This is a genomic window from uncultured Actinomyces sp., from assembly GCA_900541895.1.
Classification (GTDB): domain Bacteria; phylum Actinomycetota; class Actinomycetes; order Actinomycetales; family Actinomycetaceae; genus Pauljensenia.
In genome coordinates this window covers 1-41898 of the sequence record UWSI01000014.1, presented here as the reverse complement: position 1 = coordinate 41898, position 41898 = coordinate 1, and the positions used below count along the sequence as shown (strand labels likewise).

28 protein-coding genes, 2 tRNA genes and 1 riboswitch are annotated in these 41898 nt (G+C 55.3%); of the genes, 10 read left to right on the top strand and 20 right to left on the bottom strand.

Annotated elements, in window-relative coordinates; translation table 11 throughout:
- The first annotated feature begins 202 nt into the window (after nt 1-202).
- Nucleotides 203-1609: a sodium:alanine symporter family protein gene (locus QZR18_RS05075; RefSeq protein WP_178703909.1), complete on the top strand. Its 1407-nt coding sequence runs from the start codon at nt 203-205 to the stop codon at nt 1607-1609.
- Nucleotides 1610-1773: 164 nt separating this feature from the next.
- On the opposite strand, the gene QZR18_RS05070 is transcribed toward QZR18_RS05075, so the two are convergent.
- The 5 genes from QZR18_RS05070 to QZR18_RS05050 all read right to left on the bottom strand — a co-directional run bounded on the left by QZR18_RS05070 (nt 1774) and on the right by QZR18_RS05050 (nt 6004).
- A tRNA-Ala gene (locus QZR18_RS05070) sits at nt 1774-1846 on the bottom strand.
- Nucleotides 1847-1918: 72 nt separating this feature from the next.
- Nucleotides 1919-2962, bottom strand: a complete 1044-nt coding sequence (locus QZR18_RS05065; RefSeq protein ID WP_295910531.1) for a hypothetical protein — start codon at nt 2960-2962, stop codon at nt 1919-1921.
- Nucleotides 2963-3105: 143 nt separating this feature from the next.
- Nucleotides 3106-3798, bottom strand: a complete 693-nt coding sequence (locus tag QZR18_RS05060; protein WP_178703911.1) for a GNAT family N-acetyltransferase — start codon at nt 3796-3798, stop codon at nt 3106-3108.
- 17 nt (nt 3799-3815) lie between these two features.
- Entirely contained in the window at nt 3816-5045 is a 1230-nt protein-coding gene (gene glp, locus QZR18_RS05055; protein ID WP_156334469.1) for a gephyrin-like molybdotransferase Glp, read from the bottom strand.
- Nucleotides 5045-6004: a UTP--glucose-1-phosphate uridylyltransferase gene (locus QZR18_RS05050; RefSeq protein ID WP_178703914.1), complete on the bottom strand. Its 960-nt coding sequence runs from the start codon at nt 6002-6004 to the stop codon at nt 5045-5047. Before QZR18_RS05050 ends, glp begins: the two co-directional genes overlap by 1 nt.
- Nucleotides 6005-6042: 38 nt before the next feature.
- Between QZR18_RS05050 and QZR18_RS05045 the strand changes: the two genes are divergently transcribed.
- Complete coding sequence (locus QZR18_RS05045) at nt 6043-6660, top strand: 5-formyltetrahydrofolate cyclo-ligase (RefSeq protein WP_178703917.1); 618 nt, start codon at nt 6043-6045, stop codon at nt 6658-6660.
- 184 nt (nt 6661-6844) lie between these two features.
- Nucleotides 6845-7237, top strand: a complete 393-nt coding sequence (gene mscL / locus QZR18_RS05040) for a large conductance mechanosensitive channel protein MscL (RefSeq protein ID WP_178703920.1) — start codon at nt 6845-6847, stop codon at nt 7235-7237.
- Between the two features lie 76 nt (nt 7238-7313).
- On the opposite strand, the gene QZR18_RS05035 is transcribed toward mscL, so the two are convergent.
- On the bottom strand, nt 7314-7616 hold the full coding sequence (locus tag QZR18_RS05035) for a hypothetical protein (RefSeq protein WP_178703923.1): 303 nt from the start codon (nt 7614-7616) through the stop codon (nt 7314-7316).
- Nucleotides 7613-11689, bottom strand: a complete 4077-nt coding sequence (locus QZR18_RS05030; RefSeq protein ID WP_178703926.1) for a prevent-host-death family protein — start codon at nt 11687-11689, stop codon at nt 7613-7615. Before QZR18_RS05030 ends, QZR18_RS05035 begins: the two co-directional genes overlap by 4 nt.
- 115 nt (nt 11690-11804) lie before the next feature.
- On the opposite strand from QZR18_RS05030, the gene QZR18_RS05025 reads away from it, so the two are divergent.
- Nucleotides 11805-13493 (top strand): formate--tetrahydrofolate ligase, encoded by a 1689-nt coding sequence (locus QZR18_RS05025; RefSeq protein WP_178703929.1) that lies wholly within the window; start codon nt 11805-11807, stop codon nt 13491-13493.
- 91 nt (nt 13494-13584) lie between these two features.
- Here QZR18_RS05025 and QZR18_RS05020 read toward each other — a convergent pair whose 3' ends face one another.
- From QZR18_RS05020 to QZR18_RS05010, 3 genes are read right to left on the bottom strand one after another with little or no spacing between them, the layout of a single operon-like run.
- Nucleotides 13585-13836: a hypothetical protein gene (locus tag QZR18_RS05020; RefSeq protein ID WP_178703932.1), complete on the bottom strand. Its 252-nt coding sequence runs from the start codon at nt 13834-13836 to the stop codon at nt 13585-13587.
- Nucleotides 13836-15866 carry a ferrous iron transporter B gene (locus QZR18_RS05015; protein ID WP_178703934.1) on the bottom strand — a complete coding sequence of 677 codons (2031 nt, stop codon included), beginning with the start codon at nt 15864-15866 and terminating at the stop codon, nt 13836-13838. The genes QZR18_RS05020 and QZR18_RS05015 overlap by 1 nt, the downstream gene beginning before the upstream one ends.
- Nucleotides 15863-16087 carry a FeoA family protein gene (locus QZR18_RS05010; RefSeq protein WP_081581514.1) on the bottom strand — a complete coding sequence of 75 codons (225 nt, stop codon included), beginning with the start codon at nt 16085-16087 and terminating at the stop codon, nt 15863-15865. Before QZR18_RS05010 ends, QZR18_RS05015 begins: the two co-directional genes overlap by 4 nt.
- Nucleotides 16088-16284: 197 nt before the next feature.
- Between QZR18_RS05010 and QZR18_RS05005 the strand changes: the two genes are divergently transcribed.
- From QZR18_RS05005 to QZR18_RS04980, 6 genes are all read left to right on the top strand, one after another.
- Nucleotides 16285-19314, top strand: a complete 3030-nt coding sequence (locus tag QZR18_RS05005) for a hypothetical protein (protein ID WP_178703936.1) — start codon at nt 16285-16287, stop codon at nt 19312-19314.
- A gap of 131 nt (nt 19315-19445) precedes the next feature.
- The gene (locus QZR18_RS05000; protein ID WP_178703937.1) at nt 19446-20414 is read left to right on the top strand and encodes a DMT family transporter; all 969 of its coding nucleotides are present in this window, start codon (nt 19446-19448) and stop codon (nt 20412-20414) included.
- Nucleotides 20415-22208: an HSP90 family protein gene (locus QZR18_RS04995; protein ID WP_178703939.1), complete on the top strand. Its 1794-nt coding sequence runs from the start codon at nt 20415-20417 to the stop codon at nt 22206-22208.
- A 26-nt stretch (nt 22209-22234) separates the two neighbouring features.
- Nucleotides 22235-25270 carry a hypothetical protein gene (locus QZR18_RS04990; RefSeq protein WP_178703941.1) on the top strand — a complete coding sequence of 1012 codons (3036 nt, stop codon included), beginning with the start codon at nt 22235-22237 and terminating at the stop codon, nt 25268-25270.
- 179 nt (nt 25271-25449) lie between these two features.
- Nucleotides 25450-27192, top strand: a complete 1743-nt coding sequence (locus QZR18_RS04985; RefSeq protein ID WP_178703942.1) for a pyruvate dehydrogenase — start codon at nt 25450-25452, stop codon at nt 27190-27192.
- A gap of 348 nt (nt 27193-27540) precedes the next feature.
- Entirely contained in the window at nt 27541-29109 is a 1569-nt protein-coding gene (locus tag QZR18_RS04980) for a molybdopterin-dependent oxidoreductase (protein WP_178703946.1), read from the top strand.
- 538 nt (nt 29110-29647) lie between these two features.
- Here the strand turns inward: QZR18_RS04980 and QZR18_RS04975 are convergent.
- The 10 genes from QZR18_RS04975 to QZR18_RS04930 form a co-directional block, all read right to left on the bottom strand.
- Nucleotides 29648-30946, bottom strand: a complete 1299-nt coding sequence (locus QZR18_RS04975; RefSeq protein WP_295910524.1) for an Ig-like domain-containing protein — start codon at nt 30944-30946, stop codon at nt 29648-29650.
- A 413-nt stretch (nt 30947-31359) separates the two neighbouring features.
- Nucleotides 31360-32667 (bottom strand): Ig-like domain-containing protein, encoded by a 1308-nt coding sequence (locus QZR18_RS04970; RefSeq protein WP_295910522.1) that lies wholly within the window; start codon nt 32665-32667, stop codon nt 31360-31362.
- A 279-nt stretch (nt 32668-32946) separates the two neighbouring features.
- Nucleotides 32947-34410 (bottom strand): Ig-like domain-containing protein, encoded by a 1464-nt coding sequence (locus QZR18_RS04965; protein WP_295910521.1) that lies wholly within the window; start codon nt 34408-34410, stop codon nt 32947-32949.
- Nucleotides 34411-34676: 266 nt separating this feature from the next.
- The gene (locus QZR18_RS04960) at nt 34677-36002 is read right to left on the bottom strand and encodes an Ig-like domain-containing protein (RefSeq protein WP_178706406.1); all 1326 of its coding nucleotides are present in this window, start codon (nt 36000-36002) and stop codon (nt 34677-34679) included.
- Between the two features lie 193 nt (nt 36003-36195).
- Nucleotides 36196-37467 carry an MFS transporter gene (locus tag QZR18_RS04955; protein ID WP_295910532.1) on the bottom strand — a complete coding sequence of 424 codons (1272 nt, stop codon included), beginning with the start codon at nt 37465-37467 and terminating at the stop codon, nt 36196-36198.
- 125 nt (nt 37468-37592) lie between these two features.
- Nucleotides 37593-37665: transfer RNA gene (locus tag QZR18_RS04950), tRNA-Arg, on the bottom strand.
- 106 nt (nt 37666-37771) lie between these two features.
- The gene (locus tag QZR18_RS04945; protein ID WP_178706412.1) at nt 37772-38701 is read right to left on the bottom strand and encodes a universal stress protein; all 930 of its coding nucleotides are present in this window, start codon (nt 38699-38701) and stop codon (nt 37772-37774) included.
- Between the two features lie 158 nt (nt 38702-38859).
- Nucleotides 38860-39573, bottom strand: a complete 714-nt coding sequence (locus tag QZR18_RS04940) for a C40 family peptidase (RefSeq protein WP_295910518.1) — start codon at nt 39571-39573, stop codon at nt 38860-38862.
- Between the two features lie 3 nt (nt 39574-39576).
- A riboswitch (cyclic di-AMP (ydaO/yuaA leader) is annotated at nt 39577-39709 on the bottom strand.
- A gap of 169 nt (nt 39710-39878) precedes the next feature.
- Nucleotides 39879-40568: a metal-dependent transcriptional regulator gene (locus QZR18_RS04935; RefSeq protein WP_178706415.1), complete on the bottom strand. Its 690-nt coding sequence runs from the start codon at nt 40566-40568 to the stop codon at nt 39879-39881.
- Nucleotides 40569-40699: 131 nt separating this feature from the next.
- On the bottom strand, nt 40700-41898 hold a 1199-nt coding region (locus tag QZR18_RS04930), incomplete at its 5' end, for an MFS transporter (RefSeq protein WP_178706418.1).

Genomic DNA, 41898 nt, shown 5'->3' with positions numbered 1-41898 from the left:
ATCTACACACCCAACCCCCACCACGTCAAACCAAAACCACGTGAACCAGCACACATTACCGTTTCGGGCCCTAGATTTTTATCATTATTGCCAATTCTTTACTATTGCTATACGCTTATCTCAACGTTTTCGCAGCGGCTATTGGGGACTCCCAATCGGCGAGATTCTGCGGTTTTCCGACCAATTCGACTGAGGAGCTCTCATGGCAAGCATCTTGGATGCAATCTCTACGGCCTTGTACAGCTACATCCTGATCATTCTTCTGATCGGTACCGGCTTGTACTTCTTTATCCGAACGAAGGCACTTCCACTTCGCATGTTCTGGGAGTCAATTCGTGTCGTTATGGAAAAACCTGAGAAAGATAGCGACTTCTCCTCGTTCCGCGCACTGATGGTTTCCACAGCCTCGCGCGTGGGCGTAGGTAACATCGCCGGTGTCGCAACGGCTATCGCACTGGGCGGTGCTGGAGCGGTCTTTTGGATGTGGGTTATCGCGACCGTCGGCGCGGCATCCGCTTTCATCGAATCAACCCTGGCTCAGATTTATAAGCGTCGCTCCGCTCACGGCCATTCCTTCGGCGGCCCCGCCTACTACATTAAGGACGGCTTGGGCAAGGGATGGTTGGCAGTCGTCTTCGCAATTGCCTTGATCGTCACCTACATGGGCGGCTTTAATCTGCTTGCCTCCTTCAACGTCAACCAGGCATTCAGCGCATACAGCTGGTACCACGCCAGCTACACGCCGTACATCATCGGCGGCCTGCTTGCTGTTGCAATGGCAGGTTCAATCTTCGGCGGAACCCGTCGTCTCTCGGACATCACTTCTTTCCTCGTCCCGGTCATGGCAATCATTTACTTGGGCGTCGGAATCGTCGTTGTGCTGATCAATTGGCGCAACATCCCCTCGATGCTCGAATCGATCTTTACAGGCGCTTTCGACTTCAAGGCAATCTTCTCCAGCTTCGCAGGTTCGGCAGTTATGTACGGTATTAAGCGCGGACTGTACTCGAACGAAGCCGGTGTCGGTTCCGCTCCCAACGCCGCAGCTTCTGCCTCGGTATCCCACCCCGTCAAGCAGGGTCTGGTTCAGATGCTCTCGGTCTTCATCGACACAATGATCATCTGCACAATCACTGCCTTCGTCATTCTCTCCTCCAACGTTGAACTTAACGGAGACGTGACCGGTGCTCCCCTGGTTCAGAACGCGATGGCCTTGACGGTCGGTTCTTTCGCAGGCCCCTTCACCACCTTTGCCCTACTGCTCTTCGGTTTCACTACCCTGGTTGGCAACTTCTACTACGCCGAGGTAAACCTGCGATTCCTCTTCGGCGATAAGCCCACTCCGCACTGGGTACTCACAATCTTCCGCGCCGTCGCTTCGCTGCTGGTCTTCGCAGGCGCACTGCTGGAGTTCTCGGTCGCATGGAACATTGGCGACATCCTGATGGGCCTCATGGCCTTGATCAACCTGCCCGTGATCATCATCTTGGGCAACAAAGCCATCCGATGCGCCCTCGATTACCAGAAGCAGCGCAAGGCAGGACTTAACCCGACCTTCAAGGCTTCTTCGATTGGCATGACCCAAAAGCTGGATTACTGGCAGGACTAGCTAGGGACAAGGCCCAGGGCCCCTAGCACCGCCCCAGGCCCATCCCCTCGGCAAAGCTCTCGAAAAAAGGAATCCCGGCCACCTCACTGAGGTGACCGGGAATTTCTCTACCCAAAAGAGTTGGAGATACACAAAGGGCCGGGCAATCAGCCCGACCCCGGTTGTGGAGCTAGGGGGATTCGAACCCCCGACCTTCTCATTGCGAACGAGACGCGCTACCAACTGCGCCATAGCCCCAAGGACCTCACCATCATAGCGGCAGAAGTCCGTTTGGCCAAACGGAGCCCCAGCAAGGCTTCGCACGCCAAACTACTGAGCGATACGCGAGTCCAGTGCGGCCTCGACATCCAAGACAACTGCTTCGTAGGCGACGACTTCCTCGGTCGAACGCGCATCCTTTGGCAGTGGTCCAGCGGCGATCGGACGAGCAGGAATACGCGCATCCACCCTTGGGATTCCGCGAATATCGGTATCGGGGTGCACGATGCGTCCGCTCAGTCGTGCGCGCATTGCGTAGGTCGGCGCCGGGATGGCAGCAGGAGTCCAAGTACGACGTTCCACTGGCGCGGGGATCTCTTCCTCGATAGCCGAGGCCACAGTCTGCTCCACAGCTGCCTGCGCTTCATTGTGAAGATCTTCAGCGAGTTCCTCGGACTCGTCCCTAGCCTGGTCCGCGTGCTGACTTTCGTCTTCCACGCCCTCTTCCGAGGCATCGGAAAGAGAGGGCTGGATAGTGTCAGCTTCAACCGTGGTTACTTCAGCCGATGCCTTCGCGGACGCTGATGAGCGGGAGAGCTGGTCGCGAAGCCTGTGGAGCTGTGCAACTTCCTCTTCCCCGATGCGCTGGGAACGAATCGCACACGCACGCGAGAAGACAAGGGTTGCCACGCCCACAGCAAAGGGAAGAAGCGGCCACATCCATGACAGCGAAGTTGCTGCGGCACTACCAGCAAGGATCAAGGTTGCAAGGGCGGCTAGCGCCACGAGCAACACACGTCGGCGGGCAGCAGCGGCCTCGGCACTCAAACGGGCAGCGCGACGGGCGCGCAGTGCAGAAATCTCACGCACTCCGCGACTGCGAGCGCGGGCGGCCTCTGCGGTCAGGACCGGAGCATTGTGTGCCACTGGAGAGCTCCTTCGTTGCACGGGACGGGTGCCGTTGAGTAGCGCGGGCGAGTCGTCAGCGCATTCGTCGACGGGTACGACGCTAGCCGATTCGACGAGACGCAAGCTGGGAGAAAAGCGATCGTTCTCTCGAGATTGCATCATCGCGCTTCGACGAGCAATAAGGTACGGGAGGGTGGCAAGGGTGACGATGACCGCCAGTGCGACTAAAACTCCTCCGTATACCACCCTCTAACGCTAAAACCTCAGCACCATGACAGAGTTCTATAGCGGGCGCGTGTCTGTGATCGTTGGAGGAAAAATACCCCAGCACATTCACATCAATCACAGTTGTCACATGCGCACCATTGACAACATGAATAGGAGTCAAACTAGCGCAAGCTTTGACCGTACAAGGAGGCGACCATGCCACCTTGAGGAAGAGACTCTGCATCCATTGCAAAACTCACGTGGTCGGCCCACTGTCCAGCGATATTCATATAGCGCTCACGATAGCCTTCCTCGCGAAGACCAAGCTTGCGACAAAGACCCAAAGAGCGCTCGTTTTCTGGCCGAACATTAACTTCAATTCGATGCAGGCCGAGTTCACCAATGACCAGATCCATCATGTAGGCGACAACCAAAGAAGCCACGCCCATATGAGCAGCCTCTTGTGCGACCCAATAGCCAAGGATTCCTTGACTCATTGCACCCCATTGCACCTGTGAAAGGGTGAACTGCCCAACCGGATTCCCATCAAATTCGGGCATCAATATTAAAGAGCGACCCTCACGCTGATCGCGGTCTGCACGCCGCATGTAATTCCACAGGGTGGGAAGTTCTTCCACTGCTCCCGTGGGCAAAGTTGCATCCCACGGATTCAGCCAAGCGGAGTTCGCACGTCGCAGCGAATCAATACGCAGATGGTCGCGCCCCAGAAGGGGACGAATTGTCATGATCTCAGGAGGCACAGAGGACGATGCACGAATGAAACCTTCTGAAACTGGATCCTCAATACGCACGCTGAAGAAGGACGGATCACGCCCCCACACCGCAGCGGGTGTAAAAAGCTCGCGCAGTCCCATTCCGAATAGGTACCCAATCAGTCCAAAACCATGCAGCGCAAAGTATCGCCGACGCGCACATTCGTCACATCTTCGGGGACCACCGCAAGCGCATTCGATTCAGCCAGAGCCGAAAGAAGCAACGAGGCAGGAGCTCCCATCACCTTCGCTTGATATCCCGTGCGAGGTTCGCCCACTAGACGCACACGCACGAACTCGCGACGGCCTCGCGGCGAATACCATGAACGATCTACGCGCGCTTCAACACTAGGACGATTAAGCACAGTCCAGCCCTGCATGTGACGCAGTGCGGGACGCACATAGACCTCGAAGCAGACTTGCGCGGAAACCGGGTCCCCGGGAAGGCAGAAAATAGGCGTACCTGCACGCCCCTGGTCGTCACCGCCGACAGTTCCCACGCCAAGGATATGACCGGGCCATGCAGCAACCGAATCGAAGCGAACCGTGCCAAGTGCCGACAAGACCTCTCGGACTGTATCGCCACTTCCGTAAGAGATACCGCCCGTCGTCAAGATCAAATCGGCACGAACCAACTGATCTTCAATAGTTTCACGAAGAACAGAACGCTCATCAGGAACAGCAGACACGCGGAAGGTCTGCGCACCCGCATCAGTGATAGCCGTCGAAAGTGCGTGGCCGTTGGCATCGAAGACCGTCCCCGGGCGTGCTTCACGGCCAGGCTCAACGATCTCATCACCAATGGACAAAATCACCACGCGGGGACGCGGGTGAACCAGAACACGGGAACGACCAACGCCGGCGAGCAAAGCAACCTGACGGGCACCCACACGGGTCCCCGCTCGAAGGACAACGGTTCCTTCTTCCACGTCCTCGGCCTTACGGCGGATGTTCTCCCCCACCGCAGGCTGAGTCTTCGCGGAAACTTTAGAAATGCCATGGTCGCTGAATTCCAGAGCAAGAACTGCATCCGCACCCTGAGGCATAGGAGCACCAGACGCGATACGGATCGCGCGGCCTCGGATCAGGGCAGCCGGGTGAATATCCCCAGCGCGGATCTCTTCCGTAACGGGCAGGACAACAGGGGCATCCGGGCGAGCACCTTCAAGGTCAGCTGCAGCAACCGCGTAGCCATCGCACGCAGCCAGATCAGCAACCGGCAGGTTGAAGGGAGCCTCAACGTCCTCTGCCAAAACGCAGCCCACGGCGTCTGGAAGCTGAACATCCAGAGGGGGCTGCTGCCCAACGGCAGAAATACAGTCTTGATAGAAATCAGCGACCGAGCGCATTACAGACCGAGAACTTTCGCCAAACGGTCTTTCAGCTGGGTACCGGCCTCGTTCACCAAGAACTCCGCCAACTTCGGACCGAGCTTCGGGTCTTCCAAAGCCAGGGCAATATTGGCCTCGAGGTAGCCGAGCTTGTCACCGGTGTCGAAACGACGGTCATTGACAACGACACCGTACAGGCCGCCGCCGTCCTCGGGATCACGATCGATCAGGCGAGCGAAACCATCAGTGAGCTGGTATTCGCCACCACGGCCGGGTTCAATCTTTGTCAGTTCATCGAAGATCGCGGGGTCGAAGACGTAGCGTCCAACAACCGCATACTCACTCATGACCTCTTCAAGCGGCGGCTTCTCAACAACGCGATCAATACGCATAAGATCGCCATCCTTGAGGGAAACACCTTCGGGGATCTCCAGAGGAGTAACCGAAGTCGACGCGTAGGCAGTTGCCTGTTCAGGAGTCACACGCAGAAGCGCAACAACCGAACCACCAAGAGCATGGCGCACATCAATCATGTGTTTGAGCAGCGTGGAATTCGGGTGCATGAGGTCATCCGGAAGCATCACAGCAAAGGGAGCATTTCCAACATGCTGACGGGCCTGCAAAACAGCATGTCCCAGACCCAGCGGGTGCCCCTGGCGCACCGAGTGCATGCGCGCAAGCTTGAGGTATTCACGGGAGAGGGCAAGAAACTCGTCCTTGCCTGCCTTCTCGAGCTCATATTCAAGACCGGGATCGGCATCGAAGTAGGCTTCGATGGATTCCTTACCGGTTCGAGTCACGAAGAGCATATCGTCGATACCGGCATCCGTTGCCTCTCGAGCGATATATTCGATTGAAGGACGGTCAACAACAGGCAGCATTTCCTTGGGCACAGACTTTGTGATTGGCAGGAAACGCGTGCCGCGCCCGGCGGCCGGAACAACCGCGTGACGCACAGGTACATTTCGATCTGTCATAGTCACTAGAGTAGTCGAGGAAGGGGCGTGAGAGCGAAATGACCATGCACAAAAACTTACTTCGTGCTGAAATTCGTGCGCGTAGGAACCAGTATTGGGATTCCCAAGGCCACGGCAAGGTACAGGGTGAGCGTGACGCTTTGACCGCAAATTTCCGTCAAGCGCTCGATGCTTTTGGAATCACTCCCAGCCGCGAGCATCCACTTGCGGCTTTTTATCCAATGGAAAAGGAACCGGATATTTCGGGAATCCTGGCCAGTTTTGACCCCGTTTTACTTCCTGTTCTTGCACGCGAGAACGGCACACTGTTGCGCGAACCCCGCTGGGCTCTTCATTCCCGAGGCGACGAGCTCGCTCGCCCCAACCCGCGCTTCCCAGCCCAAAGCCGCGCACCTATCCGCGAAGCCCAGGCTCTTGAAGCGGCCTCGGTTGTCCTCATCGCCGGTCTTTCAGTCGACGAGGCCGGCACTCGCCTTGGCCAGGGCGGCGGCTGGTACGACCGTGCACTGCTATATAAGAACGCATCAGCCCCTGTCATTGCTTGTATTTTTGATTGGGAGTATCGAGGAAAAGAATGGCTCCCCCATGAGGATCACGATATTCCGGTAGATGGAGTCATTACTCCATTGCGCTTTATTAAACTGGGAGTCAAGTGAATAGCTCCTGCATAGGATAAGCGCAATATGTGAGGAAAACTGCGTATTTTGAGCTTCCCAAGGCACCGATGTAGCCGATAGGCTTTCTCCTTGGTTGACGCATGAGCGTCACGCAACACGTGCGAGTTCGGTGATTTCTAACTGGACTCAGAGCTGACTATCCACAACTCAAGGAGTTTTCCCCATGCTCAAGGGCTTCAAAGAATTCATTTCCCGCGGAAACGCTGTTGATCTTGCCGTCGGTATGGTGATCGGCGCTGCCTTCACCGCAATCGTCACCGCTCTGGTCGAGAAGTTCCTCAACCCCCTCATCGGTGGCCTGGTCGGCAAGCCGAACTTCGACAGCTTCCTGGAGTTCACCGTTGGCTCGGCAACTGTTCAGCCCGGCGCCATCATCACTGCACTGGTCAACTTCCTGATCGTTGCCTTTGCACTGTACCTCTTCGTGGTCATGCCGATGAACGCTCTGAACGCTCGCCGCAAGAAGGAAGAGGTCGAAGAGGCTCCCGCAGTTTCCGAGGACGTCCAGCTACTCTCTGAGATCCGCGACCTGCTCAAGGCTCAGAGCAACAACTGATTGTTCGCCTGAAAACATCACGGTGGTGGCAACCATTTGGTTGCCACCACCGTTTTTCTATGTCATCCTGCACCAACTAAATCCGTGCTTGGGAGTGCGGAGGGACGTTAGCGGCGAGGCGGGCAGTATTCGACTGATCCGCCTCGCCAACTATATGCGCCTTATCAAGCGCATCCTGGCGTTCTTGGTCGGAAACTCGATCCTCCAGCGAGGTAGGGATCCCTTTCGAAATTAGCTTTTCATCGACCTCGTTGACGAAAAGCACACGCCTGCGCTTCCGTGTGCGCATCGCATGTTTTTCGGCTCCTGCGGGCCTATCTCCACTGACTAAATCCGACGCATGAAGGTGCGGGTGCGTCACCTCAGAGGCGTCACTCACTTACTATTCCTACGAATCACATGACGCAAGACCGCATCGGTCTGGGCGCCGCGACGAGTCAATCCAAGTGCGCGCCAGAGCTCGTCGACGGCCTCTTCTTCGCTGCGCTCAACACCATCGGATGCCACCCACAGTGCGACCTCATCCAATTGATCATCGCTATAGGCCGCCAGAGGCAAACCGCGCGCAATCGCGGGGCGATCTCCACGCGCGCTATCAGCATCGTTTTCAGCCTCAGCCTCGGCCTCGTTCTCACGAGCATCCTCAACCAACTCATCACGGCGCTGACGAGCCTGCGAGGCCTCGTCATCATCCTGATCCCCATGCGACTCCTCGGCGGAAACAGAAGCGAAAGCATCTTCTTCTTCAGCTACGCCAAACTCAGCGTCCGGATCTTCGGGAAGCTCAAGTACTGGTGCTGCGGGACCGTTGATCTCATCAACTGCATCCAGCACCAGCTGGACAATACGGTCGGTTTCCTTTGCGGGGTCAATGAAAACGGCCATCGATAATGCGATATGTACCTTCCATCCCTGCTCCTCAAGCATCGAAGGCCACAGGCGATCGCGCACACGCAATGAAGGCTGAGCAACATACTCATCGTCATCAGTAAGAACCGCGAGGAGCAGACGTCCCGGAACCTCGGGGTGTCCGATGGCAAGGGGAATCCGCAAACCACCGGGAATACCGATATTTGCAACAACCTCAAGTCCCAAGCCGTACAGACGATCTGCTAGGTCGATGAGCAAACGATCCGGCTCAATCTCTAGGGTCGGCCAGGCATCAATACCCGCGCCCGACTGTCCTTGAGCAATCTCTAGCAGGTCGACCAGCATCAGTGCACCACGCTGAGACAAACGCGAAGTATCAATCTCTTCGGGTCGAATCGAAGACACAACGGTCAGATCTCCGCGCACCGAGCGCAAGACATCAGCCATTACTCCCGCACCCGCAGGCGAAGAGAAAACACCAAAGTGGTGAATAACGCGACCGTGAGGTGTCTTCGCGAAACCAACCGAAATGATGACGTGGTCGCGGCCTAGTCCTCGTGCACCATCGGGGTCAACAACCACGAAAGGTTCCACACGCGCGGGATCAAAGAACGAGGCCAAGCCCGGCTCGGCACCGATCGTGCGCGTCAGTTGGGCGCGGATTCGCTCGGCGTGCTGTGAATTCAATGCGATGACAGCAAGGGAACGATCAGGGGTTGTCGTCGCGTGCTCAAGGACAGCCTCGACAACAGCATCAACTTCCACGGAAGTCGACTCAACGGCTTCACTTCCCGGAGTTGGCATTCCCGTGCCCTCTGTCCACACCGCGGTCACCGGAGCACTGGCAGAAGTCCACGGAACTGGAACACCCGTATGGTCAACGCGGTATCGGGCAAGAAGCAATGCCATCTGATCGTTCAAGCGCGTGGGGCGAACGTCCATACGCACCTGCGGAAGAACCTCGGCTAGGGCTTCGACGGCATCCTCACTGTGTTCCTGTGCAAGATCAGCAAAAACCACTACCTGCGATGCTCGCGAAATAATCGGGACCAATTCTGCAATGGGGAGTTCATCGATGCCGTCCAAAATAACGACATCAACCTGTTGCTGTTCAGGCAGAATTTGGGGAACCAGCGTAGGAACCGTCAAAACCGCGGGAACAAGCTTCCACGACAAGGGGAATTGCGCGTACAAAGACGTCAGCGGATGCTGGTCTTGGACGGCCAATTCAAGAGCACGCAATGCTTGCGGATCATCGGCCAAAGCCTGCGTACGCACCCGATGCAGACGCGAAATGACCTGCGGGACCAAAGATGCGACCTGGCGGCGATCCAAATCTCGGCCTTCGATCAGGGTTTGCTCCAAAACTGCAGGATCAAACCCGCCCAAGCGCGAATCGGTTGCCAGCATCAAGCCCAAGATCGATGCCCACCACGCTAGGTCGAGTTCGGCATCCAGTTGGTCGTCAGCGACATGACGCTGACGAAGATCTCGGGTCAGCGGTTCAAGACCAAGCTCGGACAGAGCCTTCAATACCGCAACGCGACGAGGAAGCTCGTAACCACCTTCGGGATCGCCGCTGAGCCTCTCGCACAGTTTCGCCAAGTCGGCAATTGGCATCGCCTCAAGATCACCGTAAGCCGTCACAAACATGGGCGTCAGATGCTCAAGATCTTCAGCAACATCCTGGGTCAGTTCTACAGCCTGCGTCAGGTTCGAGGGCAGTGTCGGCCAGCCATCGGAATCGCAATGCTGACGCCACACATCACGTCGTTCCTGGACGGTCAGCAGCGCACGGTGAAGATCATTGACATGGGTCCCCGGGCGGAGCATGTCCTGCGCTTGTTTGACCAAACGGACTCGCTGAGAACGCGACATCGAAATACCGTGTTCTTGCCGCCATTTCTTCGAAGCAGTCGCAATCACCATATCGGCTGCAGAGCGTTCAAAGACGCGGGGCTGGAAGATATCCAGAACCTCACGAACACCCTCGAACATCGACAGCTGCGCGTACCACTGACGCATATCGACAGCGGAAGTGATCCCACTTTCTCCCGCAACCGAGGCCATGATGACTCGCAATTGCGGAAGTGTTTCCTTTGCCAGACGATCAACTCGCTCAAGAACATCAGGAACCTGCTCTTGGGAACCAATGACGATCCCCTTCCAGGGACCAACCTGTGCTTGGCGCGAGAAAACTCCTAGGGCCGAGGCCTCGTGAAGAAGTTCGCGGGCACGCACTCCCTGGTCGGAGGCGATCTCAAGAAGGACATCCTCGCCAAGGCGCACACGAGTTCGGGGAGCGGGCTTTGTTGCCGTCAGATCAGTGAGAACCTGAAGCGCATTGAAAGCACTGACACCGAAATTCTTAAAGGGACGGTGCAGATAGGTGGTGTAAGAAGACAAGGTTTGACGGATGGTACGCAAACGCGCACGCATCTGCGCAACTTCGGCCGTATCTTCAACCGAGTTCGTGTCATCAGCCGCGTGAAGAAGCTTCTCCCCCAGTAGCGCATCGGTCGCATTCGAGCCATCAATACGTACCGCGGCCTCATCGATACCGAGCTCACGAAGACACCCGTGAACCGCAAGGGCACGCGAGGGCGAACCTGCAATATGAACCAGTGTGCGTCCATTCGCGGCACTATCGGCAATAATCGCAGAAATGAGGGAAGCATCATCTGCACCCGAAGGCGTATCAACGATGAAGGAATGACCATCCGCAACGGCCTCGACAACATCTTGTTGCTTCGGTGTCAGGTCACCCGCACCGCGTTCCTCATCGGGGTCGCGATCACTGGGGTTCGATTGGGGAAGAGGACCAGAAATTGCGCTTCTGGCCGCCGCGTCCCCAGCAAGGGCACGAATGACGCGGTTCTTCATCAGAACGGCAGGATGGTCAAGCTCGCGGAGTAGAAGTGCCGCTGGGTGTTCAAAAATCCCAATTGTCAATTCTTCACGAACGTCGAAGTTCTCAAGAACCGAGGCCGCCCGCCGGGCATGGTCCAAAACCACGGATGCAGAAAAACCGTGCGTCTGAGTCGACAGATGTGCAACTTCATCCATATCGATGCGCACGCCCTTGTCCGCGAGCGCATCTTCGAAAGAGGCAGAGAGCTCCATTCCATGACGCAAGGTGATAACGACATCATCACCTTCAATGGCAAGACGCAGCGGGCGAAGAAAAACGGGGGCACTTTGCCTGGCGTCGCCGCTGCCCCACTGCGCGTGACCGATGGCAATGTGAACAGGGGCAACACCGTGACGCATTGCCATTTCATGGGCGAAAGAAACCAGGGAACGTGCGCGCTCAAGAGCACGCTTATGGGCCGCACTTTCGCGGATCAGGCTGGACAATTTCGTGGGTCGTCCGGCATAAAGCTGCGCCAATCCTCCCGGATGCGCCTCAGAAACAGTCAGGCTTGGGAACGAGTTCCCACCTTCCTGCGAAGTCAATAGGCGCAGTTGCGCACGCCATTCTTGGACAACATGGTCGCTGGGTGCGCTCGGCGTTTCGGGAACGGTATCTACCGGTTCCCGTGAGGAATCTTGCGTCGATCGAGAAAAGAAATTAACGGCCACAAAACCACCGTAATGGAAATGACTCCTTCGCCACGAGAGGGAACGCCGTAAGGCAACATTTTCCCAGCACTCGGGCTACCGAGTCCGTCTGCCCGCAGTGACTTAAGCTATCTCCATGAGCACTGTTGCAACTGATTTTGCGTCCAAGCTGGGACCGCTGGTCAATTTGGCCGAACGCGCGGGTATTTCCAGTGAGCACCTTCTCCCCTACGGATTTGATCTGGCAAAGATTGATCTGGCCGCTGTCGACACTTCCGCTCCCCAACGAGCCCGCTACGTCGTTGTGACAGCAACTTCCCCCACACCTTTCGGCGAGGGAAAAACGACGACTGCTATTGGCCTCGTTCAGGGGTTGGCACTTGAAGGCGCTAGCGCCACTTTGACAATCCGCCAGCCATCAATGGGCCCGACTTTCGGTGTCAAAGGCGGTGCGGCCGGCAATGGCAAGAGCCAGGTCCTGCCATTCGAGAAGATGAATCTGCACCTGACCGGCGATTTCCACGCGATCACAGCTGCTCACAACCTGCTGTCCGCAATGATCGATAACCACCTGCATCAGGGAAATGAGCTTCACATCAAGGAACGCTCCATCACATGGCCTCGCGTTCTGGACGTTAATGACCGCTCTTTGCGCCACGTCGTCACGGGCTTGGGGGGCGCAATTGATGGCGTAACTCGGCAGTCGTCCTTTGATATCACCGCTGCCAGCGAGGTCATGGTCATCATGTCCCTAGCCACCTCTTACTCGGACCTCCGCGAGCGCTTGGGACGCATTGTGATCGGTCAAAATGAGGCCGGCGAATATGTCACCGCCGAGGACCTGAAGGCTGCGGGAGCAATGGCTGCGCTCCTTCGCGATGCACTCTGTCCGAACCTTTTGCGCACGACTGAGGGTAGCCCGGTCCTGGTTCACACCGGCCCCTTCGGCAATATTGCAACGGGATGCTCCTCGGTGATCGCGGACCGCCTTGCTGGACAACACAGTGATTACGTGGTGACCGAGGCCGGTTTCGGCGCGGATATGGGCGCTGAGCGTTTCTTCGATATCAAGTGCCCCGTGGGCGGTTTGCGTCCCGATTGCGCGGTAATCGTCACGACGGTTCGCGCACTCAAGTCCCACTCCGGTAAGTACCGCCTCGCTCCGGGCAAACCCCTGCCCGATGCTATGACCGAGGAAAACGTCGAAGAGATTCGCACGGGTAGCGCAAACCTTCTCAAGCACATCGAGATTGTCCGCGGTTTTGGCTTGAACCCCGTCGTTGCGATCAATGTCTTCCCCACCGACCACGAGGCCGAGCTCGCTGAGATCGAGAAAATTTGTGCCGAGGCCGGGGTGCGTGTGGCGCGCTCCCTCGGTGTCGTTGAGGGCGGCGAAGGCGCGCGTGAGCTTGCACGTGAAGTAGCTGCAGCGTGTGAAGAATCCGCCGATGCGCAGATTCGTCCTCTCTACGAAGATACTGATTCCCTCGAGGACAAGATTGCGAAGGTTGCCGCAATGTACGGGGCATCGGGTGTGGATTACACTCCTGCTGCCGCAAAGCGCCTCAAGGAATACCAGGCAGCTGGCTTTGGTTCACTCAAGGTTGTGGTTGCCAAAACTCCGATGTCCCTCAGCGCCGATCCACAAGCGAAGGGCGCGCCTACGGGTTGGACTCTTCCTATTCGCGAAGTCCGTCTTGCGGCTGGGGCAGGCTACGTCTACGCAATTTCGGGAATGCTCTCGACGATGCCCGGTTTGTCGGCTCACCCTGCGGCAGAACGAATTGAACTGACCACTGACGGTGAAATCACCGGGGTGAAGTAAACCTCAAGCAGTTGCGCAGAAGGCTCCCTGTCGATCGTTGCTTCATGCAGGTCAACAGGGAGCCTTCTTGTTGATTAAGCTCAGGCGGGTGCTAGATAACCAGAGGGCATCCCGAACAGTGAAGCATCACCTCGGGTGCCTTATTCCCGTGACACGCACCCAAGCCCGAAGCACACAGCGACTGCGCGCTGGTTGCGTGGCCTCGGCGCTGCATGTCCTCAATGACGACAGCGGCGAATGCCTTCGACACCTGCGCCTGCGCTGCTGCGGCTTCCAGGGTGCACCCCCGCGCCAGCGCCTCTCTAAGACGCTGGACGGGAGAGACAAACTGCGTAGAAGCCATCAGAAAAGTAGCCGTCCGATCTGGAAGACGCCCACAGCCAACAGCCAAGCAGTGCAGAGCTGGACTGCAACAGCGGCAGCCGTGAGCTTTCCGCCAATCTGACGGACTTGTTCAGCTACTGTCGCCATACACGGCGTGTAGGTCAGCACAAAGACCAAGAATGCAAAGGCACCGATTGGCGCTGCATCTCCTGCAGACTTTTGGAAGGACTCGGTGACCAGCTGGGGCAGCGAACCAAGATCATCGCCACCGTCCTCAGCATCTCCACCTTCTGTTTCGGGATCCATGTTGTAGGAGGTGACGATCGACGAGATCACCGTTTCCTTCGCAACGAAGCCGGTCATCAGAGCTCCGGTCATGTGCCACTCACCAAAACCAGCGGGCTTGAAGACAGGCTCAAGCACCTGAGCAGTACGCCCGTAAAGGGAGTCCTCCATAGGGAGTTCAGAGTCTGCGAAAGAGTAGTTTCCTGCCATGGGGATGGCACCCATCAGCCACACGACGAAGGTCATGGCCAAGATGATCTTGCCGGCACCCGTCACGAAGGCCCAGGCACGTAGCCACGTGGTCCGCACGATCACGAAAACACGTGGAACCTGGTACGCGGGAAGTACTAGGAACAGCGGAGAATCCGTGGTCTTCTTCGTGAAGAACGGCTTTAAGATCAACGCTCCGAGAACCACCATGATGAGCGAGAGTACGTAGAGCGAGAAGATTACTGTTCCAGCACTATCGGGGAAGAAAATCCGGGCGATCATCAAGTAGATAGTCAGTCGAGCTGCGCACGAGGTGTAGGGCGTGATGATGGTCGTGACAATTCGCTGGGCAGTGTTGGGAAGCGTTCGCGTTGCTGCCAGCGACGGCAGATTGCAGCCAAATCCCATGATGAGCGGCAAGATCACGCGACCATCCAAGCCGATCGCACGCATGACGCGGTCACCAAGGAAGGCGGCGCGGGCCATGTAGCCAGAGTCTTCCAGGATGGAAATCATCAAGAAGATGATGAACATCAGGGGAATGAAGGAAGAGACCACACCCAAACCGGTGCACAGGCCGCCAATGAGGAAGCTGTGAAGCCAGCTGTCCTGGAGTCCCCCGAGCGTGAGGAGATAGGTGATGCCGTTTGCCAGAGAAAGGAAACCTTCATCCGTTGAAGAGAAGATGTGTTCGAAGAAGTCCTGGACCGGGCTGACCCATTCACCTGCGACTTTAAAAAGGACCCACATGAGAATAAAGAAGATCGGGATTCCCAACCAGGGGTTGAGCAGTACTCGGTCAATCTTGTCAGAGGCCGAGAGGATGGGGTCGCCTTCAGCTTTTCCGACTACTGCGGTTTCGATGCGGTCAACCCAGGCAAAGAGTTCATCTGCTTGGGTTAGCCCACCGCATCCGCAGGTACAGCTTCCATCAGCCGCGTTGACGGGAAGCCCCTTCGGACGCGTGTGCTCTTCGAGCGCGTGACGGACAATTCCCTCTAATAGATCGGGATTGTCGTAGTGGCGCGGGTCTACCGCAAGAACGGGAATTCCCAACTCATCGGCAAGTTTATCGACCGGGTATTTCTGGCCGTCCTTCTCAGAAACGTCAACCATGGTAGCGACGGCAACAACGGGGTGGCCAGCTTGCGCAACCTGTCCCAAGAGGTATAGCGAACGCGTCATTGCGCTAGCGTCCAAAAGGACAATAGCCAGATCAACTTTTCGTCCGGTTCTGGGATCGGTGAATGAACCCTCTGCACCAGAAAGAGTGTCACTCACGACTTGCTCGTCGGGAGAAGATGCGATCAGGGAATAAGTTCCGGGAAGATCAACAAGATTTGCGCCCAGTGCACGCCACGTACCGCGCTTCATTTCAACCGTGGTACCCGGAGCATTAACGACGTGCTGACGGGCACCAGTAATCGCGTTGAACAGTGTTGATTTCCCAACGTTCGGGTTACCAACTAAGACAATCGTTCTTTCTCCACCGCTTGAGGTCGGTGTGTCCAACACAGCGACATCTGATTTGGGAGAGCAGTGCGGGCAGCTCATGCGATTTCCTCCACTTCGATTGCCCGAGCACTGCGACGATCAACAGCGACGCGCGCACCGGCGATATTAACGACGAGGCCTCCGAAAGCGGCCTTGTTCACAATGAAGAATTCGCTTCCTGGGCGAACTCCAAGTTCATACAGACGGAGTCGGTGTTCTGGGGAAACCTCCATGTTTCCGAGGCGAGCCCGAGTCCGTAGTGGAAATTGTGATAGTTGCATATCGCCAAGGTTAGGCAAGCATTATCCACGCAAGTGACACCTTTGTCCCTCACGCAGAAATTGCGCGCCTATTGCGTACTTAAACTCTGCGGAAACACTTCATAACTACTTCCTGAACTGCGCTTTTATCTTCGCCATCACAGTGGATTTATGATCATCACATCTAATTTCCTGCTTGCTTTCAGAAGGGATCAACGATGAGCACCGTCCAGGAAGTGAAGGACATTATCGAACGCGCGGCGAATATGCCATGGGGGCCAGCGTGCAGTGCCGAGCTTGCGCGCGCAGTGGTGCTCGTCAATTCCTTAGAGGGCGAAGAAGAGCTACGCATCGAGACCTACATTCAGCTGGCTACCGCCTATCAGCAGGGAAATGAAGAATGGAAAGCACTGGCACCCACGGCATGGCTCGTCACGAAATTCGAGGAGAATCCCAGTGCTTTCGACGCGGATCAGATCAAATCCTTAGCCTGGTTGTACAAGAACGCCGCGAGCGCAACAGGACGCAACCCCGCAGTATCGAAGGAACAAGCACTGGAGCTCTCTGAAGGCTTCGGGAAATTCATCCAGGATGAGGGATATTCAATGCATGCGGTCCACGGAGTCCGTTTCGCCCTCGCGCTACGGATGGGTGATCCCGCGGCCGCCCACGAAGAATTGGTGAAGTGGCGGGCAACCCCGCGCGATGAAGTTTCCGACTGCGTCCAATGCGATCCTGAACGCCAGATCACCGAGGCCGTTGTTGCAAAAGATTGGGAACGCGCAGTTGCGACAGCGGTACCCTTGCTCGACATCCGCGAGGGCTGCGGAAATCAGCCTGCAGGAGTCCAATCCCTATCAATGATTCCTCTATTGATGTCAGGACGCCCCGAAGCCGCGTGGGAATGCCACGTCCGTTCCTATCGCCAACATCGCCGCAACGCAGAGTACATGGATCTTTTGGGACAACACATGGAGTTCCTTGTGCTCTCCGGGCGTTGGCAGCGTGCGCTCGATATCCTGCGCGACTCCATTGCACTAACCTCCCGCGCGGAAAGCGCAGCCCTTCTTTTCGATTACCTGAAAGGTGCTGCCTTGGCGGCGCGCGAGGCCGTCGACCGAGGTTTAGGAAAACATGCTTTCCGCGCGCTGTGCACTGGGCAATCTCAGTGGTGTCAAGGTCCTCGTTTGGATGTCAATACCTCTTTGGAAGATGTTGCCTCAGGGCTCAAAGAATGGCTGTTCTCTGTCGCTGCGCTTTTCGATACGCGAAATGGCAATGATTTTTACACGGCCTCTGCTGGCGAAGTTCTTGATGAAGGTCCAGTTAATAGCGAAGCAGAAGAACGCGCACAAAAAACCTGGTCTTTTGAGGTTGTGGGCGAACGCGAAGTCCTTCCCGAAGCGATTTCAAGTAGTGACGTCGATGAAACACCGAAATACTCTACGCGTCGCATCAAACAGGAGAAAATGAAAACCACCGATGACACGAATCCCTACCCGCGTGTTGATCTAAGGCCCTTTACTCCCCCGGCCTCGATGCAAGAAGCTTTCAATCGTTTCTCAGCGCTCTCGGGCGCAACCGGTTTCGATCCGGAAGCTCAGTTCATCGCCGACCATGCAACAGTCATGAACGAGTCAGTTCTGGATATCGATTTCAGTCACGCAGACGTCATGGACTACTACATTTTCGCTTGCGTCATCCTCAAATTGCGCCAAAATTTTGATGCTGCTCGCAGGCTTCTCGACCAAGCAGAACAGACGGTTATTGCACTGAAAGATGACACGGCTATTGTTTCTCCCGGCTTTTTCTCAAAGCTCAGAGGACGCCGCGCCCACCTCACTCGCCAGCAGCTCAACCTAGCATGGATCAACCTCCAGCGTTCCTCCTGTGATGTCATGTATTTTTCCCTTCGCGATGAGGAAATCCCCGAAGAAGTAGTGACTCATGCGATGGCCCGCATCACAAACGCTCGCGGATTAATCGGCAAGGTAGTCCCCGAGCTGAATCGCAGTCAGGGAACGGGGAAAGATATTCAGCTCGTTGGCCTCGTTCTCAGCCAATGCGCATCGATTGCGACAATGTGCAAAAACTTCGATGACACTGAGACGACCTACGCACTGTGGGAAAACCTCGAGAGGGCCTTCACGCGTTTTGCACCTTCAAAGAAGCATGTTGCGCTTGAGCTTCTTTTGGAATATCAGGAATTGGAGCTTGGACGCGAAAAGTACATGGCGGCATGCCAATACGCTGACCAAGCTCTGCGTCTTAATGATTTGTGCGACCCCTATACCGCCCTCATATCGCGGGGGACGATTTGCTCGGCTTCACTGCAGGCACACCAACCTGACGAGGCTCTTGCCCAAGCCAAGCACCTCAATGAGATCATTCATGCCTTCCCAACCGCGGTGTGGAATGTCAGTGTCGCACGTCTTTTTTCGCAAGCTCTTGCTGAAAAAGATCGATTCACCGAAGCAACTGAAATCCTTGAAGAGGCCTTCAGTACTCTCAATGATTCCCCGTATATCAGAATGCGCTTGGCCGGAGCTGCCCCAACTTTGGCGCACCTCTACCTCTGCATCGAGGAATACCAAAACGCCTACGACCTTGCGATGAAGTATTCCGCCGTCCTGCGACAAAACGAAATGTATCGACCGGCTTTGAGCCTTGCCGACACCGCCAGCAATGCGGCGAAGGAGTTGGGGAATTATATTGCCGAGGCCGACGCTGCGGATCTTGCTGCACAGTTGAGCCACGAGTGGAAAGACTACTTTAAGGAGCATCAGTACCTTCGCCGCGAGGCAGCGGCAATGGTCAAGGGGCCGCACGTGGGAGAGGACGATCTTGAGCGCGCTCTATCTGTCTTGGAGCTAGACCGTCAGCTCATCGCATCAATCAAAACCGAGTTAACCGAGAAACAGGTAGCCATATCGCATGCCGAAAACAACTACACCTTGGGGTGGGTAACCCTGAAGGCAGGCAAACCGGTTGAGGCTATGGAGGCTCTTCGCGAATCAATCGCTTGCTTCCGTGCATACGAAGAATATGACGAGGCCGGTTATCCGATGGAAGTTCTTGCACGCTGCTATTACGTCACGGGGAATTTCGATGGCCTGCGCGAGTGCGTTGACGAACTCACTGAGATGACAAAACTACCGTCAATGAAACCCACGAGGTTGAGGTCGCTCATTCGCGCGATCCAAGAACTCATCGACGAAGAAGATGCCGGGACCCAAGATCAGTCATAGATCCGTGTGGTTGTGGGGGTAAGGCTCATGCGGCCATTGTGTCGTTTTTGTCCGAATAGCGCACTACATTTAAGCCGTAGGAGGAAAAAGAATAGAGTGGAGCGCATCGAGTACCACCGCCAAGGAAGAGCATGAATACGCGCACTCGTGGATATCTCATCACGATCCTCGCCTCGATTGCCTGGGGCTTCTCGGGAGTCTGTAGTGAATTCCTGATGAAGGACTTTAGCGCGAATCCCTATTGGCTCACCGCTATGCGAGTGCTCCTTGCCGCACCGACTACGATGGCCTTCCTTCTCTTTAAAGACCGAGGTTTCTCCGCCTTGCACAGAAGCCTTCTGCGAAACCGTTGTTCCTACCTGCCGATGGTCATTTATTCGGTTCTCGGACTTGCAGGCAGTCAATTGACCTACGTGGTTGCGATCGGCTATTCCAATGCGGGAACAGCAACGGTTATTGAATTCCTCGGCCCCATCCTGATTGTTGTTTTCGTCTGTATTACCGCACGCCGCCTTCCAAAATACACCGAACTCTTTGCCATTACTTTTGCTTTGCTGGGGACCTTTATTCTGGCAACCCACGGGAAGATTGACTCTATGGCTATTTCCACCGATGCCTTGTACTGGGGTCTTGCCAGCGCGATCGGTTTCGCTCTCTACACGTTGATCCCGGTCAAACTCATCCGCCACTACGGCAGCGAACTGGTCGTTGCTTACGGCTTCATCATCGGCGGGATCATTTTAGGGCTCGGTGTTCGCGTCTGGTCCTACTCCATTAAGTGGAATTTCATGTCGGTGATGGCCATGGCCGGACTGGTCTTAATTGGCACGACTTTCGCATTCACGCTGTTCCTGCAGGGAGTCAGCGATATCGGCCCGGTACGTGCAAGCCTGATTTCCTGCCTTCAGCCGATTTCCGCGACTTTCTTTTCTTTCCTTCTCGTTGGAACCCATTTCACGCTTGTCGATATCGCGGGTATGGCTTTAATTCTGGCAGGCGTTATTATTGTCAGTCTCAAGGATCTTATTTCCGCAAAGCGACTGGATCGTCGTTCTTCTCCCGGAACGAGCGACGAAATGGCCACATCAGAGGGGAAGTGAATGTCAACATTCCAAGTGGACCTCAGGGGGATGGTTGACCTTCTCTCCCGAAATCTGTATTCCGGTCCGCGCGTATACATTCGCGAGCTCCTCCAAAATGGCCTCGACGCTATTGAGGCCCGTAGCGCGCTGGACCCTGACTGCCCGCGCCGCGTCACCATCACAATTGAGGGACGCACACTGAAGTGCCGCGATAGCGGAATTGGACTCACAGAAAAGGAAGCTGCGGGTCTGCTCTCGACTATTGGCGCCTCATCAAAACGTGATGAATTGGGAATGGCTCGCAGTGATTTCTTGGGCCAGTTCGGGATCGGCATGCTTTCATGCTTCATGATTTCCGACTCAATCACCGTTTATTCACGCTCGGCTAAGTCTCCCAACTCCCCCACTGTCATCTGGGAAGGAAAGACGGAAGGCACCTACACCACACAGCCCCTCTTGGCCTCGGACCCCCACAACCTGGGTGAAGCCGGTACCGAAGTGGTTCTCGAGGCCCACCCCGGCGAGCCCTGGATCGACCCTGATACCGTTCGCGCTTTGGTCGATGAATTCGCTTCGCTGCTTCCGATATCGATTGAAGTGCGTTCCGACTCCGCTTCGACTTTCCATGGGAATGAGACGCCGGTATGGGAACTGGAGCCTTCACAACAACAGCAGTGGTGCGACGAGCACCTTTCCTCCTCAGGGATGGACATCATCCCCATCGATGTTCCCGCCGCTGGAGTCAAAGGTATCGCGGTTGTTTCGCAGCGCCCAAATACGCTCTCTAGCTCCAACCACACGGTATATGCAAAGAAGATGCTGGTGTCGCGGACCTGCGAAGGAATCGTTCCACAGTGGGCGTATTTCGTTCGTTTCATTGGGAATGCAAATTACTTGCGCTTGACCGCCTCCCGCGAGCAACTCAGCGATGATGAGCTCTTAGAAAATACTCGCGAGGCTATTGGTAATGAGATTCGCGCCTGGCTCGAGGAGATGGCCGAACACTCACCTTCACGTTTTAACGAGTTCATTTCTACCCATGCGATGGGGCTGCGCGCCGTCGCTATGCGTGACCCTTACATGCTCGACCTCACCGCGCGCTATGTTCCCATGGAAAGCACGGTCGGAGCTGCTCCCATACTGACGCTCCTCTCCTCTGAGGAGACAATCCGCTACACACGTACCGTCGATCAGTACCGAGCTTTAGCCGATGTCGCTGCCTCACAATCCATAGTGCTGGTGAATGCGGGCTACGCCTACGACGAAGAGCTCATCAATGCGCTGATGACGGATCCCCGTTATTCGACCCTGGCGCAGAAACTTCAACTGGTCGACCCCTCAGAGCTACTTGACGCCTTCGAAGAATGCAGTTTATCGGAGCAGGCAGAGGCCATGGACCTCATGCTGCTCGCCGCCGAGGCGATCGACCCCTCTGATTGCGAAGTGGTGCTGCGCCGCTTTACGCCAATCACTCTGCCAGCGCTCTACCTGCCTGACCCAGACTTCGCGGAACGCCACGTTCAGCGTAATTCCCAGGCTCAGGCCTCGAAACTGTGGGCGGGAATCATGGGGGTTACCGATCCCTTCGCAAATTCCAAGCCGCCCAGACTGGTACTGAATCGTTCGAATTCATTGGTGACACGATTGATCGTGGCAAGCCGTTCCCCACAAACCGCCGTCAGTGTCCTGCGCGGGCTCTACGTCCAAAGCCTCTTGGCGGGACGCCAATCTTTGGGCCCCAAAGAAAGGGCCTGGGCGGCACAGCTCTTGGGCTCACTACTCGATTCTGCACTCGGCACTGCTGATAACTGACTCTCCAACGCTCGGAAGGACCTCCTATGCCAAACGCTGAAGACGTACGCGAACTCCTCGACTACACCTCCCAGCTTCCATGGGGACCGGCGCGTAGTAGCCAAGTCGCACAGGCGGTTGTCTGGGCAGATGCACTCGAGGGCGAGGCTGAATTACAGATCGATGCCTACCTCGCTCTGACCTTGTCCTATCAGCAGGGCAACGAAGAATGGAAGGCTCTGGCTCCGGTCTCACTCCTTCTGAGCCGCTTTGAAAAGAACTCAGCGGACTTCACTCCCGAACAGGTCGAAGAACTCGCATGGCTTTTCAAAAGTGCGGTGGCCGCTGCAGGTCGAAACCCTGCGGTCTCGATTGACCAAATTGATGAACTGATCACCTCGCTTGCGACCTTCGTATCCGGCCAAGGTTTTTCCATGCACGCAGTTCACGGGGTGCGCGCCATGATTGGTTTGCGAACGGGGCGTCTGGACGACGCCCGCGAAGCTCTGACCTTGTGGCGCTCTACGCCGAGCGATCAGATTAGCGATTGCGAAGGCTGCGACCCCATGAAGCAGATTAACGAGGCCGTGGCGCACAAGGATTGGGAACGTGCAGTTGCCACCGCGATGCCCCTTTTCGACGAGGAGGGTGCCTGCGGAGCTCAACCCCACGGAATCCGTGCCAAAGCAATGATCCCGCTGTTAATGTCGGGGCGTCCCGAGGCCGCTTGGGAGGCGCATATTCGCTCCTACCGGCACCACCGCGGCGTTGCCAACAGCATCGATTTCATCGGCTTGCATCTCGAATACCTCGTGCGCTCAGGACGTTGGCAGCGCGCCTTAGAGATCCTGCGAGACAGTATCACCATGACCTCTTCTCTTGAAAGTGCCTCACTTCTTGCCGATTATCTTCCGGCTGCTGCACTGACGGCCATCGAGGCCACGCGACGCGGTCACGGCAATGAACCTTTTGGGGCCCTGTGCACCGGCCAGTCGCAGTGGTGCCGGGGACCACAGCTCGATGTCAATACACCGCTTTCCAAGGCCGCCGAAAAGCTCTCGCAATGGGCATTGGATGTTGCCTCTCTCTTCGATCAGCGCAACGGAAACGACTACTACACCCGTTTAGTGCGAGATGTTCTTGAGGCTGGACCAGTTGACGAACAGGCAGAAGCACGCGCGCAGGGCGAGTGGCAGTTGGAGCTGGTCGGTGAGCGCGAGTCCATGCCCGATCCCCTGTCAACTATCGAGGGTGAAGAGTTGCCCGCACTGCAGGTGTCATCCCGCAGCGCTCGCGCACAGGCCGAGACCATTGACCAGTCAAACCCCTATCCGCCCATTGACTATTCACTGCCTCCTTTACCGTCCTCGATGCAAGAGGCTTTCGATCGCTACGCAGCACAGACAGATACCATCGGGTACGACGTTGAGACTAATCTTCTGACGGATTGGTGTCTTGTTCACACCTTGGATGTCGCTGAGCTGCACTTTGACGAAAACGATCCTCAAGCCGCTCTTTCCTTTGCAAGTTTTTCAAAAACTCTTTTGTCTTTGCGTAAAGAGCACGAGAAGTTTCAGTCCGTCTATGAGCGGGTAGCGCCAGTTATTCATTCAATGGCCGAAGATGCTCCGCAGGTCACGCCCGGTTTCTTCGCGAGGATTTTCGGGCGGTCCCACACATCTATCGGACGTAAGGAGCTGAGTACCACGCAGCTGGAATTGCTGCGCTACTCCTGCGAGCTCGATCACTACTCATGGCTTGGTATGGACGCACCGCGCGACCTTCACAAGGATGCAGTGGCGCTATGTGACACTTTCGTCTCTCGCATTGCCTCCATGACGTCAACACTGAACCGAGGTACAGCGAAGGCCGAGGATATTGCAGCAATCATTGATTGCCTCTGCACCTGTGTCGAAATCTTCCTTGATTCGGAGAAAACAACGCAAGCGCTCGATACCCTTGACACGATCGAATCCCTCAAACCCGCTTGCCTACACACTGGTACCAGCGAAGCAGCATTCATGCGCACTCTTAGCCTTGAAGGCGCACAGCTTTACCTTGAAATCGGCGACTACCGCCGAGCCGCCCAGCTGGCTGACCAGGCTCTACGTTTAGAGACACACTCCGACCCCTACACGGCTTTCTTTGCCCGATTGATCATCTGTACTGCCAGCATCAAAGCCTACGAATCAGCCGAGGCTCTCTCCCAAGCCCTGCGCCTGAGTGAAATCATCACGCGCACTCCGCTACGCTCCTTGGGCTTGTCTGCCGCGACAATCATCTCGGATGCATTCGAAGGTGTCCACCGCATCGAGGAAGCAATTGAGCTCCTTGAGCAAACCATTTCGCGGGCAGGTGATTCCTCCTTCGCACGGCTTTTGACAGCGCTCATTCGTCTGACCCTGGCAAGCTACTACCTGTCCATCGACCAAGACGAAGAAGCCTACGAAACCGCAATGGAGGCCATTGACCCACTCATCGCAAGCGGCAACCTGCGCACTGCTTCGCGCGCGGGATCACTGGCCAACGATGCCGCAAAGCGACTGCACGATCGTCCCAAGCGACTAGCAGCGGTTGAGCAAGCTCTTGAGATCGCGAAAGCATTAAAGGCTCCTCACGATGTCATCGCTCTGACTCGAATGGCCGCAAAGGCTTATGTCGACATCCCAACGGGAAAGGTGTCGGAAGCCGATAAAGAACGTGCCCTTCAGGCTGTGGATGCCGGGGCCACGTGGCTTGATTCCGTCACAGAGGAAATAGATCCTCAGGAGATGGCCTTCCTCCGTACCGGAATTACTTACATTAAGGGATGGGTGTACATGACATCCCATGATCACTATCCGGCAATTCCGCTTCTTCAAGAAGCCTTTGCTCTCCAAAAAGAGATCAAGGATGCCGAGAACTATGTCTTCCCGCTGGCTGCCCTCTCGCAGTGCTATTCCGAGCTTGGGGATTCTGATGCGCTTCACAATCTGCTGATCGAAGTGAAGGAGACCATAAAGACCACCTCCCTTCACTCTGGAAAGCTGCGCACTCTTGCCCGCGAGATCGAGAAGGAACTTGGCAGCCAAGGCGAGGCATAAGCAGACGACCTTAACGAATCAGGAAATGCTAATAATCCGCAGCTTCGTTCTTTGCCTCACTCTCGCGGAGTACTAGGACTTTAGTCGGTATACGCTGGTTTTGTTCGAAGCAGATCGTGTTTGTCTGGACTGAACGCCCACACTTCACGGAATGCTCACTCAAAGACCAAGGAGCGACTATGAACGTTGCAGAGCAGCTTGTCTCCCAACTGATCGACGCTGGTGTCCACCGCGTCTATGGCATTGTTGGAGACTCGCTCAACCCCATTGTCGATGCAATCCGCAAGTCTGGCGGCAGCAAGAAGGGCGGTATCGATTGGGTCCATGTCCGCCACGAAGAGGCCGCCGCTTTTGCCGCAGCCGCTGAAGCACAACTGACCGGAAAGCTTGCAGTATGCGCAGGTTCGTGCGGACCGGGCAACCTTCACTTAATCAACGGGCTGTACGATGCACAGCGCTCTGCTGCCCCCGTTCTGGCAATCGCCTCGCACATCCCCAGCGTCCAAATCGGCCAGATGTACTTCCAAGAGACGCATCCCGATCGCTTGTTTAATGAGTGCTCGGTTTACAACGAGATGATTTCCAGTGCCGAGCAGGCCCCGCGCGTCGTTAACGCTGCAATCCGTCACGCTGTTGAACTTTCTGGCGTTTCAGTCATCAGCCTTCCCGGTGATGTCTCTGACCTGAAGGCAACTTCTCCTTCACCGAAGTACGTGCCTTCCCGACGCCCCGTGCTGAGCCCGAATGAGGAAGATGTCCGCCAGCTCGCAGACGTTCTTAACCGCGCAAAGAAGGTTGCAATCTTCGCTGGCGCCGGTGTGGAGGGTGCTCATGACGAAGTCATCGAGCTCGCCGACGTTTTGAAGGCACCCATTGGCCACACCCTGCGCGGCAAGGACTTCATCCAGTACGACAACCCCTTTGATGTAGGTATGACCGGCCTGCTGGGTTACGGCGCAGCAGCTGAGGGCATGAATGATGCAGATGTTCTCATCATGCTGGGCACCGACTTCCCCTACGATCAATTCCTGCCTGGCACCTTCACCGTCCAGGTCGAAAACCATCCGGAAAAGCTGGGACGCCGTACCGACATTTCGCTCCCGATCCACAGCGACGTTAAGCCCTTGATCGCTGCGCTCTTACCGCTGCTCGATCGCGATCGTTCGGATGCCTTCCTTAAGGCCAAGATCAAGAAGCACTCCAAGATCATGCACTCCCCCGTTGGAGCTTACACACGCAATGCGGAGCACATGAAACCGATTCACCCCGAGTACGCTGCTCACATTCTCAATGAGGTTGCATCAAAGGATGCAATCTTTACGGCTGACACGGGCATGTGCAACGTGTGGACCGCACGCTACATCGACCCGCTTGGCACCCGTCGCCTCATCGGCTCTTTCTTACACGGCTCGATGGCCAATGCGCTTCCTCACGCAATCGGAGCGCAGGTTGCCTTCCCGAACCGTCAGGTCATTTCCGTCTCTGGCGATGGTGGCCTTTCAATGCTGCTTGGCGAGCTGGTAACCGCGCGCATGTACGACCTGCCCGTCAAGGTTGTTGTCTTCAACAACTCGACACTGGGCATGGTGAAACTTGAGATGCTGGTCAACGGCCTGCCCGATTACGGCACCGATGTCCACGACGTGAACTACGCGGAAGTCGCAAGCGCAATCGGTTTCCACGGCGAGCGCGTTACCGAACCCAGCCGCCTGCGCGGAGCGCTCCAAGAGGCCTTCGCATACAACGGCCCCGCCTTAATCGAGGTCATGACCGACCCGAACGCACTCTCACTTCCGCCTGAGATCCGTTCGGGACAGGTGATTGGTTTCGCGACCGCGATGAGCAAGATTGTCCTCAACCGCGGCGCTGGCGAAGCTGTCGCAATGGCAACTTCCAATATGCGTAACATTCCGCGCCTGTAAGTCTGAGGGAGCGCTTTCTTAGTTTCCTCATAGCGCTTCTTCTCCTTGACGAGGCCGCGGCCGGGTAGTGCGCACTTCTTTGCACACCTCTGCCGCGGCCTCGCCAATTAGGACAAAGGTCCCGAATTGCTTTCGCCACCCTTGTCGCAATTTCAACCAGTAAACGAATTTTCTCGCAGCTTAAAAACTATCGTTTTAATTCTTCCTAAAATCGTTATTTTCTTGCATAACGATGTGATTGTGACAAATTGAGCGAGATTCGTAAATAAATTCGATTTTTTCCTTTTTTATGACAAATGCGTCCTAAACTGAAAGTGTTACTGTGTCAGCATCGACTAAGGAATCACCATGTCGCACTCATTTATTGCAGTCGCGAATATCGTGAACGGCGTTGATCTGGATACCTTCCCTGCGTGGCTTCGAATTACCCACTTCATCAACTTCATCATGATGGGGTTCCTCATTCGATCCGGCTGGGAAGTTCTAGCATCTCACCCACGACTGTACTGGAATAACCACTGCACCCCCGGCTCTGAGTGGATCAAATTCACCAAGGACAAGGTTTCGACTGTCCCCGGTGAGTTCACCGCTCGCGACGATCAGCGCAGTCTTCACCCGCTGATTTCCCTCCCCGGACGAGGCGAAATTGGACTTGGACGCGCATGGCACGCCCTAGTTACCTCAATCTGGTTGCTCAACGGTTTTATCTACGTTGCTCTACTTTTTGGAACCGGCCAGTGGCGCCGCATCGTCCCTACGTCATGGTCGATTTTCCCCGAGGCCTGGGAAAGCGCCAAGATCTACATGGGCTTGCAGATCCCTTCAATCGAGCACTTCCAGCCCTATGATGCCCTGCAGAAGCTCATGTACTTCACAGTTGTCTTCATCGTTGCGCCTTTGATGATTGCAACCGGACCGGTCATGTCTCCGACCTTCGCGGGGCGCTTCCCTCGCTACGTCAAGCTCTTCCATAACCGTCAGACAGCACGTTCCATCCACTTCCTTGGAATGGCTTTCTACTGTGTATTTGTAGTGATTCACGTTGCCCTGGTTTTTGTGGTTCACCCGCAGTACAACATCGCACACATGATGTTGGGCGAAAACTACAACGACATTACTGCAGCACAATTCGCCCAAGCTGTGACAATGCTGATCCTTGGAATTGTTTTTGCAATCGCTCTATGGATCGGCGCATCCTACTGGTCGTTGACTGACAAGCGCCGCACACAGCGCCTGATCTGGGGAGCAACCCAGCCCATCCGTTCGCTCACCCTCGACAAGATGCACTCTCGTCAGGTCAAGACACGCACCTTCACCGAAGACGATATTTCGCCTTTCCACTGGGTGAACACTCGTCCCCCGACACGCGAGCAATCCGAAGAGTGGGTTGACATGCGTGAACGCGGCTTCGAGGACTACCGCCTGGAGATCGGCGGTTTGGTCGAGGAAGAGAAGTCCTTCTCGATTGATGAGCTCAAGGCACTTGGCCACGTCACTAACATCACCATGCACACCTGCATGCAGGGATGGACCGGCATTGCAAAGTGGGAAGGCATCCGTTTGAAGGACGTCTTAGCTTTGGTGAAGCCAACTGAGGGCGCACGCTACGTTATGGTCACCTCCTACGGACACGTGGGACATATGTACGACGGCGGTCCAACAACTCCGTACTACGAGTGCCTGGAGCCTTCCATGGTTGACGATGATGAATGCATCCTCGCATGGGCCATGAACGGTGAGCCCTTGCCCGACGTTTACGGCGGCCCCCTTCGTCTGCGTGCCGATTCTCAGCACGGCTACAAGATGGTCAAGTGGGTTCACCGCATTGAATGGATTCACGACTACCACGATGTCGGCGATGGTCAGGGCGGTTCCCGTGAGGACTCCGGCCTGCAACACTTTGACGCGCGCGCATAAAGAGCTAGCTATTAATCCGGGATGTTCTCCATACGAAGTTGACAATGACGCAGGCGACAACCTGTATCCTCCTGCAATTCCATATGACAGATCTGAAAGAGCTCATATAACCGGATGACGCGATACGCGTTTGCTCGCAATGTGGGGGCTGCCAATCAAATTGGCAGCCCCCACTACTACATTCACGTGCTTATGTGCCTCTGTCCGCCTCCCTGCTAACCGGATCCCCACTCCCCTTCTGTTCAAAGCCCCCATGCATTGTCTACACAGGACAGAAGCTATAAACCACTTCTCTTCCGCTACTACGCCCGGTACAGGAGTCCTTTGGTTACATTCCAAAGGCCGAAGGCGACCTGCGGGACGCGTATTTCGGCCCATGCAGAGTCACAATAAACACTGGTGGGCTCCATCTATGTAGATGGAGGCCCCCCCCACCAGTACGTGTACCGCGTTTACGCCTGAGACGTCCCTCGTGATTCAGGGGATTTATTCTTCAGGCATTCAACCTCAGTTTTACGCCGAAGTTTCAGACCTACCCTCAGGCCTGCTGACGACGACGCATCAGCGCAGCGCCCAATGCCAGTCCAAGCACACCCAAAGCGATTGCCGGAGCAGTCATAACACCGGTATGCGCCAAGGGAGTCTTCGGCGAAGGAGTGGTACTGGTTGAGGGGGAAGGAGTGGCCTCGGTCGTCGACACAGAGGGAGACGGGGTCACCGTGGTAGCCGGAGGAGTCGTGACAGACGGTGTCGGAGGAGTCGTCCGCAGCTGTCCTTCGACATTGCCCCAGCCAATGGTCTCAACTTTGATTTCCTTCTTCGCGGTCACTCCGTTGACATCAGCGGTGTTATTGAAGGAGTTACCAATCTTGAGTCCCTCTGGAGAATTAAGCTCGGTGTAGTACTTGAGCTCATAGATCGCATCATCGTTGGAGTTCGGGAAAGAGGCAACGAAGCCAGTCGAGGTTTCGGTCAAGGTGAAAGTACCACCGTTGATCGCCTCACCGACCTTCACCCGTGAAGAAGGATGCGCGTGGTAGGGGTCCTTCTTGTAGGCCTCTGTGCTATTCCACTTCAGCAGGCGAGTATGCTGCCAAGCATTCGGATCCGTTGACGGATCATTGAAAAGCTTGTAACCACCATGAGCGGTATCGAAGGTGTCCGTCACCGAAATAACGGGCGCTTGGATCGACTTTGCAGGAATATGAATTTCCCACGTGAAGCGCTCATTGTGTCCGTCATGGAGCTGCCAACCATACTTCCACGGGCTCGGAGGCACCCAAGCCTCCTTGTTCACCACAACGTTGCCATTGGGAATATCGGCTTTGATCTCCACTTTGTGGTTGATCTTGAAAGTCAAGGACGCATCCGTAGTCGTCGAAGCCATATCCGCACGAACGTGGATATCACCCTTCGCGTTTACGTGCGTATTCACGTAGTCCGTAAACGTACAGGTGACCGTCTGCCCAAGACCGAAAGGCACCGTACAGTTCAAAGCAACTCCGCCGGTCTTCTTATCGGTGACGTCGAAGGTCGCGTTACGGGTACGCAATTCAGCCGGCAGGTCGATGGTCAGAGTATCGCCCTGCTTCACGCTCTTACCGCTGGTATCGAAGGTCAGATCGGCTGAGAAGTAATCCCAAAGCCGATTTGGCCCATTGGGACTAAATTCATTAGCAACATTGACGCTGGTGATGATTCCATTCACTTCAGCTGCCGAGGCCGCCGGGGCAGTGGGCGCAAAAACGCTGAGCGCGCCGGCGCCGAGCAAAGCGACTGTGAGTGTCCCAGCAAGAGGAACGCGACGCAACTGCGCGCGCGTAGCTTCGTTATTCATGACGTATGTGTCTTTCTGGAGGGATACCGCTTAAGCGGCTAAGCCCTTTCAGGCTAACACTTTCATCTTCAGCTTTGGTCAAGCGATTATTTTTCAAACAACAATACCAATTTCAGGAAATCCGCAGAATATCAACGATATACGCATTCAATATCAGCGGATTCCCCGATACATTTCTGAATATTCCTGAGTAAATCCCAGTTATTGACACATCGTTAGAGATTCAAAAGCCGGAAGTTACGCAGCACTACAAATTCGCGTCTTTCCGGCTACATACAACTGACCACCAGCACATATTCGTGCAAAATCGCAAAATAACGCTGCTTCTAGGTAAAGTTGTGGGCCCCACCCACAAGGATGGAGCCCACAGTTCAGCTGTTACTTCTCTACAGAGAAGCGCGCCTCGTTCAGACTTAGGCCTGCTGACGACGACGCATGAGCGCGGCACCCAATGCTAGTCCCAGTGCACCCAAACCAATCATCGGAACACTCATAACACCTGTACGTGCCAAGGGAGTCTTCGGCGAAGGAGTGGTGCTGGTGGAGGGGGAAGGGGCCGCCTCGGTTGTCGACTCAGAGGGCGATGGGGTCACCGTGGCAGCGGGAGGAGTCGAGGTCGAGGGAGCGGGAGGAGTCGGGCGATTCTCACCCGAGAGGTCACCCCAGCCAACCGTATCGATCGCGATACTGTGCTCAGCGGTCATCCCATTGACATCAGCCTTGTTATTGAAAACGTTTCCGGGCTTCGCATTTTCAGGAGCATTCAGCACCGTGTAGTACTCGATCATGTAGTACGCATCGCTGTTCGAGTTCGGGAAAGAAGCAACGAACCCGGTCGAGGTCTCGGTCATGGCAAAGGTGCCACCATTGACCGCACCTCCAACCGGAATGCTCTCGTTGTACTTCTGGTAACTGGGGTCAGCCTTGAATTCCGCAAGCGAATTCCACTTGAGCAAGCGGGTACGCTGCCAAGCATTCGGATCCGTTGAGGGATCATTGAAAAGCTTGTAACCACCATTAGCGGTGTCGAAAGTGTCAGTCACCGAAATAATGTTGGAGCGAATTTTACGCTCTGGGATGAAGACCTGCCAGGTAAAGCGTTCCTTGTGGCCTTCATGAAGCTGCCAGCCGTTCTTCCACGGAGTATCAGGAGCATACCCAACTGCATTCGGAACGACGTTGCCATGCTCAATATCTGCAGGCAGCGTAATATCATGACTCAACTTGAACTCAAAGTGCGTTGAAGTGGTCGGGCGCGTAACGTCCGCCAGGACGTGGATATCGCCCTTCATGTTGATGTGGTGATCTGCGTAGTCCGTAAACGCACAGCGCAGCGTCTGTCCCTCGCCATCGGGGATGACACATTTCATTGCGACGCCACCGGTGTTCTTATCTGTAACGTCAAAGGAAGCAGCACGAGTACGCAAGTCACTGGGAAGCTGAATTGTAATGGTGTCAGTTTCGGCAACTTCTACACCAGTCGTATCGAAGCTGAAATCCATGGTGAAGTTATCCCACACACGGTTGGGGCCATCCGGAGTCGAACGGTTTTTCATCACGACGTTCTTGACGACCTGATCGACCGCAACGGGATAGTGATCAGCAGCTTGCGAAGACGAAGCGGTAACAACAGACATCACGCTGGCTCCGGCAAGCGCGCATGCAAGAGCACCGGCAACCGAAACGCGACGCACGCGCACGCTTGTAGCATTGAAAATCATGAAGTTATTTCTTTCTGGAGGGTTGTCACACAAGTGACCGAGCACTAGAAGACTATCACGCCTACATTCAGCTTCAACTCAGGTTACACCACGAACAACACCAGATTTTTGGTCATTTTCTGTGGATTCTCCGAAACTTTTTCAGACAAATACCGATGTATGTTGAGCTACGTCATAAAGAGTCTCCAGGCTACCCCCTAGAGCATTTTGCGTACAAAATGATTTGACCGGTGTCTCCGCACGGTGACACCGGTCAAATCAGACTAGCGAGAAATTAAATTACTGTGCGCGTCGACGCGAAAGCATTGCGCCCAGCGTGCCAGCCAAGGCACCGGCGAGAAGGACAATCGCAGCACTTGCACCCGTATGGGCCAGAACCTTAGGAGCTTCAGTCGAGGTTGAAACACTGGGTTCAGGCTCAGGCGTCGTGGTGGACGGAGTCGGTTCAGGCGTCGGCGTCGTAGTGGACGGAGTCGGGCTCGGCGTCGGCGTCGTAGTGGACGGAGTCGGTTCAGGCGTCGGCGTCGTGGTAGACGGAGTCGGTTCAGGCGTCGGCGTCGTGGTAGACGGGGTCGGGCTCGGCGTCGTGGTGGACGGAGTCGGGCTCGGCGTCGGCGTCGTGGTAGACGGAGTCGGGCTCGGCGTCGGCATCGTAGTTGACGGAGTCGGGCTCGGCGTCTTCTTCTTGTCTGCATCGACATCGCCCCAACCGGCGGTGTTAATGACGATACTCTTCTCAGCAACTTGCTCATTAACGACAGCAGTGTTCTTGAAAGCACTGCCGACGCTTGCACTGGCCGGAACCTTGAGTTCTGTGTAGTACTTGAGCAGGTAGTAAGCATCGCCACCCGAGTTCGGGAAAGATGCGACAAAACCGTTAGCAGTCTCCGTCATGGTGAAGGTGCCGCCATTGATGGAGCCACCAACGTCGACCTTTTCAGCAAAATTCTCACGCTTCGGGTCGTTCTGGAAGTCTTCCAGCGAATTCCACTTCAGAAGACGCGTACGCTGCCATGCACCATTCGGATCATTGAAAAGACGGTAGCCACCGTTGGCGGGATCAAAAGTATCGGTCACGCTGATGGTGCTTGCATGGTTTTGGCGCTCAGGGATGTAGACCTCCCACGTAAAGCGCTCATCATGCCCGTTGTGAAGCTGCCAGCCATCCTTATAGGCCGTCGCGGGCGCATGAGCATTAGCTTTCGGGACAATCTTGCCATTGGGCATGGGAACAGGAAGCGTCACCGTGTGATTCACAGTGAAACTCAAATTTTCACTTGAAGATTCGGCAGCTGTATCACCAACCAAGTGAATCTGCCCCTTCGCATTTTCATGCGTCTTCATGTAATCGGTGAAAACACAGGTGAGTTCAGGCCCTTCACCAGAAGGGACCGAGCACCGAAGTGCTACGCCACCGGTCTGAGCATCAGTCACATCGAAAGATGCCTGACGAGTCCTCAATTCCTTGGGAAGCTTAATGGTAAGCGTGTCATTTTCGCCTACAGTCTTGCCAGTCGTATCGAAGGAGAAAACGGCGTTGAAAGAGTCGAAGACATTGTTGGGGCCATTTGGATGCGTGGTGTTCTTGATCGATGCATCGGTAACCACATTGACATCCGCAGCCTGTGCGACGCCGTTCGAGGTCATCACACCGGCAGCAGCTCCAGCACCGACGAGCGCACAGGCGAGTACCGTTGCTCCCCAAGAAGACGCCGGGCGGACGCGTGTCACTTCAGAGTTCATTACAAGTTATCTTTCGTTGAGAACATCAAACTGTATTGAGGCAATTTGAATGCTAACACAGCAACGTACAGCCTAAGTTCAGAGATTTCTCACACTTTCTACATTTTCCTGATATTGCAAGGAAAATTCCTAATTAATAAGGCGCGAGGCGAGTATTCTTCTTCCGCAATACTCCTATGCGGATGAAAGCCATACGAAATTTCAGATCCCTATAGAAAGCGTGGCTGGTGCAAAAATACGCAGCCACGCTTACGATTATCGATCAATCATTCCGCCCGACGGGCAATGAGTGCAGCTCCTGAAATTCCAAGTAACATCATCAAAAGTCCGATCAGCGCAGCGTCACTTCCCGTACGGGCAAGAACCTTTTGAGGAGGCAAACTTGAGCTTGTTGACGAGGTCGGTGATGGACTCGTCGTCGAGGCTGTGGGTTCCGGCTCAGGCGTCGTTGTAGACGGAGTGGGCTCAGGCGTCGTTGTAGACGGAGTGGGCTCAGGCGTCGTGGTAGACGGGGTCGGCTCAGGCGTTGGTGTGGTCTTTTGATCTGCATCCAGGTCTCCCCAACCAGCAGTCTTAATGGCAATAGTATTCGCAGACTTTTGCCCATTCACAACCGCTGTATTTGCAAAAGTACTGCCGACCTTCGCATTAGCTGGAACATTCAGAACCGTGTAGTACTTGAGAACGTAGTACGCATCGCCCTTAGTATTCGGGAATGAAACACGGAAGCCATCCGCCGTATCCGTCATCTGGAAGATCCCTCCATTAATTGCACCTCCTACCGAAACACTCTCCGCAGGACGTTCATGGTTGGGATCCGCTTTAAAGTCTTCCAGCGAATTCCACTTCATAAGGTGGGTACGCTGCCACGCATTTTCACTGCTCATATCATTGAAAAGACGGTAGCCACCGTACGAGGAATCAAAAGTGTCATTGACCGTTATGGTGTTTTCACCAATATGGCGCTCAGGAATGAAGATCTCCCACGTGAAGCGGTCAGGATGACCATCATGCAGCTGCCACCCGTACTTATACGGCGTCTCCGGGGCGAAACCTATTTTGGGCTTGACAATTGCCCCATGATCAAGGGACATCGGAATATCAACTGAGTGATTAATCGTCGCATGAAGCACTTCACTTGTCGTTTCTTTCACCGAATCTGCGACAAGGACGATATTTCCCCTAGCATTTATATGAGTTGCCATGAAATCAGTGAAAACACAGGTCACTTCTGGACCTTCAGCTGCAGGAACAGTGCAGCGCAGCGCAACACCACCCGATTCCGTATCGGTCACATCGAAAGAAGTACTCCGAGTTCGCAACTCACGGGGGAGCTGAATATTAAGAGTATCGTTCTCAGCGACCGTCTTTCCGGTTGTATCAAAAGTAAGCTCGAGCTTGAAATTGTCGTAGACGTGGTTCGGACCGGCTGGCGTAGACGTATTAGTAATCTTCGCTCCCGTCACGGCATCAATTTGAGCGGCCTCTGCAGATTGGTCACTTGTCACAACCCCCAGCAAAGAACTCACACACACCAAGGCGCCTGCCGCGCCGATCGCAAGCCATGAGGGAACCCGTAAAGCACGCTTCATATCTGACTCCATAACACGATGCACCTCTTCAGCAAGGTAAAAATCTCAGATCCTCAAATACTAGCACTGACTATATACAGATAAAATTAAGTAAAAATTGAGAAATACCCCAAAAGCTGAGTAATTACATAAAAAGAAGCTCGGTAGATCACATAATTATGGCAACTAAGACGTCTCAGATCTCAGACAATATTCAGTTTTGACTCGGATCCAAAGCCATATGAGAATTTTTAATCCGAGCCGCAGGCGTGAAAGCCATCGCGACACCAGCAAGCACTGACAAAACAACGAAGATATACATTGCCGCTTCGACACCCACAACAGAGGCAAGAAGACCTGCAGCGACCGACCCCAGGGGCATCACTCCCCACACCGCAAAACGGAAGGTCGCATTCATGCGCCCAAGCATCCACTTGGGGCAGATCTCCTGCCGCAAACTCATCTGCGTCACGTTGTAGATGGTGATGAAATAAGAGTTCACAACCCCCGCGCCAGCAATCACCCAGCCAGCAAACTCTGGCACGTGAAGCGCTGCTGGCTGCAAGAGAAGGATCGACACTCCAACGACATAAGTGATCACAATGCAACGCCCGATCCCTAGACGCCCAAGCCACAGGGAACGAGTCATCGCTCCAAGAATGCCGCCAAGCGCACCCGCACTCAGAAGTACCCCCAGTTGCGTCGCATTCATGCCCAGCGTTCGAAGCACCAAAATCGGCAAGAGAACACGCACTCCTGAACCCGTAAACGCAGCAAAAGAAATACACGAGAACAGGGGGAAAAGCAGACGCTCGTGCCGAACGAAGCTCAACCCCTCGCGGATTTGTGCAAGCAACGAGGCACTAGGGCGCGCGGGTTTAGGCTCAGGTATCCTAATCCGCCAAATCGCCACCGTTGAGAACACGTACGTTGCTGCGGTAAATACGTAGGCGAGCGGAGGCGCAAAGACCCCCAAGAGCCAGCCACCTAAACCAGGGCCACCCGCAGCGCCAACCTGGTACGAGGCCTCGAGCCGCCCATTCGCAGCTGCGATATAGCGTGTGGACGCGATCGCCGGAACGTAGGACTGATAGGCAACATCGAAGAAGACTGTCGTAAGCCCTAAGAGCGCAGCAACGATCATCAGGTGCGTGAGTGTAAGCGTAAACCACTCATAGGCGATCGGAATTGAAATGAGTGCAAAAACCCGCGCTAGGTCGGAAACAATCATGACCCGGCGTTTACGCCAGCGATCAACCCACGCACCCGCGGGAAGACCGATGAGGAGAAATGCGAGTGTCTGTAAACCGGTAAGAATACCAACTTCAGACTCCGTGGCGTGCAATAGAGAGATAGCGATTGCCGAGGTTGCAAGAGTAGCTACTTGGAAACCAAACTCCGCAGCGGTCTGGCCAGCCCACAGGTGCATGAAAGCAGAATTGCGCGTAAGAGGATGGCTCAACAAGCGCCCAAGCACCTTGTTCATTTCTCCCCCATTCCGCTTAGCCTGCGTCTTGTACTCATCCGATGCCACAACCGTGTGCCCGGGGAGCCTCCCTAGAATAGAGAAAACAGAAAAACGGCCTGAGACCAAGCCGTTTTGCATTTCAGTGCCCCCGAGACGATTCGAACGTCCGACACCCGCTTTAGGAGAGCGGTGCTCTATCCCCTGAGCTACGAGGGCGCACCACCATAGGGTATCACCCACCTCTTCGTTTCTCAGACTCTCGAAAAAGAATACATATAAGCGGCGACACCCGAAGATGTCGCCGCTATTTAAAAACGCATCGTCAGCGCCTACTCCACTCCTGCGAAGGATCAGGCAAGACGTCGTGATGCTTCGAAGGAACAACCATCACCGGACAGGTCGAGTGTGCGATCACCGTCTGCGAAGTCGAACCCAATAAGATGCCGGCAAAGCCACCGCGGCCTCGGGTGCCGACGACAACCAAATCGACGGCAGTCGAAAACTCAATGAGCAACGATGAGGGAGATCCATCAAGTGCATGGCGCGCGACTTTGCGCTGGCGTCCATCCAAAGCTGCGTCAACAGCCTTATCAAGCCCCTCCTTGACATCCTTGAGGAGTTTGTCGCGATCAATATTGGTTGGCAACCACGCCATCATTGTCGTGCCCGTTGCCATCGGGACTGCGGCAACTGCGGTCAGGCGGGCGTCCCACAGCTCGGCCTCGTCAACCGCACGCTTGAGCGCCGAGGTCGCACCTTCGGACCCATCGGAGCCAACGACAATACGCTCAACGGGACTAAATGCCTTACCGGAAGTATGGCGAGGCACAATAACAACCGGGCAATGAGCATGGGCAGGAAGCGCGGAAGACACGGTGCCCAGGAGGCGATCGGCAAAACCGCCACCACCGCGTGAGCCAACGACAATCAAGTCGACTTCGCGCGACATATCGATAAGAATCCCCGCGGGATCACCAGCCTCAACGAGGCCGTGAACGTCAGGAGCTCCAACTTCCTTTGCGAGGTCAACGCCTTGCTTGACGATCTGCGATGCTCCTTCTTTAAGAGCCGCATCGTCGAGAACCGCATATCCGCCATCTAGGGTTGCCGCAGCATACGAGGCAACGGCATACGTACAAATAATATGAAGTCTGCATGAGCGAATCTTAGAGCGCTCTGCGGCCCACTTGACTGCTGCGAAGCTCTCCTTTGAGCCATCGACGCCGACCAAAATCACTTCTGATGTCCCCATGACTACCTCCTCGTGATTACGTCACCACTATTTTGCCCTATTCGCACGTGAAATGTCAGTACTTCAGTGCTTCCACAGCGAAAAAGTGAATACCACGGAGCGCTGGCGGATATAGGGAAGGGGCCGCCAAAGCGACCCCTTCCCTATCACACAAAAACTCAGTAGCGTACGAAGCTGTAGTTACCCCACAGCGGCTGGACCTTTGTCACAGAACCGGGGGTAGTAGCCTCGACGACCATTCCGTTGCCTGCGTAGATGCCCACGTGACCGTAGGCGTGCCACACGAGGTCACCGGGACGCGCTTCAGAAGCGGAGACGAAAGTACCCGCTGCGCCCTGCGCACCAGAGGTACGAGGAATGGAGATACCTGCACGAGCGTAGACGTACTGGGTGAAGCCAGAGCAGTCGAAGCCCGCGGGGGTAGAGCCACCGTAGACGTAAGGAATGCCGGTGAGCGACAGAGCGATCGACACAATGTCGTTACCTGAAGGGTTCAGCGCTGCAGACGAGGTGCCGATCTCCGAGCGAGTGTAGTCGCGGGAAGCAGCGGCGTGAGTCGTTGCAACAGGAGCCGGAGCTTCAGCCGAAGCAGAAACTTCGTCACTAGCAGACCAGGCGATATCCGGGACCGAAACCGTCGTAGGCAGAACGGTTGCGGTGTTGTTCGAAGTATCGACTGCGGCGTCATGGACGGCGGGGGCTGCGGTTGCAGTGCCACCGACGACAGCGGTCAGAGCGAGTCCAGCGGCAGACGCAGCAGCGGTGCCACGAAGCGGTGCCTTAAACGCGGTGAGCGTGTCAGCCAAGTCGAAAACAGGGGCCATCGGGCGACGTGCCTTGCGGTGCCGCGGCGCGGGCTTACCAGTTGTCACAAGTAATCTCCTCTTTGACCTGCGAGGTGAGCTGTCGGGTTCGGGCAGGAGAGCCCGGCTTGGTTTCCCAAGCTTCACCCCAAGACCCAAAGGTCGTAAGTGGTTTCCCCGCGTTGAACCTTCGTCTTACCTATTTCTTCGCGGTTCAACCTCGGTTAACGAAGAACGGTCGGCCAGTGCGGCCATGCATAAAGTCTATCGCACTCACCCTGAAATGTCACGCCAATGTAACGAAACGATGACGAACATATTACAGGTTTTCTTAAGGTTTTGCAGCTTACTTTCAGAATTACTGGTCAGAGAGCTTAATTAAGCGTGATGAAAAGGTGCGGAGCAAGCGCCAAAGGCAGTTGAACGGCCTGACCGGGTACCGATTCCTTCCCATCAGCGGTGTGAGTTACCTCAAGAACGACTTCACGAGGGTCGGCCTCGAAGTTAATCCGAGCCCCTGGACGCACTCCGCACCGAGCAAAGGCATCCAGCACTTGCGTCTCTGCTTGGATGGGTTCACCGATTCGAGTAACCGTCCCAGAAGTGGACTCCCTCATTCGTAAGGCCAATTCCAACGAAATGCCGTCTGAGACCCCATCCGTTCCAGGAATCGGGTTTCCGTAGGGATCGGTAGTCGGGTTATGAAGAATTTCTCCAAGACGCTGCTCAACCTGATCCGACATGACGTGCTCCCAGCGACACGCTTCCTCATGGGTGTGGGCCCAATCCAAACCGATGACATCAGTCAAAAGACGCTCGGCAAGGCGGTGCTTGCGAACCACTTCAATGGCGCGCTCACGTCCCAGAGGCGTTAGTTCCAGCCGTCGGTCCCCCATGACATGCACGAGGCCGTCACGTTCCATTCGTCCAATTGTTTGCGAAACCGTGGGGCCAGAATGCCCCAATCGCTCGACAATTCGAGCGCGAAGAGGCGTCACACCGTCTTCTTCAAGCTCAAAAATTGTCTTGAGATACATTTCGGTGGTATCGATCAGATCGCTCACGATTCCTCCATAGGTAGTTTCTGACCTCAGAGTACATATTTCCGCGCCATCGTGTTCATTAGTGAGGAAAACCGCGCGTCACGGGGAGTCAGATGGACAACGTCAGCATCAATTGAGATAGGCCAATGTTGCTAATTCCCCATATAGGGATCGTGATGAGCATTCGGGTTCTCAATTTCAATGGGGTGTGCACCCGCGCGAACATGCAGATGGATATCCCATCGTTTCATACACACCGCTGCAGCAATAACCGTGACAATCAGGGTCGAGACCGACCCCACCCAAATCGAGGCACGAGCATCAATCACTTGACCAATCCAGCCCACAAAGGGAGCACCGATAGGTGTCGACCCCATGACAACCATGCCGTATAGCGCCAAAACCCGTCCACGTACGTCTTCTGCAGTCGTCGTTTGGACTGCAGCATTTGCCGAAGTGAGCATGGTGATCATGGCAAAACCCGTCGGAACGCACATGATCCCATAGGTTTCATAAGTGGGAGTGAATGCCAGAATCGTTGATACAACACCCAATGCAATAGTCGAGCCAACGACCAAACGAAGACGCGGAAGCTTCCGACGCGCAGCAAAAAGGGCCCCAGAAAACGATCCGACCGCAATCAATGCGCTCAGCATGCCGTACTGGCCCGCTCCCCTATGAAAAACCGTTGTCGCCATGACAGCAGTCGTGAGCTGCTGATTGAGAGCCAAAGCCGAAGCAAAACCAACGACGACAATGATCAGAATAAGATCGGGACGGCCTCGCAAATACGCTAGCCCCTCACGCAGCTGCCCTTTCTTCCGGGGAACCGGCCGGCGGGGCACCAAATCTTTATGGCGAATTGATGTCGTGAACATCGCGGCAATCAGGAACATTCCCGAGTTCACAAAGAAGACCCAGGCCTCGCCCACCCAATCAATCATCAGGCCCGAAATTGCGGGGCCTACCAGACGGGCAAAATTAAAAGCAACAGAGTTGAGCGCCACGGCGTTCGTGATCGATGAAGCGGGAACAAGCTCGGAAACAAAAGCCTGGCGCGCAGGAGAATCAAAAGCCGCGGCGACTCCCCCGCCGAAGGCTAGGGCATACACCAGCCACAGGTGCGCATGCCCCGTAAAAACCATAATTCCCAAGAGCAGGCCGAAAACACCGAAAGATGTCTGGGTGACCTGGATGATTCCTTTGCGATCAAGACGGTCAACCACGACGCCCGCATAGGGACTCAAAAGAAGAATGGGGAGGAATTGAAGAGCTGTGACGACACCGATTTGGAAAGAGGAATTCTGCGTCAATACGGTCAAAACAAGCCAGTCCTGAGCGACGCGCTGCA

Bases quoted from the DNA above. Each gene is read 5' to 3' on its own strand.
- QZR18_RS05015 (WP_178703934.1), bottom strand. From the start codon at position 15,866: ATGAGCTGCCCGCACTGCTCTCCCAAATCAGATGTCGCTGTGTTGGAC.
- QZR18_RS04980 (WP_178703946.1), top strand. From the start codon at position 27,541: ATGTCGCACTCATTTATTGCAGTCGCGAATATCGTGAACGGCGTTGAT.
- QZR18_RS04960 (WP_178706406.1), bottom strand. From the start codon at position 36,002: ATGAAGCGTGCTTTACGGGTTCCCTCATGGCTTGCGATCGGCGCGGCA.
- QZR18_RS04955 (WP_295910532.1), bottom strand. From the start codon at position 37,467: ATGAACAAGGTGCTTGGGCGCTTGTTGAGCCATCCTCTTACGCGCAAT.
- QZR18_RS04970 (WP_295910522.1), bottom strand. From the start codon at position 32,667: ATGATTTTCAATGCTACAAGCGTGCGCGTGCGTCGCGTTTCGGTTGCC.
- QZR18_RS04985 (WP_178703942.1), top strand. From the start codon at position 25,450: ATGAACGTTGCAGAGCAGCTTGTCTCCCAACTGATCGACGCTGGTGTC.
- QZR18_RS05005 (WP_178703936.1), top strand. From the start codon at position 16,285: ATGAGCACCGTCCAGGAAGTGAAGGACATTATCGAACGCGCGGCGAAT.
- QZR18_RS05000 (WP_178703937.1), top strand. From the start codon at position 19,446: ATGAATACGCGCACTCGTGGATATCTCATCACGATCCTCGCCTCGATT.
- QZR18_RS04945 (WP_178706412.1), bottom strand. From the start codon at position 38,701: ATGGGGACATCAGAAGTGATTTTGGTCGGCGTCGATGGCTCAAAGGAG.
- QZR18_RS04975 (WP_295910524.1), bottom strand. From the start codon at position 30,946: ATGAATAACGAAGCTACGCGCGCGCAGTTGCGTCGCGTTCCTCTTGCT.
- QZR18_RS05010 (WP_081581514.1), bottom strand. From the start codon at position 16,087: ATGCAACTATCACAATTTCCACTACGGACTCGGGCTCGCCTCGGAAAC.
- QZR18_RS05020 (WP_178703932.1), bottom strand. From the start codon at position 13,836: ATGGCTTCTACGCAGTTTGTCTCTCCCGTCCAGCGTCTTAGAGAGGCG.
- QZR18_RS05060 (WP_178703911.1), bottom strand. From the start codon at position 3,798: ATGGGACTGCGCGAGCTTTTTACACCCGCTGCGGTGTGGGGGCGTGAT.
- QZR18_RS05025 (WP_178703929.1), top strand. From the start codon at position 11,805: ATGAGCACTGTTGCAACTGATTTTGCGTCCAAGCTGGGACCGCTGGTC.
- QZR18_RS04965 (WP_295910521.1), bottom strand. From the start codon at position 34,410: ATGAACTCTGAAGTGACACGCGTCCGCCCGGCGTCTTCTTGGGGAGCA.
- QZR18_RS05045 (WP_178703917.1), top strand. From the start codon at position 6,043: ATGACCATGCACAAAAACTTACTTCGTGCTGAAATTCGTGCGCGTAGG.
- QZR18_RS05050 (WP_178703914.1), bottom strand. From the start codon at position 6,004: ATGACAGATCGAAATGTACCTGTGCGTCACGCGGTTGTTCCGGCCGCC.
- QZR18_RS04990 (WP_178703941.1), top strand. From the start codon at position 22,235: ATGCCAAACGCTGAAGACGTACGCGAACTCCTCGACTACACCTCCCAG.
- QZR18_RS04995 (WP_178703939.1), top strand. From the start codon at position 20,415: ATGTCAACATTCCAAGTGGACCTCAGGGGGATGGTTGACCTTCTCTCC.
- mscL (WP_178703920.1), top strand. From the start codon at position 6,845: ATGCTCAAGGGCTTCAAAGAATTCATTTCCCGCGGAAACGCTGTTGAT.
- QZR18_RS05075 (WP_178703909.1), top strand. From the start codon at position 203: ATGGCAAGCATCTTGGATGCAATCTCTACGGCCTTGTACAGCTACATC.
- glp (WP_156334469.1), bottom strand. From the start codon at position 5,045: ATGCGCTCGGTCGCTGATTTCTATCAAGACTGTATTTCTGCCGTTGGG.